The organism is Streptomyces sp. 3211.6 (assembly GCF_003634815.1).
Lineage (GTDB): Bacteria > Actinomycetota > Actinomycetes > Streptomycetales > Streptomycetaceae > Streptomyces > Streptomyces katrae_A.
On record NZ_RBXC01000001.1, the window covers coordinates 7,379,082 to 7,431,091 of the forward strand.

General features: G+C 71.6%; 50 protein-coding genes and 4 pseudogenes (1 of these 54 only partly in view). 28 read left to right on the top strand and 26 right to left on the bottom strand.

What is annotated here, in order from left to right; all coding sequences use genetic code 11:
• On the top strand, positions 1 to 918 hold the 3' portion of the coding sequence (locus BX286_RS33865) for an NAD(P)/FAD-dependent oxidoreductase (RefSeq protein ID WP_121017435.1). Its footprint begins 447 nt before the window's first position; the window shows 918 of its 1,365 coding nt (coding positions 448-1,365); its start codon lies beyond the left edge, outside the window; its stop codon occupies positions 916 to 918.
• 102 nt (positions 919 to 1,020) lie between these two features.
• Here the strand turns inward: BX286_RS33865 and BX286_RS37700 are convergent.
• Both BX286_RS37700 and BX286_RS33875 read right to left on the bottom strand, forming a co-directional pair.
• Positions 1,021 to 1,342, bottom strand: a pseudogene (locus BX286_RS37700) (MFS transporter); the annotation flags it as partial.
• A gap of 173 nt (positions 1,343 to 1,515) precedes the next feature.
• On the bottom strand, positions 1,516 to 1,857 hold the full coding sequence (locus BX286_RS33875) for a DUF1330 domain-containing protein (protein WP_079423310.1): 342 nt from the start codon (positions 1,855 to 1,857) through the stop codon (positions 1,516 to 1,518).
• Positions 1,858 to 2,099: 242 nt separating this feature from the next.
• On the opposite strand from BX286_RS33875, the gene BX286_RS33880 reads away from it, so the two are divergent.
• From BX286_RS33880 to BX286_RS33895, 5 genes are all read left to right on the top strand, one after another.
• On the top strand, positions 2,100 to 3,632 hold the full coding sequence (locus tag BX286_RS33880) for an NCS1 family nucleobase:cation symporter-1 (RefSeq protein ID WP_121017436.1): 1,533 nt from the start codon (positions 2,100 to 2,102) through the stop codon (positions 3,630 to 3,632).
• A gap of 67 nt (positions 3,633 to 3,699) precedes the next feature.
• Complete coding sequence (locus BX286_RS33885; protein WP_121017437.1) at positions 3,700 to 4,095, top strand: hypothetical protein; 396 nt, start codon at positions 3,700 to 3,702, stop codon at positions 4,093 to 4,095.
• Between the two features lie 164 nt (positions 4,096 to 4,259).
• Positions 4,260 to 5,195, top strand: a complete 936-nt coding sequence (locus BX286_RS37705; protein WP_261993598.1) for a hypothetical protein — start codon at positions 4,260 to 4,262, stop codon at positions 5,193 to 5,195.
• A gap of 149 nt (positions 5,196 to 5,344) precedes the next feature.
• Positions 5,345 to 6,337, top strand: coding sequence for a DUF4132 domain-containing protein (locus BX286_RS37710; protein ID WP_261993665.1), 993 nt, complete (start codon positions 5,345 to 5,347; stop codon positions 6,335 to 6,337).
• Positions 6,334 to 6,624 (top strand): DUF6296 family protein, encoded by a 291-nt coding sequence (locus tag BX286_RS33895; protein WP_121017438.1) that lies wholly within the window; start codon positions 6,334 to 6,336, stop codon positions 6,622 to 6,624. The genes BX286_RS37710 and BX286_RS33895 overlap by 4 nt, the downstream gene beginning before the upstream one ends.
• A 124-nt stretch (positions 6,625 to 6,748) precedes the next feature.
• Here the strand turns inward: BX286_RS33895 and BX286_RS33900 are convergent, their stop codons facing one another.
• Positions 6,749 to 7,702 carry an aminoglycoside phosphotransferase family protein gene (locus BX286_RS33900; protein WP_222842094.1) on the bottom strand — a complete coding sequence of 318 codons (954 nt, stop codon included), beginning with the start codon at positions 7,700 to 7,702 and terminating at the stop codon, positions 6,749 to 6,751.
• A 494-nt stretch (positions 7,703 to 8,196) separates the two neighbouring features.
• Between BX286_RS33900 and BX286_RS33905 the strand changes: the two genes are divergently transcribed.
• Positions 8,197 to 8,949: a CAP domain-containing protein gene (locus BX286_RS33905; RefSeq protein WP_100864518.1), complete on the top strand. Its 753-nt coding sequence runs from the start codon at positions 8,197 to 8,199 to the stop codon at positions 8,947 to 8,949.
• Between the two features lie 77 nt (positions 8,950 to 9,026).
• On the opposite strand, the gene BX286_RS33910 is transcribed toward BX286_RS33905, so the two are convergent.
• Together BX286_RS33910 and BX286_RS33915 are read right to left on the bottom strand one after the other, a co-directional pair.
• Entirely contained in the window at positions 9,027 to 10,001 is a 975-nt protein-coding gene (locus BX286_RS33910) for an LLM class flavin-dependent oxidoreductase (protein WP_079423300.1), read from the bottom strand.
• A 658-nt stretch (positions 10,002 to 10,659) separates the two neighbouring features.
• Complete coding sequence (locus BX286_RS33915; RefSeq protein WP_079423298.1) at positions 10,660 to 11,184, bottom strand: hypothetical protein; 525 nt, start codon at positions 11,182 to 11,184, stop codon at positions 10,660 to 10,662.
• A 745-nt stretch (positions 11,185 to 11,929) separates the two neighbouring features.
• Between BX286_RS33915 and BX286_RS33925 the strand changes: the two genes are divergently transcribed.
• The gene (locus tag BX286_RS33925) at positions 11,930 to 12,451 is read left to right on the top strand and encodes a GNAT family N-acetyltransferase (RefSeq protein ID WP_079431483.1); all 522 of its coding nucleotides are present in this window, start codon (positions 11,930 to 11,932) and stop codon (positions 12,449 to 12,451) included.
• On the opposite strand, the gene BX286_RS33930 is transcribed toward BX286_RS33925, so the two are convergent.
• The 3 genes from BX286_RS33930 to BX286_RS33950 all read right to left on the bottom strand — a co-directional run bounded on the left by BX286_RS33930 (position 12,448) and on the right by BX286_RS33950 (position 15,550).
• On the bottom strand, positions 12,448 to 13,557 hold the full coding sequence (locus BX286_RS33930) for an IS630 family transposase (RefSeq protein ID WP_100861852.1): 1,110 nt from the start codon (positions 13,555 to 13,557) through the stop codon (positions 12,448 to 12,450). The two genes, BX286_RS33925 and BX286_RS33930, sit on opposite strands and share 4 nt — an antisense overlap.
• Positions 13,558 to 14,175: 618 nt before the next feature.
• Positions 14,176 to 14,661 carry an RICIN domain-containing protein gene (locus tag BX286_RS37720; RefSeq protein ID WP_159036862.1) on the bottom strand — a complete coding sequence of 162 codons (486 nt, stop codon included), beginning with the start codon at positions 14,659 to 14,661 and terminating at the stop codon, positions 14,176 to 14,178.
• A 151-nt stretch (positions 14,662 to 14,812) separates the two neighbouring features.
• Positions 14,813 to 15,550, bottom strand: coding sequence for an SDR family oxidoreductase (locus BX286_RS33950; RefSeq protein ID WP_100864516.1), 738 nt, complete (start codon positions 15,548 to 15,550; stop codon positions 14,813 to 14,815).
• A 92-nt stretch (positions 15,551 to 15,642) separates the two neighbouring features.
• Between BX286_RS33950 and BX286_RS33955 the strand changes: the two genes are divergently transcribed.
• Positions 15,643 to 16,530: a LysR family transcriptional regulator gene (locus tag BX286_RS33955; protein ID WP_121017443.1), complete on the top strand. Its 888-nt coding sequence runs from the start codon at positions 15,643 to 15,645 to the stop codon at positions 16,528 to 16,530.
• Between the two features lie 92 nt (positions 16,531 to 16,622).
• Here the strand turns inward: BX286_RS33955 and BX286_RS33960 are convergent.
• The 4 genes and pseudogenes from BX286_RS33960 to arr all read right to left on the bottom strand — a co-directional run.
• Positions 16,623 to 17,449, bottom strand: a pseudogene (locus tag BX286_RS33960) (IS5 family transposase); the annotation flags it as partial.
• A 204-nt stretch (positions 17,450 to 17,653) separates the two neighbouring features.
• Entirely contained in the window at positions 17,654 to 18,082 is a 429-nt protein-coding gene (locus BX286_RS38160) for a transposase (RefSeq protein WP_398898866.1), read from the bottom strand.
• 172 nt (positions 18,083 to 18,254) lie between these two features.
• A complete protein-coding gene (locus BX286_RS33980; protein WP_121017445.1) occupies positions 18,255 to 18,758 on the bottom strand; it encodes an N-acetyltransferase in 504 nt (167 codons plus the stop codon).
• Positions 18,759 to 18,921: 163 nt separating this feature from the next.
• Complete coding sequence (gene arr, locus BX286_RS33985; RefSeq protein WP_100864513.1) at positions 18,922 to 19,332, bottom strand: NAD(+)--rifampin ADP-ribosyltransferase; 411 nt, start codon at positions 19,330 to 19,332, stop codon at positions 18,922 to 18,924.
• 762 nt (positions 19,333 to 20,094) lie between these two features.
• Between arr and BX286_RS33990 the strand changes: the two genes are divergently transcribed.
• The 3 genes from BX286_RS33990 (at position 20,095) to BX286_RS36855 (ending at position 23,029) form a co-directional block, all read left to right on the top strand.
• A complete protein-coding gene (locus BX286_RS33990; RefSeq protein ID WP_121017446.1) occupies positions 20,095 to 21,186 on the top strand; it encodes a cation diffusion facilitator family transporter in 1,092 nt (363 codons plus the stop codon).
• A 356-nt stretch (positions 21,187 to 21,542) separates the two neighbouring features.
• A complete protein-coding gene (locus tag BX286_RS33995) occupies positions 21,543 to 22,847 on the top strand; it encodes a ferric reductase-like transmembrane domain-containing protein (RefSeq protein ID WP_079423280.1) in 1,305 nt (434 codons plus the stop codon).
• 17 nt (positions 22,848 to 22,864) lie between these two features.
• Positions 22,865 to 23,029, top strand: coding sequence for a hypothetical protein (locus BX286_RS36855; protein ID WP_159402052.1), 165 nt, complete (start codon positions 22,865 to 22,867; stop codon positions 23,027 to 23,029).
• Positions 23,030 to 23,144: 115 nt separating this feature from the next.
• On the opposite strand, the gene BX286_RS34000 is transcribed toward BX286_RS36855, so the two are convergent.
• A complete protein-coding gene (locus BX286_RS34000; RefSeq protein ID WP_148710322.1) occupies positions 23,145 to 23,840 on the bottom strand; it encodes a hypothetical protein in 696 nt (231 codons plus the stop codon).
• 443 nt (positions 23,841 to 24,283) lie between these two features.
• On the opposite strand from BX286_RS34000, the gene BX286_RS34005 reads away from it, so the two are divergent.
• A complete protein-coding gene (locus BX286_RS34005; protein ID WP_100864510.1) occupies positions 24,284 to 25,564 on the top strand; it encodes a serine hydrolase in 1,281 nt (426 codons plus the stop codon).
• Between the two features lie 19 nt (positions 25,565 to 25,583).
• Here BX286_RS34005 and BX286_RS34010 read toward each other — a convergent pair whose 3' ends face one another.
• The gene (locus BX286_RS34010; RefSeq protein ID WP_121017449.1) at positions 25,584 to 26,171 is read right to left on the bottom strand and encodes a TetR/AcrR family transcriptional regulator; all 588 of its coding nucleotides are present in this window, start codon (positions 26,169 to 26,171) and stop codon (positions 25,584 to 25,586) included.
• A gap of 86 nt (positions 26,172 to 26,257) precedes the next feature.
• On the opposite strand from BX286_RS34010, the gene BX286_RS34015 reads away from it, so the two are divergent.
• Both BX286_RS34015 and BX286_RS34020 read left to right on the top strand, forming a co-directional pair.
• Entirely contained in the window at positions 26,258 to 26,704 is a 447-nt protein-coding gene (locus BX286_RS34015) for a nuclear transport factor 2 family protein (protein WP_100864508.1), read from the top strand.
• Positions 26,701 to 27,549, top strand: coding sequence for an NAD(P)H-binding protein (locus BX286_RS34020; RefSeq protein WP_100864507.1), 849 nt, complete (start codon positions 26,701 to 26,703; stop codon positions 27,547 to 27,549). The genes BX286_RS34015 and BX286_RS34020 overlap by 4 nt, the downstream gene beginning before the upstream one ends.
• 21 nt (positions 27,550 to 27,570) lie before the next feature.
• On the opposite strand, the pseudogene BX286_RS34025 reads toward BX286_RS34020, so the two are convergent.
• From BX286_RS34025 to BX286_RS34050, 6 genes and pseudogenes are all read right to left on the bottom strand, one after another.
• A pseudogene (locus BX286_RS34025) lies at positions 27,571 to 28,449 on the bottom strand (phosphate ABC transporter substrate-binding protein PstS); the annotation flags it as partial.
• A gap of 54 nt (positions 28,450 to 28,503) precedes the next feature.
• Positions 28,504 to 29,913, bottom strand: a complete 1,410-nt coding sequence (aspA, locus tag BX286_RS34030; protein ID WP_121017452.1) for an aspartate ammonia-lyase — start codon at positions 29,911 to 29,913, stop codon at positions 28,504 to 28,506.
• A 55-nt stretch (positions 29,914 to 29,968) separates the two neighbouring features.
• Positions 29,969 to 30,985, bottom strand: a complete 1,017-nt coding sequence (locus tag BX286_RS34035) for an asparaginase (protein ID WP_079431482.1) — start codon at positions 30,983 to 30,985, stop codon at positions 29,969 to 29,971.
• A gap of 90 nt (positions 30,986 to 31,075) precedes the next feature.
• Entirely contained in the window at positions 31,076 to 32,515 is a 1,440-nt protein-coding gene (locus BX286_RS34040) for an amino acid permease (protein ID WP_100864505.1), read from the bottom strand.
• Positions 32,512 to 33,189, bottom strand: a complete 678-nt coding sequence (locus BX286_RS34045) for a FadR/GntR family transcriptional regulator (protein WP_079423267.1) — start codon at positions 33,187 to 33,189, stop codon at positions 32,512 to 32,514. Before BX286_RS34045 ends, BX286_RS34040 begins: the two co-directional genes overlap by 4 nt.
• An 85-nt stretch (positions 33,190 to 33,274) precedes the next feature.
• Positions 33,275 to 34,066 (bottom strand): gamma-glutamyl-gamma-aminobutyrate hydrolase family protein, encoded by a 792-nt coding sequence (locus BX286_RS34050; protein ID WP_100864504.1) that lies wholly within the window; start codon positions 34,064 to 34,066, stop codon positions 33,275 to 33,277.
• 247 nt (positions 34,067 to 34,313) lie between these two features.
• On the opposite strand from BX286_RS34050, the gene BX286_RS34055 reads away from it, so the two are divergent.
• The 9 genes from BX286_RS34055 to BX286_RS34095 all read left to right on the top strand — a co-directional run bounded on the left by BX286_RS34055 (position 34,314) and on the right by BX286_RS34095 (position 43,534).
• A complete protein-coding gene (locus BX286_RS34055; protein WP_187344256.1) occupies positions 34,314 to 35,222 on the top strand; it encodes a LysR family transcriptional regulator in 909 nt (302 codons plus the stop codon).
• Positions 35,223 to 35,410: 188 nt separating this feature from the next.
• Positions 35,411 to 36,691: a hypothetical protein gene (locus BX286_RS34060; protein ID WP_121017454.1), complete on the top strand. Its 1,281-nt coding sequence runs from the start codon at positions 35,411 to 35,413 to the stop codon at positions 36,689 to 36,691.
• Positions 36,692 to 36,852: 161 nt separating this feature from the next.
• Positions 36,853 to 39,942 carry a patatin-like phospholipase family protein gene (locus BX286_RS37105; RefSeq protein WP_222842068.1) on the top strand — a complete coding sequence of 1,030 codons (3,090 nt, stop codon included), beginning with the start codon at positions 36,853 to 36,855 and terminating at the stop codon, positions 39,940 to 39,942.
• A 123-nt stretch (positions 39,943 to 40,065) separates the two neighbouring features.
• Positions 40,066 to 40,761: a hypothetical protein gene (locus BX286_RS34070; protein WP_187344257.1), complete on the top strand. Its 696-nt coding sequence runs from the start codon at positions 40,066 to 40,068 to the stop codon at positions 40,759 to 40,761.
• 90 nt (positions 40,762 to 40,851) lie between these two features.
• On the top strand, positions 40,852 to 41,151 hold the full coding sequence (locus tag BX286_RS34075) for a DUF6247 family protein (protein WP_079431480.1): 300 nt from the start codon (positions 40,852 to 40,854) through the stop codon (positions 41,149 to 41,151).
• Positions 41,148 to 41,408 (top strand): hypothetical protein, encoded by a 261-nt coding sequence (locus BX286_RS34080; RefSeq protein ID WP_079423258.1) that lies wholly within the window; start codon positions 41,148 to 41,150, stop codon positions 41,406 to 41,408. The genes BX286_RS34075 and BX286_RS34080 overlap by 4 nt, the downstream gene beginning before the upstream one ends.
• 66 nt (positions 41,409 to 41,474) lie before the next feature.
• A complete protein-coding gene (locus BX286_RS34085; RefSeq protein WP_121017455.1) occupies positions 41,475 to 42,224 on the top strand; it encodes a hypothetical protein in 750 nt (249 codons plus the stop codon).
• Between the two features lie 54 nt (positions 42,225 to 42,278).
• On the top strand, positions 42,279 to 43,187 hold the full coding sequence (locus tag BX286_RS34090) for an IS5 family transposase (protein ID WP_398897937.1): 909 nt from the start codon (positions 42,279 to 42,281) through the stop codon (positions 43,185 to 43,187).
• A 71-nt stretch (positions 43,188 to 43,258) separates the two neighbouring features.
• Positions 43,259 to 43,534: a hypothetical protein gene (locus tag BX286_RS34095; protein WP_121014619.1), complete on the top strand. Its 276-nt coding sequence runs from the start codon at positions 43,259 to 43,261 to the stop codon at positions 43,532 to 43,534.
• A 62-nt stretch (positions 43,535 to 43,596) separates the two neighbouring features.
• On the opposite strand, the gene BX286_RS34100 is transcribed toward BX286_RS34095, so the two are convergent.
• Together BX286_RS34100 and BX286_RS34110 are read right to left on the bottom strand one after the other, a co-directional pair.
• The gene (locus BX286_RS34100) at positions 43,597 to 45,483 is read right to left on the bottom strand and encodes a DNA/RNA non-specific endonuclease (RefSeq protein WP_121017456.1); all 1,887 of its coding nucleotides are present in this window, start codon (positions 45,481 to 45,483) and stop codon (positions 43,597 to 43,599) included.
• 668 nt (positions 45,484 to 46,151) lie between these two features.
• Positions 46,152 to 47,438 (bottom strand): ricin-type beta-trefoil lectin domain protein, encoded by a 1,287-nt coding sequence (locus tag BX286_RS34110; protein ID WP_237292497.1) that lies wholly within the window; start codon positions 47,436 to 47,438, stop codon positions 46,152 to 46,154.
• 250 nt (positions 47,439 to 47,688) lie between these two features.
• Here BX286_RS34110 and BX286_RS37730 point away from each other — a divergent pair.
• Both BX286_RS37730 and BX286_RS34120 read left to right on the top strand, forming a co-directional pair.
• A pseudogene (locus tag BX286_RS37730) lies at positions 47,689 to 47,847 on the top strand (antibiotic acetyltransferase); the annotation flags it as partial.
• Between the two features lie 165 nt (positions 47,848 to 48,012).
• Entirely contained in the window at positions 48,013 to 48,192 is a 180-nt protein-coding gene (locus BX286_RS34120) for a hypothetical protein (RefSeq protein WP_079423248.1), read from the top strand.
• A gap of 98 nt (positions 48,193 to 48,290) precedes the next feature.
• On the opposite strand, the gene BX286_RS34125 is transcribed toward BX286_RS34120, so the two are convergent.
• From BX286_RS34125 to BX286_RS34140, 4 genes are all read right to left on the bottom strand, one after another.
• Positions 48,291 to 48,515: a hypothetical protein gene (locus tag BX286_RS34125; protein ID WP_121017457.1), complete on the bottom strand. Its 225-nt coding sequence runs from the start codon at positions 48,513 to 48,515 to the stop codon at positions 48,291 to 48,293.
• Between the two features lie 171 nt (positions 48,516 to 48,686).
• Entirely contained in the window at positions 48,687 to 48,905 is a 219-nt protein-coding gene (locus BX286_RS34130) for a hypothetical protein (RefSeq protein ID WP_100864496.1), read from the bottom strand.
• A gap of 61 nt (positions 48,906 to 48,966) precedes the next feature.
• On the bottom strand, positions 48,967 to 49,872 hold the full coding sequence (locus BX286_RS34135; RefSeq protein ID WP_185117354.1) for a hypothetical protein: 906 nt from the start codon (positions 49,870 to 49,872) through the stop codon (positions 48,967 to 48,969).
• Positions 49,873 to 50,150: 278 nt separating this feature from the next.
• On the bottom strand, positions 50,151 to 50,513 hold the full coding sequence (locus tag BX286_RS34140; protein ID WP_398898867.1) for a glycosyltransferase family 2 protein: 363 nt from the start codon (positions 50,511 to 50,513) through the stop codon (positions 50,151 to 50,153).
• A 49-nt stretch (positions 50,514 to 50,562) separates the two neighbouring features.
• On the opposite strand from BX286_RS34140, the gene BX286_RS34145 reads away from it, so the two are divergent.
• Positions 50,563 to 51,438 carry a glycosyltransferase family 2 protein gene (locus tag BX286_RS34145; RefSeq protein WP_121017459.1) on the top strand — a complete coding sequence of 292 codons (876 nt, stop codon included), beginning with the start codon at positions 50,563 to 50,565 and terminating at the stop codon, positions 51,436 to 51,438.
• Positions 51,439 to 51,762: 324 nt separating this feature from the next.
• A partial coding sequence (locus BX286_RS34150; RefSeq protein WP_187344258.1) for a maleylpyruvate isomerase N-terminal domain-containing protein occupies positions 51,763 to 52,010 on the top strand: 248 nt, incomplete at its 3' end.

Below are 52,010 nucleotides of genomic sequence, written 5' to 3' on the forward strand. Positions count from 1 at the left end.
GCCGACGCGAGCGAGGACGAGGCGGAACGGGCCTCCCGGCTGTGCTTCGTCGTGGTCGGCGGCGGGTACGCCGGCACCGAGACGGCGGCCTGCCTGCAACGTCTCACCCACCACGCCGTCAAGCGCTACCCCCGGCTGGACCCCCGCCAGATCACCTGGCACCTCCTCGACCTCGCCCCCCGGCTCATGCCCGAGCTCGGCGACTCCCTGGGGCGGGCCGCCCTGGACATCCTGCGCCGCCGCGGCATCCAGGTCTCCCTCGGCGTCAGCGTCGCCAAGGCCGGACCCACGGAGGTGACGCTGACCGACGGCAGGGTGCTGCCCAGCAGGACCCTCATCTGGACGGCGGGGGTGGCCGCCAGCCCCCTGATCGGCACCCTCGGCGCGGAAACCGTGCGCGGCAGGCTGCTGGTGACGCCGGAGATGACGGTGCCCGGCGCGGCCGGGGTCTTCGCGCTGGGAGACGCCGCGGCCGTCCCCGACCTCGCCGCCGGGCAGGAGGGCGTCCTCTGCCCGCCCACCGCCCAGCACGCCCTGCGCCAGGGCCGCGTCCTCGCGGACAACCTTGTCGCGACACTGCGCCGGCGGCCGCTGCGCCCGTACGTGCACAAGGACCTGGGACTCGTCGTCGACCTGGGCGGCACCGACGCGGTGTCCAAGCCGCTGGGGGTCCCGCTGCGCGGCCTGCCGGCCCAGGCCGTGGCCCGCGGCTACCACTGGTCCGCGCTGCGGACCAATGTCGCCAAGACGCGCGTCCTGACGAACTGGCTGCTCAACGCGGTGGCCGGGGACGACTTCGTCCGGACGGGCCTGCGGGCCTCCAAGCCGCCGACCCTGCGGGAATTCGAGCACAGCGACGCCTACCTGACCCCCGATCAGGTACGGGCCCACACGGCGGCCCTGCGCGCCACCGGCTGAGGGAGCGCGGGGCAGGGGAGCGGTTGCGGCATCCCCTCGCACGGGAGGGGATGCCGGGAACCCCGGGTCCGGCGACCGGAAAGGCCGCCTCCGCGGCGGGCGTCACGACGGGCGGGGTGCACTCTCCCGGTCGGGCTCCGTGCCGGCCGCGTGATCCGGACCCCCGGCCGGGACGGCAGCACGCAGCGCCGCCTCGACCCCGGCGGTTGCCGGTCATGGACGCCGTGACGGCCGTCATCGACAGGAGGAGGCCGGCAGCGGTGTAGAGCGGGGTGCGCACGTCGCAGGCGGTGGCAAGCCGGCCGCCGAGGAAGGCGCCGAACGGGGCCGCGCACCTGCCGAGCATGCGGGAGGTGGAGGCGCCCCGGCCCATCAGCGCGGCGGGCAGTGACCGCGACAGCCCCTCACCCGCCGCGGCAACGGCGGCCCGGACGCGCCGTGCCGGTGTCGGCCCGAGCCCGTCCCCGGAGGGGATTGCGGATTCCTCTGATGGCATCGGCACTCCCACCGAGCTCGCTCACCCCCAGGAGGGCGGCGGAATCATCCCGGCGTTCGACGACGCGCTCCCGCTTCCGCCCGGCGGCTCGGCCGCCGCCGTCACCCCGCTCCTGTACGAAGGACCGCCGCCCTTTTGCGCGGGTCGTACGCCGGCCCGACACCCTCGATCAGCAGCAGGTCCCCCTCGATGTGGTCGGTCCGCAGCCGCAGGATCTCCTGGTAGGCGGGGGACTCGTACCAGGCCTGTGCCACGGCCAGGTCGGGGAACTCGATCAGCACCATGCTGCCGGGCCAGGCCCCTTCCACCACCCGGGCCGGAGGGCCGTGGATGACGAAGCGGCCGTCGAAGGGATCGAGGGTGTCCTGGATGCGCTCCAGGTACTCCAGGATGTCGGGGTGATGACGACGGTTGCGCAGATGTGCGAAGCCGTAAGCAGACATGTCACGTTCCTTTGCCGCCTGTCCGCGTCCCCGTGCGGGACAACGCTCCGAACGTAGCCAGGCGGCCCGTTGCGCGGCCATTACCGCAGAGGTAATCGCCTGCCGACGCAGGGGCGGCATCCCTCTCGCTCCGGAGCGGTCCGGGGCGACAGTATGGGGTGGCTCCTGGAGGCGGAAGCGGAAACGTGAACCGTTCCCCGTCCTGGCCGAGATCTCCACCCGACCCGAAGGGGTGTGCGCACATGCCCGACCAATCGAGCGCCGAGACCGGGGACCGCGTCGAGCTCGCCCCCGGCGAAGTCCCCTCCGACGGCCGCTTCGCCAACCCCGACCTCCTCCCCGTACCGGTCGGGGCCCGGAGGTGGACGACGTACAACTTCACCGCCCTGTGGGTCGGCATGGCGCACAACATCCCCTCCTGGCTGCTGGCCTCCGGGCTGGTGGCCCTCGGCATGGACTGGAAGCAGGCCGTCTTCACCATCGCGCTCGCCAACCTGGTCGTGCTCGTGCCGATGCTCCTCACCGGGCACGCCGGCCCCAAGTACGGGATCCCGTTCCCCGTTCTGGCCCGCGCCTCGTTCGGGGTCCGCGGCGCCAACCTGGCCGCGCTCATCCGGGCGGCCGTGGCCTGCTGCTGGTTCGGGATCCAGACCTGGATCGGCGGGTCCGGGATCTTCGTCCTGCTCGGCAAGATCTTCGGAGGCTGGGCGGGGGCCGCCGAGATCGGCGGCGAGCCGTGGACGCTGTGGCTGTGCTTCATCGTCTTCTGGGCCCTCGAGCTCGCCATCATCTACCGGGGGATGGAGGCCCTGCGACGCTTCGAGAACTGGGCCGCGCCCTTCGTCATCGTCGGCGCGCTGACCCTGCTGGTGTGGACCGGGGTGAAGGCGGGCGGCTTCGGCGAACTGCTCGACCAGCCGTCCCGGCTCGGCTGGGGCGCGGACTTCTGGCCGGTCTTCTTCCCCTCGCTCATGGGGATGATCGCCTTCTGGTCCACCCTCTCCCTCAACATCCCCGACTTCACACGCTTCGGCGCGGGCCAGCGCTCCCAGATCCTCGGACAGACCCTCGGGCTGCCGACGACGATGACCCTCTTCGCGCTGCTGTCGGTGTTCGTCACCTCCGGCTCGGAGGCGGTGTACGGAGCCCCGATCTGGGACCCCGTGGAGCTCGCCGCCAAGGCCGACAGCGTCTTCGGGCTGCTGTTCGCCCTGGTCACCGTGCTGGTCGCGACGATCTCGGTGAACATCGCGGCGAACGTCGTCTCCCCGGCCTACGACCTGGCCAACCTGGCCCCCCGCCTGATCGACTTCCGCCGGGGCGCGCTGATCACCGGCGTGGTCGGCGTGCTGGTCATGCCCTGGCAACTGACGTCCACCCCCGAGCTGTACATCTTCACCTGGCTGGGCCTGGTCGGCGGGCTGCTCGGTGCCGTGGCCGGCGTCCTCATCGCGGACTACTGGGTCGTGCGCCGCACCCGGCTCTCGCTGCCCGGCCTCTACCAGGAGGGCGGCCCGTACTGGTACACGGGAGGCTGGAACCTCCGGGCCCTGGCCGCCTTCGCGGCCGGCGGGGTACTGGCCATCGGCGGCTCCCACTCGTCCCCCGGCAAGGGCCCGTTCCCCGAAGCGGGCCTGATCCCCTTCCTCAAGCCGCTGGCGGACTACGGCTGGGCGGTGGGCCTGACCGCGTCCCTGCTGCTCTACGCGGCGCTCATGAGCGGGGCGCGTCCCGGCGCACCGGGAGCCGACCGGGCGGACGGCCGGCCGGCCTGAGGCCGGTGCGGGGCCCGGAAGCCGCCGTGAGGGGCCGTTGTCAGTGGTACCCCGTAGCGTCGTCGGCATGGGAACGGTGACGGTCGTCGACGAGACGACAACGGGGGACAGGGGCGCAGTCGTCGGACTCGAGATCGCCGAGGAGCGGCTCACCGTGCGTGAGTTGATCCGGCGGCGGGTCTTCCAGGAGGCCGCGGAGTTCAACGCGCGCGCGGAGCCGCACATGTTCCAGGGCCTCGTGCAGCCGCAGGACACCGAGCGGGTTCCGAGCGGATACGCGCTGCGCACCCCGCGCCGCATCGACCCGCAGGCCCAGGCGCAGCGCGCGCTGGCCGCGTTCGCGGGGAACGGGTTCCTGGTGCTCGTCGGGGACCGGCAGGTCACGGACCCGGACGAGGAGCTGGAGCTGCCGCCCGGCGTCGAGGTGACGTTCCTGAAGCTCGTGCCGCTGGTGGGTGGCTGACCGTGGACGCGCCGGGCAGGCTGAGCAGGATCCAGGGCCACGCGGCCGCGCGCGAGGCCGGTCCGCTCGCGTAAGAGGCGCTGGGCCTGGCGACGCCCCGGGCGACCGTCAGCGGGGACGTCTGGGTCCGGACGATCGAGCTGCTGGAGGGCCTCGATCCCGCGGTGCGTGCGGACGTCGCACGAGAGTTCGGCCGGCTGTACACCACGTCCGGCTCCGAGGAGCGCCCGCGGTCGAAGGTGTTGCGGCTCCTGCAAGCCGTGGGTGCGGGCCTGCCCGGTGATCCGCTCGCCGCTGAGCGCACCGCCGAGCTGGACAAGCTCGGCAGGGAGGTTTCCAGCTGGTCCGACGGCGACGCACGGTTCGCCGCCGAGCACGAACTGGCCGCCGGGCGAACCCTGTCGGCACCCGTCGTGGCGTTCCTGCGGCGATCCGCACTGGAGGCGTACCGCCGGCCGGAGATGGCGGCCTTGGCGAAAAGGCTGACGGAACCCGTGCTGAACGTGGGAGAGGCATGGGCCGAGCAGGCCATGAAGGAGGCCGCCGGGGAACCCGGACTGCTGCCCCTGCTCGTCCACGCCACCACCGCGACGTCGGCCAAACCCACGGCCCAGTGGGACAAGGCCGCGCTCACCCTCGCCGCATCCCTCGGCACCGACGCCGTGCGCGCGGCGGTGCTCGGCTGGCTCCCGCTCGTCGGCCGCCCCCGCACCTTCGCGTTCACCACCGTGCAGTACGGGCCCGACCCCCACCTCGTCTTCGACCCGTACAACGCCAACGCCCTGCGTGGCCTCGCCTGGATCCTCGCCCTGCTGCCCGCCCACCCGGACATGGCCCGCGCTCTCGGCGCCCTCGTCGAGACCTCCCTGAAGAAGGTCCCCGGCCTCGGGCCCGTGAACCCCAAGGTCGCCAACGCCGCGGTCACGGCCCTCGCCCGTATCGACAGCGAGGCGGCCCTCGCCGAGCTGGCCCGGCTCGCCACCCGCACCACCTACAAGGGCACCCTCAAACTGCTCAACACCGCCCTCGACACCCGCGCGGCAGCGCTCGGCCTCAGCCGGGAGGAGATCGAGGAACCGGCCGTGCCGCCCACGGGCTGACCGAGGTCGGCCGCTGCGCGACACAGCTCGGCGACATCACCGCCCTGCTGGAGATCGAGGGCCCCAAAGCCGACCTGCGCTGGCGCTCCGCCGGCGGAAAGGAGATCAAGTCCGTCCCCTCCGCGGTCCGGCGCGACCACCCCGAGGAGCTGAAGGAGCTCAAGGCCGCCGTCAGGGACATCGACAGGATGCTCGGCGCCCAGACCGAGCGCCTGGACCGGCAGTTCCTCGCCCGCCGTACGTGGTCCTACGCCGCCTGGCGCGACCGCTACCTCGACCACCCCCTCGTCGGCAGCCTCGCCCGCCGCCTGCTGTGGACGGTCGACGGCACCGCGGCCGGCTTCGCCGACGGCGCCCTGCGCACCCTCGCCGACGAGCCGGTCGAGCCGGCCGGCCACGACACGGAGGTCACCCTCTGGCACCCCGTCGGCCGCGAGCCCGCCGAGGTCGTCGCCTGGCGGGACTGGCTGGAGCGGCACGCGATCACCCAGCCCTTCAAACAGGCCCACCGCGAGGTGTACCTGCTGACCGACGCGGAGCGGGCGACGGGCACGTACTCGAACCGGTTCGCGGCGCACATCGTCCGCCAGCACCAGTTCCACTCCCTCGCCGCGGTCCGCGGCTGGCGCAACAAGCTCCGCCTCTGCGTCGACGACTCGGCTCCACCCGCCACGCGTGAACTCCCGCAGTGGGGCCTGCGCGCCGAGTACTGGATCGAAGGCGAGGGCGAGGACTACGGCGTCGACACCACCGAGTCGGGCAGCTACCTGCGGCTGCGTACCGACCAGGTGCGCTTCTACCCGATCGGCGCACCGGAGAACTCCGCGCACTGCTACGGCGGCGAGTACCGCATGCGGCTGCGCGACGGCGCGCAGCCGGTCGAACCGCTCCCGCTAGGCGAGATCCCGCCGCTCGTCCTCTCCGAAGTCCCGCCAAGGACACGGAGATCACCGATCCGACGATCGTCAGCCAGATACGCCGCTGAACGGCCGTGCGCCCCGCTTCGCACCGGAGCGGGGCCACTGCGCCCCGTCATCCCCCTCCCGGACGGTGGCGACGCGGCGCGGGCCTGTTCGGCGGAAACCCGTGCCGGTCGCGCCTCCGGGCCGGCGGCGGCCCCGCTCATTAGCCTGGGCCCATGACCCCCGAGTCCCACCCGGTCCCGGACCGGTACACCGTCGTTCTCCGCCCCGGCCCGCCCGGCGTCCAGGACGCCAAGGGCCACGACGCGGTCCTGCGCACCGCCCGGGTCGAGAGGACCGGCGCCACCGGTGTCTCCGGCTACCCGTGCTACGAGGGGGAGGGGGTCCGGGCGGAGATCGACCCCGAGAGCAGGGCCGTTGAGGCGGTCACCGTGGACGGCGGGGAGCTCCCGTACGGCTGGATCGCCCAACTGACCGACGACGACCCCGGCCGCCGGCGGACCTGACCCGGACTCTCCCGTGGTCCCACCGCCCGGCTACTTGGCGATCTTCCGCAGGATCAGGGGCGAGGCGGCCGTGCCCATCGGATGACAGTCGGCCGCCGCCGGGCCGGGCCGGCCCGGTAGGGCGTCACTGCCCGCGCGGCCGAGGGCCGAGGAGGGCCCGGGCGATGGCCGTCTGCTCGGGCTGGAGTGTGACCGCGCCGTCCTCGATGTCCCAGAGGCAGTTCTGCAGGACGCGGCCGAGCGTCCATCCGCGGGCCCGGTCCCGGTCCAGACCGACGACCTCCGTCATGAGGTCGAAGCGGTGGCGGACGGCCCGGGGGACGTCTCCGGCGCCGAGGACGTCGTCCCACCGGTTGCGCAGCGCGGGCAGCAGTTCGAAGCCGGGATCGCCGGCGAGCGGCTTGGGGTCGATGGCGAGCCACGGAGCCCGTCCGGACGCCTGAGAGGACGCAAGAGGAGCGAGGACGTTGTCGTAGTGCAGATCCCAGTGCAGGAGCCGGTCGCCGGGTTCGTCGAGCAGTTCCCCCATCGCAGCCGCGCACGAGGCCAGTAGCCGTCGCTCGGACGGATCGGCCAGGGACCGGGAGTACACGGGGAACCGGTCGAGCATCGCGGCGGCGATGTCGCCCAGCCGACGCAGGCCGGCGGGGGCCGGAACGGCGGACAGGTGCGCCAGCAGCTCGGAAAGGAAGGTGAGGGCCGCGGTGCCGTCGGGCACCGCCGAGAGCGACCGGCCGGCGTCGAGACGTTCCAGCAGCAGGGCACCGCGCTCCGGAGCGGCGTTCAGCAGTCCGGCCGCGTGGCGGTCGCCCCAGACGCGCAGGGCCAGCGGCTCGTCGCGTGTCTCCTCGTCGACGGGCTGGAGTTTGAGCACGGCGGGCGGGCCGTCCGCCTGGAGCACCGGCAGGACGAGCGCGACGGCCCCGTGTGCCGGCGGCCCGTCCAGGCGCAGGTTCCAGTGGCCCAGCAATTCCCCGGCCAGGGCGGGCAGGGCGGCGGTCCACGCCTGCCGGCCCTCTGCCTCCTGCGAGGCGGCGAGGGCCGCCGGTACTTCTACCTGGAACCGAGACCGGCTGATGGCCACGATGCTCCCCGGATGGCGACGTCGTCGAAGTGCCAGCATGCCTGACGGCCACCGGCCACCGGCCACCGCCGCCGAGCCGGGATCGTCCGCCTCGACGCGGCACCCGGAGGTTGCGTGACATGACACACAGGGCGCACGGCGCTCCGGCGGGCGTGTGGAGATCGACCGGGCACGCGCAATTCATCATTTGTCCGTGTTTGCCGTAGACATGTCGCACTCCACCAGAAACGGAATTGTCGACTCTCATTCCCTCGCGCCCAACGTGACTGATGGGGGCCGGTTCCGGCGGTGTGTCAGCTTCGCTCCGATGCGCTCGTAACGGCGCTATGCACGATCTTGCACGCCTTTCAAGCCGTGGCCCGGAAGCCCCGCGTCCCGCCCGCGCCCGGGCTTGCCATCCCTCTGCGGGGCTTCTCAGAATGACCACTCCTCCGGCGCCTTCGCGGTCCCGGCGCCGGGAGCTTCGCGATCACCGAGTGAGGGCACGCATGAGGAAGCACCGCAAGAAGACGCACTACAGGAAAATAGCTGTCGCCGTCGGCGCGCTGGCCATCGTGGGGGTCCCCACCGCCGCCATGGCCTGCCTGGACCCCCAGGAAACCGGCCCCGCACGTACTGCCGCCACCGCGTGGCAGGACCCCTCCCTCGCCGGGCCGCAGGCGCGGCCGCAGGTGGAGACCCCGGCCGAGATACCGGTCGAGATCCCCGAGGCCGCGCCGCCGGCACCCGCGGAGCCCGTCGCCGAGCCGTCGGCCGAACACGAGCAGGCCGCCGCCGCCCCGCCGCCCGCGGCGCCCCGGCCGCCGGCACCCCCGGCCGAGCCGTCGGCCGCGCCCTCGGCCCCGCAGGCCTCCGGGGCGCAGACCGACGCCCAGGCCCAGGTCCTCGCGCTGGTCAACCAGGAGCGCGCCGCCGCCGGGTGCCCCGCCCTCACCGTGAACCCGATGCTCACGAAGGCCGCCCAGGACCACAGTGCGGACATGGCCGCCCACGCCACCATGTCCCACACCGGCTCCGACGGATCCGACCCGGGCACGCGCATCACCCGTGCCGGATACCAGTGGCAGACGTACGGCGAGAACGTCGCCTACGGCTACAGCACCCCCGAACAGGTCATGGAGGGCTGGATGAACAGCCCGGGCCACCGGCGCAACATCCTCGACTGCTCGTACCGGGAGATCGGCATCGGCCTGGCCCAGCCGGGCCAGTACTGGACGCAGGACTTCGGCGCGACGCGCTGACCCGGCGGGGCGGCGCGGGGGCGGCGGGCCCGGGACGGAATCCCGGAGGCCCCACGCCGCGCCCGCCCGAGGCCGTCCTACACCCCGTAGTGCTTCTTGATCAGCTCGTACGAGCGGACGCGGTCCTGGAAGCCGTAGACGGGCGTCGTCAGCATCAGCTCGTCCGCTCCCGTCTCCGCGGCCAGTTCCCGGAGCCGGCGGACGACGGCCTCGGGCGTCCCGGCCGCCTGCTGTGCGCGGAAGCCCGCCAGGGCCGCCCGCTCCGCTTCCGTGAACGGGTGCGCGGCCGCCTCCTCGGGCGTCGGGAAGGGGATCTCGCTGATCCCCTTGAGGAGCCCGGCCTTGACGACGTCCATCGGCCCGATGAGCCGCTGGGCCTCCTCTTCCGTCTCCGCGCACACCGCCTCCACGCACAGCAGCACCCGCGGCTGCCCGCACCAGCGCGACGGGGTGAACGCCGCCCGGTACGTCTCCAGGACCGCACGCGTGTTCTCGGGCCGGATGTGGTGCGCGACGGCGACCGGAAGGCCGAGTTCGGCGGCGAGGCCGGCCCCGGCGGTGCTGGAGGCCAGCAGCCAGGGCTGCGGCAGCGGGCCGAGCGCGACCTCGTCGACGAGGAAGGACAGGATCGCGGCGACGTCGTCGCGGTATTCCGCGTCCGTCGTCGGCCCGGCTCCGCGGCGCAGCGCCCGCGCGGTGGCCTCGTCGAAGGTCCCGGGGCCGCGGCCGACGCCCAGGTCGATGCGGTCCGGGTGCAGGGCGGCCAGCGTTCCGAACTGCTCCGCCAGGGTGATGGGCGCGTGGTTGGGCGCCAGCACTCCGCCGGAACCGAGGCGGATGGCCGAGGTGGAGGCCGCGGCGTGCGCGCTGAGCACGACCGGGGGGAAGGCGCCGATCGCGGGGGAGTGGTGGTGCTCGGCGTACCAGAGCCGGTGGTATCCCAGCCGCTCCAGCTCCTGAGCGAAGGCCGCGGTGTCCCGCAGGGTGTCCAGGGCGCGGGTGCCGGTCTGGACCATCGCGACTTCGAGTGCGGAAAGAGGTATCTCGACCATCCCGTCAGCATAGGGATCATGCGGCGGGCGACGACCCGGTGATCCTTTTCGCGCCACGCGGGGGCCCGGCGTGCCGCGCAACGAACGGACCGCCGCAAGGAGTCACGCCGCGCGTGCCCGCGCACATTGACGCGATCGCGACGGACCCAGCCCGGGCCACAGGGCCGCCACGCCCCGGAGGTGGCGCTGCGCGCTGCGGTACGTTCCCTCGCCCCGGACGCCCGCCGCGCCGCCGCCGTACCGGGCTCCCGCCATCGCACGAGGGGGCCCTCGTCCGGAGTCGAAGCCACGTCGCCGGCGGTAGCCGGGCCGTCATCGCACCCTCCGCACGCCGTCGGGCCCGGCCCGCACGGCGTGCCGCTGTCCCGGCGGCTGCAACGGCTGTTCGACGCCCGCATCGCGGCTCTCGCCGCGCGGGTGCGGGCCGGGCTCCTGAGGGGCGCGCTCGACTGCGCCGGAACCCCGGGCCGCGCGGACGCCGTCCCCGGCAGGCGCTACGTGATGCGCGGCGGTGGCCGCCGGACTGCTGGACGTCGGATCGGTCGGGACCGGCGCCCCGCGCCTCCCACGAGGACGCGCCGCCGCACCGCGCGCGGGCGACCGGATCGCGGCCGGTGACGGTGGGGTCGCCCCGGGCCCGAAGGGGAACGCGGTGGCCTCACATGAGGACCGGCGGCTCGGAGCGGCTGCAACCGTACTTGCCTGTCATGTCGTACTCGTGGCTGACCAGGACGACCGAGCGGCACACGGCGCAGATGGTCGGCGTCGAGGGGTTCACCCGCAGGACGTACGTGTTCTCCAGCGCCAGGACGGCGTCGACGGCCTCCCTGCCGTGCTCGGCGATGCCCTGCTCGATGAACTCGAAGGCGCCGTACTGGGCCCCGCACGCGCAGTCGATGCGGTTGGAGTACGCGGGCCCGATGTCCTTGACACCCAGCTTCGAGGTGATCCTCTTCCGCTCCTCGCGCGATACGGGTTCCATGCCCCGGTCCTTGATGCGCCGGGGGCTCCAGTACCACGAGGTGAACGCGTCGGCCTGTTTCCGGGACAGGTAGAAGGTCACCGATCTGCCGGCCTTCAGGGCATCCTGCACGGCCGCCACGACCGCGCTGTCGTCCGCCGACATGACGACCTTGCCCTCGCCGACCATGGCATCGATCTCGGCGAACGAGGTGCTTTTCATGGGACGTCCTTCCGGAGGGCTCTCGGGTACTCCGGCCCGCGCGCTCCTCGCACTGCCCGGGCCCAGGCCGTTCGATGCTCACCCGCTGCCGCGCCGCCTGCCAGCCGGGGCGGCCGTCCGGGGGCATCGGCCGGCGCCACACCCGCCGCCCCCTCAAGGCACGACGAGACGACCGAGCCGGGGGCGGATTCGTCGGCGCCGGCCCAGAACTCGCACCCGTTGCTGCGGAACTCCTCCCGGGTGATGCGGCCCGTCCCCGTCGAAATCGATCCGGCCGAAGGCGGTGTCGGTATCCGTGCTCCGGCCGCCGCTGAACGCCTCGATCATCGGCTTGTACTCGGCCCGGCCGACCCCGCCATCGCCGTTGGCGCGCAGGATTCCTCCTCCCAGACGAACCTCCGTACCCAAGCAGGAGCCGTGTGTTCGCCGCCACCAGCGTCTGCACCACTCCCGGACAGGCCGGGTTGCACGGGCTTGGAACCCGGACCGCTCCCCGCGGCGCGGCGGGGTGCTGATGCGGCGGCCGTAGGCGGCGGCGCGCCCACGCAGGCTGTGGCTGTCGGCATCCAGCCGTGAGGGGCCGGCGTTCCCCCCGACGGCCGTAACCGCTCCTGCTCTGGGACGTGTCCGGTCGATCATGTGATGGCGAGGGCCACCACCACACGACGGTGCACCCTCTTTCGGTACGACGCGGGAAGCGCAAAAATCGGGTGCGGATCGCCGGCCCGGACTGTTTCCTCACCTCATGCACACGACGAGACTGGTGCGGCTCCACCCTTGGGCGGACAACGACCTCTGGCTGCTCCGGCGGCGCAATACCGCGGAGATGACGACCCACCTGGGCGGCCCCGAACCGGACGCTGCCCTCCTCGCCCGCCACCGCCGCTGGACGGCCATGAGCGCGAACGCTGCGCACGAGGGCCGGGTGTTCCGAGTGGAGTCCCCGCAGGGAGACACCGTGGGGACGGTCTCCTTCGCGCCGAAGGAGCACGAGGGGGAGCCGATCTTTGAAGCGGGCTGGGGGGTTCTCCCCGAGTACCAGCGCCAGGGATGGGCGACGGCCTCCGTCAGAGGCCTCCTTGCCCACCTGGCAGCCCTCCCCTCGGCACACCGTCGCGCAGCGGTTCACGCCTTCCCCCGTGTGTCGAACGAGGCCTCGAACGCGGTCTGCCGTGCGGTGGGTTTCACCCTCCTGGCCGAGACGGTGCACGAATACCCCCCGGGCCAGCACCACTCCAGCAACAACTGGCGCTTCACCCTCCCCTAGTGTCCTGAGTCGGTAATTCGTCGGCAGTACGAGGCGAGGGATTCGAGGATCTGGTCGGCAGTCTTGGTCCAGATGAACGGCTTGGGGTCTTCGTTCCATGAGTCGATCCAGGTGCGGATGTCCTTCTCCAGCGCCTGGACCGACTTGTGGACTCCTCGCCGTATCCGCTTGTTCGTCAGCTCGGCGAACCACCGCTCGACCAGGTTCAGCCAGGACGAGCTGGTGGGCGTGAAGTGCATGTGGAACCTGGGATGGGCCAGCAGCCACTTCTTGACCGCCGCGGTCTTGTGGGTCGCGTAGTTGTCGCAGATCAAGTGGACCTGGAGTCCGGCAGGGATCTCCTTGTCGAGCTTGTTCAGGAACTTCCTGAACTCCTCGGCCCGGTGCCGGCGGTGGAGGGACCCGATCACCTTGCCGGTGGCCGCGTCGAAGGCCGCGAACAGCGTGGTGGTGCCAGCGCGGACGTAGTCGTGACTGGCCCGCTCGGGCACCCCGGGCATCATCGGCAGCACCGGCTGGGACCGGTCCAGCGCCTGGATCTGCGACTTCTCGTCCACACACAGCACCAGCGCCCGCTCCGGCGGATCGAGATACAGCCCCACCACGTCATGGACCTTGTCGACGAAGAACGGGTCCGTGGATAGCTTGAACGTCTCGGACCGGTGCGGCTGCAAGCCGAAAGCCCGCCACACCCGGGAAACGGTCGACTGCGACAGCCCGGTCTTCTTCGCCATCGACCGGGTCGACCAGTGCGTGGCGTTCTCCGGCTTCGACTCCAGCGTCCGGGCGATCAGATCGGCGACCTGCTCGTCCATCACCGTGCGGGGCCGGCCCGGACGCGGCTCGTCCGACAACCCGTCGAGACGGTCCGCCAGGAAACGCTTACGCCACTTCGAGACGGTGTCGCGGGACACCCCGACCCGCTCCATCACCGCACGCGTCGACACGGGAAAGCCGTCCTCCCCGACATCGTCACAGGCCAGGATCACACGGGCCCGCATCGCCATGTCCTGCGCGGACTTACGCCGCCGCACCCACCCCTCCAACACTGATCGCTCAGCATCAGTCAAATCCAGCGGCGCAAGCTTCGGTCCCGGGCGCGTCATGCCTCAACTATATGGAAATTTAAGACTCAGGACACTAGGACTTGTCCGGCCGATCATGTGACTACTTCGCGGCCAGGTCGTTGATGTGGTCATGGGGCGGGGTGATCTGACGGATGCCGCAGGGGAACGGCTGCGGCCGTTCCTGCCAGTCAGCAACCGGCGTTGTGGGCGGTGGCGGGATCACCGGCAGGTGATCGACGGGATTCTGCACCGGGTGCGGACTGACGGAACACCAGGACGAAAACGCCGTGGCAGAGCCTGGTCGCCCGCCTGGTGGAGGTGGTGCTGGAGGTGAGGGCCTGGGCCGCTCGCGCGGAGGGTTCACCAGCAAGCTCCACCTGAGCGCGGACGGCCACTGCCGCCCGCTGTCCCTGATCGTCACCGCGGGCCAGCGGGCTGACTGTACCCAGTTCAAGTCCGTCCTGGAGAAGATCCGCGTGCCGCGGCCGGGGCCGGGTAGGCCCCGGCAGAAGCCGGCCAGTCTCGGGGCCGACCAGGCCTACAGCAAGCGCGGCTATATCTGTCTCGGCACCGCAACAGCGGCAGCCCTCACCATCTGGCTACGAACTGGATCGGCCAGACAAGTGCTCACGCGGCCCGACGCGCGGGGCCCCCGCTCTACCAGCTCGGAACGCCGTTCCAGAGCTGGTTGGCGCCCTTGTGGCAGCTCCACTGGCTCGCGCCGGCGCCCCACGCTGTGCTCCAGCCGCCGATCTCCAGGCACTTGCCGCTGTGGATGTTGACGAGGGCCATGGCTCCGGTCCCGTCGTCGGGGTAGTCGATCGCGTACCACAGCTGGTTGTCGCCACCAGTGCAGTCCCACTGCCGGGCAGGTGCTCCGTCGTCCGTGCGCCAGTCGGCGATCTCCAGGCACTTGCCCGAGTTGTTGTTGATCAGCCTCCAGCGGAAGGAGGGGAATTCCTGCTTGAAGTACCAGCTCTGGTGCGCGCTGCCGGTGCATCCCCACTGGGTGGCGCGAGCGCCGTTGGCCGTCGACTCCCCGCTGATCTCCAGGCACAGACCGCTGTTGCCGTTGGTGACCCTCGGGACGTCCGTCGCCGAAGCCGGCGTGGCCGCCATGCCGATGGCGAAGGTGAATGCCATGGCAAGTCCGCCGAGGAGTTGGCGTCGTATCGCTTTCATCATGTCCCGTCTCGTACGTCGTGTGGAGGAGTCCGGCGCAGGCCGATGGTGCCTCCAGGGGAGCACGCCCCCGTTGCATCTGGTTTCTGCGGAATTCACGGCGGGTTCGTGATCACCAGGGGACGACGCCTTCGTCCTCGAAGAACGAACCGGTCGGGCCGCCGTCGGGGAGGGTGGCGAGCCGGATCGGGGTGGCTGCTCCCTGTGCGGGGGTGCGCGGTCCGTGGAAGCCTGTGAAGTCGGTCGCGACCAGGCCCGGGCAGGCGGCGTTGATGAGGATGTTGGTGCCGGCGAACTGTCGGGCGTACTGCAGGGTGAGGGCGTTGAGGAAAGATTTCGACGGTGCGTAGGCCGCCATGACGGGGCCGATCTCGGTGTCCGGGTCCGCCTGTCGGGTCAGGGAGCCGACGCTGCTGGAGACGTTGACGATGCGTGGGGAGGCGGAGCGCCGCAGCAGTGGCAGCATCGCGTTGGTGACCCGGACGACGCCCATGACGTTGGTGTCCACAACGGTGCGGAGCACTTCCAGGTCGAGCGTGGTCGGCTCCTGGAGCCATCCCGGGCCCATTTCGCCCGGGATGCCGGCGTTGTTGACCAGTGCGTCCAGGCGCCCGGCCAGTCGTTCGATCAGTTCTGCGGCGGCGGTGACGCTGCGGTCGTCGGTCACGTCCAGTGGTACCCCGAACGCGTCCACGCCGGCGGCGCGCAGTTTGCCGACGGCGTTTTCGCGTCGGGTCGCGTCGCGGGCTCCCACACCGACGCGGTAGCCGAGGCTGCCCAGTCCGGCCGCGATCTCGTAGCCGATGCCCTTGTTCGCGCCGGTCACCAGCGCGGTGGTCGTTTCGCTCATGCCGATGATGTTGGTCCGTGGGCGGGTGGTGCGGCCAACACCGGTACGGTGCCCTGTCATACCCGCCGGGTATCACCGCGTATGCTGCGGCCGTGGACACCCTGGAGACCCGCGAGTTGAGGTACTTCGTGGCTGTGGCCGAGGAGTTGCACTTCGGGCGCGCCGCCGAGCGTCTCGGCATGGCCCAGCCGCCGCTGTCGCGGGCGATCCAGCAGCTCGAACGGCGCCTGGGGGTCTGTCTGCTGGAGCGCAACCGCCGTGGTGTCCGCCTGACCGGTGCCGGGGAGGTGCTGTTGCAGGAGGGCCGGGCGGCCCTCGACGCGGCCGCTGCCGCCGTCCGCCGCACCCGGCGCGCCGGGGGTGCCGACAGTCCCGGCGGCTCCCGCGGTCGGCTGGTCCTCGCGGTGAAGGCCGCCGCGTCCCACGAACTGCTGCGGAAGCTTCTCGACGCCTACGCTGCCGAGCCCGACAGTGCCGAGATCGAGGTACTGCCGTGCGGCATACGCGAGCAGGAAGAGCTGCTGCGCGACGGACGCGCCGATGTTGCGCTCATGCAAACGCCGTGGAACTCCCTCACCGGGCTCGACAGCGAGGCACTGGCGGCCGAGGGGCAGGTCGCCGTCCTGCCTGCCGGGCACCCCCTCGCCGCCCGCGAGACCTTGTCCCTGGCCGATGTCAGGGACGTCCCCGGTCTGCCGCTCGCCCGCTGGCCCACCCGCGGCACCTACGCACCCGGCCCTGGCCCCGAGATCCACAACCAGACACAACTGGCCCAGCTGATCGCCCTCGGACGCACCGTGGCGGTCGTCCCCGACTCCGCCCGCTCCTGGCTGTGGGCCGAGCACGCGGCCGTCCCCCTGGCCGACGCACCTCCCGTCGTGACCCACATCGCCTGGCCCGCGCACAGCCGCTCCCTCACCCTGGCCGGGCTGGTCCGCACGGCCGCACGGCTATGGCCAGGCCAGAACGCGAAACAGTGAGAATCCCACCACACGGATGAGATCCGGCGAGAATTCGTCAGCTTGGGTGCGACAGGACACCACCCGCGGTCCCCCGTACGCCCCGGCCGGCACCTGCGCCCGCTGCGCGACCCGGATGCGCCCGAGTTGGACGAGGACGACGAGGCCCGTTCGACGGTGTTCCGCTTCTTGTACCGCTCTTCGTCGAAGCCTGGTGGGCGTCCGCGGTGTGCCGGATGCCCCGGCGCCGCAGGTAATCGCGGCAGGGCCCGTTGCTGTAGGCCTTGTCCGCGGCGAGGCTGTCGGGCTTCTTGCGGGGACGGCCCAGTCCGGTGCGGGGAACGCGGATTTTCTCCAGCACGGGCTTGAACTGGGTGCAGTCCGCCTGCTGCCCTGGCGTGACGATCAGGGACAGCGGGCGACAGCGGCCGTCCGCGCTCGGGTGGAGCTTGCTGGTGAACCCTCCGCGCGAGCGGCCCAGGCCCTCACTTCCAGCACCACCTCCACCAGGCGGGCGGCGAGGCTCTGCCAGGGCGTCTCGTCCTGGTGTTCTGTCACCTCGGCCCCCTTTGAGGCCGGTGCCGGCGGGGGTTCGGTGCGGGCACCGGGCACCGGCAGCATGTTGGTGAGCACGGACGATGGTGGAGTCGACCGAGATGTCCCAGTCGATCTCACCTGCCGCGTCCGCCGCGGCCTGGACCTGCTGAAGAAGACGCTCCCACGTTCCGTCTGCGGACCACAGCCGGTGGCGTTCGTAGACGGTCTTCCATGGGCCGAACCGTTCGGGCAGGTCACGCCACTGAACGCCGGTCCGTACGCGGTGCAGAATCCCGTCGATCACCTGGCGATGATCCCGCCACCGGCCACAACGTCTGTTGCTGACCGGCAGGTACGGCCGCAGCCGTTCCCACTCGGCATCTGTCAGATCACCCCGCCCCATGTCCACATGCGGAGTAGTCACATGATCGGCCGGACAAGTCCTAACACCCCGAAGCGACCTCAGTCGCCGGCCGTGCGCCGCCTGAGCCTGGGCGAAGGCGGCCGGCCTGGCTGTCGGTCCTCTCCGGGCTTGTGCGCCGGTGGGCCGCCGCCGCAGGTACCCGCGGCAGGGGCCGTCCGCGCCCCGGCAAGCGCTGGTGCCGCGTCAGACAGCGTTTGCCCCGTGACGGTACGGTCGGCTGGTGGATGTGAGGAGACAGCCGCCGATCTGTGAGGAAGCCGACGTATTCAGGCCGAGTTGGCCGGTGTGGTTGCCGTAGGCCCAGACCAGGGCCGGGCGATGGTGAGCGGCAGTCACCTGTTCCAGCAGGATGTGGGCAGCGGCGCGATCGCCCACATCAGCAGCGGTGACCATCACGCCCAGCAGCAGGCCGAGGGTGTCGACCACGACGTGCCGCTTGCGTCCGTTGACCAGCTTGCCGCCGTCAAAGCCACGGGTGCCGGCGCCGGCCACGGCATCCGCCTTCCCGGACCAGGCCGCGATCCCGCCAGTGCCGGAAGAACGCACAGACCCGGTCCGGTCCCACGGCGGGAAGTCGGCCGGCATCGCCCGCCACTTGATGCCGTTGTCCACGAGATAGCCGACCGCGTCCCGGCACCGGCACCAGCGGCCGCACCACCACCCACTCCGCGTCCGTCATGTCGCTCGGATACCGACGCTCTCGCAGGCGATCGTCGGCGGCGTTTCCGAAGCGGTGAGCCAGACAGTCACACTCCCGAGCACCCGCGATTACGGTAAAAGCTACTTACGCGTCGGGGAGCTCCGGCAGGGCGAGCCAGTCCGACCAGGAGATCTCTCGGCCGAGGAAGCGCGGCTGCTCGAACGGCCAGTCGGTGGCGATCCACTGCGGCACCAGCTCGTCGAGGGCCTGCTCGACCTTGCTGCCCACCAGCTCGTCCACCACCCACCAGGAGATCTCGCCGTCCGCGCCGGCCCGCTCCGGTGGGTCGATGTAGACGCAGCCGAGCAGAGCTGTCTCCGCCGCATCGAACAGCGCGTAGTTGAAAGACTGGTGTGCGGCGATCTCCTTCTCGTGCCGCAACAGGTCGGCCTGGTCGGCCTCGTAGGTCATGGTGGCCGCGGGCCAGCCCCAGGCTGGCCCGTAGATGGTCCACAGCCGCTCGCGCGAGCCCATCACAGCCGGATAGTCGAGCGGGGTGTCCGCCTCCCGGATCGGCCGCAGGTGATGACCACCGCCCGGCAGCGGTACCAGGACGGGATGGACGAAGTTGTCGGGGAGCCAGCTCATAGCGCGCGACGGTAGCAGCGCGCGGCCGTCCGCTCCTCTGGATTTTCCCCGGATACCGCCAGGCGCTGTTCTCATGCCGGGCGGTGCCCGCGATAACCCGACCAAGACTCCCGTCCGATCGACAGAATCCATGATCGGTACGGCAACGGTTTCGGGCGCTGCACTAGTTGATGATTTCGGCGCGGTCATCCAGCCGGATTGCGGCCAGACGGTCTTGCCACATGCGGAGAGCTTCGGGTGTCTGTCGCGTCCAGTCGGTGACCTCACCGACGACCCGGAGCGGATCCCGGCTGCGATAGGAGCGGGTGGGATTGCCGGGGAACTTCCTGTCGGTGACGTTGGGATCGTTCTCGAACTCCCCGGTCGGTTCGACCAGATACACTCGCGGGGTCCCGTCGCCGGAGGCGAGTTCGGCGGCGAGTCCCGCGCCGTCACGCAACGCGGTGAAGTAGATGTGGTTCATCACGATTTCGGGCCGGTAGTTGGAACGGAATCCCGCTGTGAGGTGGTCTCCGACCTTCAGCTCGGCCTTTGTGCCGTGAAAGAACGGCCCCTTGTCCAACACCTCGTCCATCGTGGCAGGTTATCAAACACAGCTGCCGTGCTGGCGAGCTGTGCATGACGGCTCGGGCGCCGTGATCCCACCAGCTGCTGACCATGGTGCCGCCCCTCCCGGCGGCACCTCACCCAGCCCGTCCTGCAGCTGGACGAGGCCTCGACAACCGCCTCGACCGGCCTCAAGTGCTGATGGCCCGCGAGCCACGTCGGTAGACCCGCGGCAGGGTGGCGACCTGCGCCGGCACCGCTCAGTCGGGCGGTTCCGGTACGGGCGGGGGCCCGGGTTCCCGGCCGGGTTCCGGCGGGTCCTCCGGTGTCGGCGGGGGCTGTCGGGGGTCGCGGGGTACCGGCTGCGGCTCGCGCGGTTCGGGCGCGGGGTCGGCCGTCGCGCGCTCGCGGCGCGGGGCGGAATCGGGGGCCTGTGTCACGGCAACGCTCCTTCTCGGCTCCTCGGCGGGATTCACCTACGGCGCGTACGGCGCGGCCCGCGCAGGTGCAGCGCACGCCACCGGCCGTCGACGAACGCCTGCCCGGCCCGCCGCGGCATACACCTGAACGGCCGCCCGTCCGGGCTCGTCCCGGCGACGGCCCGCGAGGGACCCGGGAGAGCGGGATCGGGGGAGGGACCCGAGGAGCAAGTGGCGCGAGCAAGGGATGACCGGAAGGCCGCCGCCCCCGCCGCTCGCCGGGCCCACGTTTGAACGGCGGCCCAGCGAGCACCGGCGAAGGGACGGCGCGCACGCGGGCGACCGCCGCAGTCCGGGTGAGGGAGCAAGCCATGGCCGTACGGCAGGACAGCACCGCGGACACCCCCCGCCCGCATACGGGCCCGAAGGGCTCCACGGACCCCCGAGCCGGCGCCCCCGGCCCCGTGCCCTCGGGCGGCGGCCGGGACGGCGAGACGCGGCTGACGGTGTGGGTGGCCCTCGCGGCGAACCTCGCGATCTGCGGGGCCAAGGCCGTGGGCGGGGTCGTCGCCGGTTCGCCGGCCCTGCTCTCGGAGGCGGCCCATTCCGTGGCCGACAGCCTCAACGAGGTGTTCCTGCTGGCCTCGGTCCGCCGCAGCAGGCGCCCGGCCGATGCCCGGCATCCCTTCGGCTACGGCAAGGAGCGGTTCTTCTGGTCGCTGCTCGCCGCCGTCGGGATCTTCGTCACGGGAGGCTGCTTCTCGGTGTTCCAGGGAGTGGAGGCGTTCCGCTCCGGCGGCGGGGAATCGCACGAGGGCTACGTGATCGGCCTGATCGTCCTGTCCGTCGCACTCCTCGCCGAGGGCGGCTCACTGCTGCGCGCCCTCCTCCAGGTGCGGCGCACCGCGCGGGCCGCCGGGCACGGGACGGCCGAGGAGGTGCGGCAGGCGCGCGATCCGGCGCTGCGGACCGTCCTCGCGGAGGACGCGACGGCCTGCGTGGGCGTGCTCCTCGCCATGGCCGGGATGGCGCTCCACATGGCGACCGGACAGGTGGCGTACGAGGCGTGCGCCTCCGTCCTCATCGGCATCCTGCTCGTCTACGTGGCGTACGTGCTCGGCAGGGGCGCCCGCGACCACCTGATCGGCGAGGCCGCCGACCCCCAGCTGCAGGCCCGGGTCCGGGACATGCTCGAGGCGCAGCCCGAGATCGACTCCGTGACGGCCCTGCTGACCATGCGCCTGGGGCCGGACGCGATACTGCTCGCCGCCGGGATCGACCTGACGGCCGGGTACGACAGCGAGACCGTCGAGGACGCGATGGTCCGCGTCCGCACCGAGCTGAAGCGGTGCTGGCCCGAGCTGGACCAGGTCTTCCTGGACGTCACCGACGCGGCGGCGGCCCACCGCTCCGCGGCCCACCGCCCCGCGCCCCGGCCCCGCCGCCCTGCTCCCGGGCGGTAAAGAGTTCTCCAAGTGAGCCCCCCCGAGCGTGATACGCGGCCGTTCCGTGTGTGCGCTGTCCTGCAGGAACGCACAGCAGAACGAGCGAAGAAGACCTGCCTGCGATCCCCCTGGCGGGTGTCACCACCATCCCCATAACGGGACATCGCCTACCAATCCGCTTGCGTGACGGAAGTCATTCCGCGCAGATCGTCATTGCCCGGCGCAAGAAAATTTGCACATAGTTGCCATTGCGATTGCCCCTGACGGCCCTTCCGGCCTCTGCTCCGGCGGCGCGGCCGCGGCCCCGGCCGCCCGGGGGCGGGGCAAACCGATCCGACGGACCGTCGAAGGGTGGAAGGGACGTGCGTGCGCCGATGAAGACCGCGCCCCAGCGGCTGCGGGCCGGCCTGGCCGCCGGAGCGGCCGCGGTCGTCCTGTTGTGGGCGGCCCAGGTGCAGCCGTCCGCCCGCCCCGACGACCTCATCGCCGCGGGCGCGCACCTCACCGGACTCCTCGCCGGCTACGGCATCCTGGTCATGCTCTTCCTGATGGCACGCGTCCCGGCGGTCGAGCACGGCGTCGGCGCCGACCGCCTCGCCCGCTGGCACGCCTTCGGCGGCCGCTGGGTGGTGCTGCTCTGCGCCGCCCACGGCCTCCTCGCCCTCGTCGTGTACGCCCTGCGCAGCGGGACCGACCTGCTCACCGCCAACAGCGACCTGCTCGGGTACCCGGCCGTCGCCGCCGCCTGCGCCGGAGCGGCCCTGCTGGCCTGTGTGGGCCTGGTCTCCGCGAGGGCCGTGCGCCGCCGGATCCCGCACGAGACCTGGCGCGGCATCCACCTGCTCACCTATCTCGCCGCCGCCCTCGGCTCCCTCCACCAGCTGGCCGGACCCGACATCGCCGTCACCTCCCTGACCACCTGGTTCTGGGCCCTGCTGCACACCGTCGTCGGCGTCCTGCTCGTCTGGTACCGCGGCGTCGTCCCGGTCCGCCAGGCCCTGCGGCACGGGCTGCGCGTCGCCACCGTCGAACGCGAGGGCCCCGGCGTGGTCTCCGTGACCATCCAGGGCGGCCGGCTCGGCGAGCTCCAGGCCGAACCGGGCCAGTTCTTCCGCTGGCGCTTCCTCCGGCGCGGCCTGTGGCACACCGCCCTGCCGTTCTCGCTGTCCGCGCCCGTCCGCGACGACCGCCTGCGCATCACGGTCAAGGCGCTCGGCGCGCATTCCCGGCGGGTGCGGAGGCTGCGCCCCGGTACCCGGGTGCTGGCGACCGGCCCGTTCGGCGCGCTCACCCGCAGGCGGCGCACCCGTCCCAAGGTCCTGCTGATCGCCGGCGGCATCGGGATCACCCCGATGCGCGCCCTGTTCGAGGCGCTGCCCGCCGGTCCCGGTGACCTCACGCTGCTCTACCGGGCGGGTGACGCCGGCCAGCTGGTCCTGCGGGACGAGCTGGAAGCCATCGCCGCGGAGCGTCAGGCCGCCCTGCACTACCTGGTGGGCCGCTCCGACGGCGCCTACGACCCGCTCGCCCCCCAGGCACTGCGCTCGCTCGTGCCCGACCTGTCCGACCACGACGTGTACCTCTGCGGGCCGCCCGCAATGGCCGATGCCACGACCGCCGCGCTGATCCGTGCCGGAGTCCCTTCCGGGCGGATCCACTCCGAGTGCTTCACCTACTGAGGACCCTGACCTTGGCGATGAACCCGTCGACCCACCCCCGGCACCGCAAGCCCTCGCGCTCGCGTCGGCTCGCCGTCGGCCTCGCCCTGGTCAGCGTGCTGACCGCGACCGGCATCACCATGACGGTCGACCCCGCCGCGCCGCCCCCGGGCGGACGCCCGCACCTCCCGGCCACCCGCTGACCGGCAGGCGCGACCGCACGGCCACCGCCGGCGGGCAGGCGTTCTCGTCCGACGAGGACGAGACCTCGATGACGGTTCGACCCTGTGCCTGTGCCGATCGGCCCGCAGCTCTGCGTCACCGCTTCGGCGGACGCCCAGGCACTCTCTGGAGGATCGCCTCGCGAAGCCGCACCCGATCCGAGTCCCTTCTGAAGCGGACCCCCCTCTGTGCCTCGACTGCTCCAGCCAGCCTCCTGGCCTGCTCCGTGTCGAGTTCGTCGATCATTTGCAGCGCGAGGCGCATAGCGTGGTATTGCTCGAACGGGGTGCGCGGGTGCGTGATGGCGCCAAGAGCCGCTTCGAAGTTCCGCAGTTCAGGTCTGGCCTGCATCATTGCCAAGGCCGTGATGCGCTGCTCGTCTGTGCCCTCCCGCAGCCAGCGCAAGACCTCGGCCGACTCGAAGGACTGTTCCTGTGCCAAGCGGCGCGCACGGGCCATCACCTCTTCCAAGGCCCGGGTGCGCGAGGCGCCGGCAGGCATGGAGCCGCGTGCTGAGCTGTAGTCCTCGGCGATGGGCCCCGCAGCGTCCAACAGGGCCCTCGCTTCTGCACGCAGTTCACGAGCGGTGGCGATGTCTCCGCGGCGCTCGGACTCTTCCGCCAGCGCGAACCTCTCCGCTGCGGCAGCCCGAAGCCTCAGCGTGGCCCCTCCGAACTCAAGGCTCTCGACGCGGCTGCCGAGCAGAGCGACGAGAAGCAGGACGCCCCCGAACACGATGAGCGCTGCCGCGCCGGTCCCGTTCTGAGTTGCGAATACTGCGAGTGCGCCCAAACCGAATGACCCCGCACCCATGAGAGCCGTAAGCGCACGCAAGGTGGGCCTGAACCAGAGGGTCCCGGCCCGCGCCTTCATCGGACTGCCAAGCGATTGCCCTGTTCCGTTTCGTCCCGACACCGTCGGATCCATACGCCGGTCCCGCCGAATCCGCTCAAAGATCCATTCACGCGACCTGTGCACACCGGTCTCCTGACACGACCGTGATCAACAAGCCCAGAGTGAGCGGCCAAACAGCCCTGAGCCGCCATTACTCCAACGGTGGCATGCCGCTGACCATCACACCCGGTGGCTCCCAACCCCGGGTGCAGGTGGCGTACCAGCGCCTGCACCGGTTCCCGGTCGAGCGGCCTTGGCGACGGCCGTTCCGCCGTGCGGGTGGATAACGCCCCGCCTAACCTGGGAAGGACGCGAGGTCCGGGTCGGGCAGGGAGGTCGCCGTGAGCCATGCAGACAAGCGACAGCGCCTGTGCCGGAAGGCCTGCGTGGGGCTCGCCGCGGCGGGCCTCCTCGCCCTCCCGGCGGCCAGTGCCCTCGCCCATGCCCCGCAGCCCGCCCCCCAGGCGACCCTCTCGGCGGAGCCCTCGCCCTCGGGCGGCTTCCCCGCCCTCGACGACGCGACGGCCGCCAAGCTGGACAGGGCCGTCCAGGACGTGCTGAAGAAGACCGGTGTCCCGGGCGTCATCGTCGGGATATCCGCACCCGGCAAGGGCGAGTACACACGGGCCTTCGGCGTCGCCGACAAGGCCACGCGACAGCCGATGGCGGCCGACTTCTACTCGCGCATCGGCAGCGAGACCAAGACGTTCACGGTGACCGCGCTGCTCCAGCTCGCCCAGCAGGGAAAGGTCGGCCTGGACGACCCCATCGGGAAGTACGTCGACGGCGTCCCCAACGGCGACAAGGTGACCCTCCGGGAACTCGCGGGCATGCGCAGCGGACTGCTCAGCTACACCGCGACGCAATCCTTCTACAAGGCCCTCACCACCGACCCGACGCGCAGGTACACCCCCCAGGAACTGCTGGACTACGCCTTCAAGGCGCCCAAGCCGGTGATCTTCGCGCCGAACGCGCAGTTCAACTACTCCAACACCAACCTGATCCTGCTCGGGCTGGTGGTCGAGAAGGAATCCGGGCAGCCGCTCTCCGCCTACATCCGCGACCACATCCTGCGTCCCGCGGGGATGAGCCGCACCAGCTTCCCCGACGACGCCTCGTTCCCCACCCCGCACGCCCACGGCTACACCCAGCAGACGGCGACGGGGAAGACGGAGGACGCCACCGACTGGAACCCGTCCTGGGGCTGGGCCGCCGGCGCGATGATCTCCGACCTGCCCGACCTGCGGATCTGGGCCAAGACCCTGGCCACCGGCGTCTTCCCCGACGGCACCCGGATGGTCAGCCCCGAGATGCAGAAGCAGCGTCTCGACACCCCGCCCACCAGCATCCCCGGTGCGGGCTACGGCCTGGGCATCTTCGACGTGCAGGGCTGGATCGGCCACAACGGTTCGCTGCCGGGCTACCAGTCCCTCACCATGTACCTGCCCGGACAGCAGGCGACCATGGTCGTCCTCCTCAACACCGACATCCCGTACGGACCGCAGCAAGAGGAACCGAGCACGGTCTTCGGCCAGGCGCTCACCCGCGTCCTCACCCCCGACCACGTCTACAACCTCCCGGCGGCGGCCCAGAAGGACATGACACCCCCGCCGACACCCTGACCGGCCCGGGCCGGACCGGTCAGCCGGCGACGATCCGGGCCGCGTAGCGCGCCAGGCGGGCGCGGAGGTCCTCGCGCGGGACGCCGTCCTGGCCGGCGAGGCGTTCGACGAGGTCGGCCCGGGTCGCGGCGAGCAGGGCGTGCGCGGTGAAGCCGGGGTCGGTGAGGCCGGGGATCTCCTCCAGTACGGATCGCAGCAGGCCGTGCCAGCGCTCGTAGTGCTCCGCCTGGTAGAGGGCGGCGCCGCCCCCGCTCGCCTCCAGGGCGAGGGCGAGGCGGCGGTTGTCGAGTTTGAAGCACAGGACCGCGTCGAGGAGGGCGGGCACGCGTTCCTGCGGCGGGGTGCCGGGCCCGAGCGGCGGGGGCCCCGCCTCGACGGCCTCCCGGACGGGTTCGAGCCGGGCCTCGTACAGGGCCCGCAGCAGGCCGGCGCGGTCGCCGAAGGCGCGGAAGACGGTCCCCTTGCCGACGCCGGCGGCCGCCGCGACATCGGCCATGGTGAGGTCCTCGGGGCTCTGGGAGCGGGCGAAGAGGGCGTCCGCGGCCTCCAGGACGGCCAGTTGGTTGCGGACGGCGTCCTTGCGGGTCTTGCGTTCGGGTTCGGGCACGCGGTTCCTCCAATTGAAAAACGGACCCGGGGTCCGTATCGTTGAAGCGGACCCACGGTCCGTATTCTATGAGGTGGAGGATGCCCATGTCCGTACCCGTGTCGACTTCCCCGGCCGAGCTGTACCGCCACGGCCTGCGACTCCTGCTGGCCAAGGACATCTCCGGCTGGGTGGCCCTGTGGGCCGAGGACGGGGTGATGGAGTTCCCGTTCGCGCCCCCGGGGCGGCCGAGCCGCCTGGAGGGGCGGCGGGCCATCGACCGTTATATGCGCCCCTACCCGGAGCACATCGACCTCCACGACTTCCCCGAGGCCGACCTGCGCATCCACGAGACCGCCGACCCGCGGACCATCGTGGTCGAAATGCGCGGCACCGGCCGGCTGGTGCGGACCGGCGGCCCCTACGACATGACGTACATCGCCGTCGTCACCGTCGACCGCGGCCGCTTCACCGCATACCGCGACTACTGGAACCCCCTCGCCGTCCCCTCGGCCCCCGAAGCCGGCAACGTACCCGCCGGGAGCAGCCGATGACCGTCGCGCATACCACCACGCTCGTCATCGGTGCCACCGGCACCACCGGCAGCCGGACCGCCGCGCAGCTCACCGCCGCGGGCCACGCGGTCAAGGCGGCCGGCCGCAAGGGCACCGCGGTGGCCGGAGCCGAGCCGGTCCGCTTCGACTGGTACGACCCGGGCACGCATGACACGGCCCTCGACGGCGTCGACCGCCTCTATGTGATCCCGCCCGTCGGCGATCCCGACCCCGCGGCCGTGGTCCTCCCGTTCCTGCGCCGGGCCCGCGCCCGGGGCGTACGGCGCGCGGTGCTCCTGAGCGCCTCCTCCATCCCGGAGGGCGGTCCGGCGACGGGCCGGGTGCACGCGGCCCTGCCGGGCATTTTCGACGAGTGGGCGGTCCTGCGGCCGTCCTGGTTCATGCAGAACTTCACCGGCGACCACCTGCACGCCCACGGCATTCGCACCGACGGCGCCTTCGAGACCGCCGCGGGCAGCGGCCGGATCGGCTTCGTCGACGCCGACGACATCGCCGCCGTCGCGGTCCGCGCCCTCACCGACGCCCGGTCCCCGGACACGGACCTCGTCCTCACGGGACCCCAGGCGCTGAGCCACGACGATGTCGCCGCCGTCATCGCGGAGGTCACCGGCCGGTCCGTCATCCACCGGCCCCGGCCGTACGAGGAGGTGCGCGACCGGCTCGCCCGCCTGATGCCGTCCGCGTTCGCCACGATGCTGGCCGACATGGACCGGGCCGTCTCCGAGGGGGCCGAGGACCGCGTGACCGACACCGTCGAGCGCCTCACCGGCCGCCCCGCCCGAGCCTTCCGCGAGGTCGTCGCAAGGGAATCGGGAGGCTGCTGAGCCTTCCGGACTCACGGCCGCTCAGCCGAGGACGGCGAGGTTCTCGCGGACCTTCTGCGCGAGCGTGGGCGGCAGCGTGCCGTAGCCGTTCTCGGCGGCGGCGCGCTGCTCCCGTTCGGACACGGCGGAGACGAGGAAGGGACGGTACCGCGCCAGGGCCTCGCCGTTGTCGCCCCGGTCGCACACCACGGCGTAGGCGAGCTGCACGATCGGGTAGGCGCCCGCGGCCCTGGTCGCGTAGTCCAGCTCCACGGTGAGGTCCGCCCCGGTGCCGGTGACCCGGCCGCTCTCCACGGCCTTGGCGGCCGAGTCCGGGCCGACGGCGACCGCTTCGGGCGCGCCGGTCGCGATCTTGACGGTGGTCAGGCCCGTGGCCTCGCCGCCGGGGCGGGTGAACGAGACGCCCCCGGCGGTCTGCTTGACCGTCCGGGCCACGGCGCTGCCGGACACGCCCGGACCGTTGCCGACGGCGGCCAGGGAGGACTGGGGGATGCTGCCCCAGCCGGTGGGCACGACGGTCGAGAGGTACTGGGTGAAGGTCAGGGTCGTGGTGGACTCGTCGGTCGGGGTCACCACCTGGATCGCCGTGTCGGGCAGGGGCCGGCCCGGATTGGCCGCGGCGATCTCGGCGTGGTTCCAGCGGGTGATCTGGCCCCGGAAGATCCGGGCGAGGGTGGGCGCGTCCAGGGTGAGCGATTCCACCCCCGGCAGGTTGACGACGACGGCCACGGGCAGCACGCCGAGCGGCAGCTGGACCGGCTTCCCGCGGGGACAGCGGGCGGCTGCGGACTCGGTCTGGGCCGGCGTCAGGAGCCGGTCGACCACGGCGAAGTCGGCCGAGCCGTCCGCGAACTGCTGGATCCCGGCGCCGGTCCCGGTGGGCGCGTAGTCGGCCCGGGCCCCGGGCCGTGCGGTCTTCCAGCGCGCGCCGACCCCTCTCCCGCGGACGGCCGGTCAGGCCCCGGCCGCGCCGGTTCCCGCGATCACTTCGGGCCGCAGCAGGGCGGCGAGCCTTTCGGGCGGGAGCAGCCCCTTCTCCAGGACGAGCTCGGCCACGCCCCGGCCGGTGGCGAGGGCTTCCTTGGCGATGCCGGTGGCGGCGGTGTAACCGATGTGCGGGTTCAGGGCGGTCACCAGGCCGATGGAGTTCTCGACCGTGGCGCGCAGGGTCTCGGTGTTGGCGGTGATGCCGGCCACGCAGCGCTCGGCGAGGGTGAGGCAGGCGGCGCGCAGGTGGGTGACGGACTTCGACAGCGAGTGCAGGATGATCGGCTCGAAGGCGTTGAGCTGGAGCTGGCCGGCCTCGGCGGCCATGGTGATGGTGACGTCGTTGCCGATCACCTCGAAGGCCACCTGGTTGACGACCTCGGGGACCACCGGGTTGACCTTGCCGGGCATGATGCTCGAACCCGCCTGTACCGGCGGCAGGTTGATCTCGCCGAGTCCGGCGCGCGGCCCGGAGGACAGCAGGCGCAGGTCGTTGCAGGTCTTGGAGAGCTTGACGGCGATGCGCTTGAGTACGCCGGACATCTGGACGAACGCACCGCAGTCCTGGGTGGCTTCGACCAGGTCGGGCGCGGTGACCAGGGGCAGACCGGTGATGTCGGCGAGATGGCGGCGGGCCGACTCGGCGTATCCGGCCGGGGCGTTGAGGCCCGTGCCGATGGCGGTGGCGCCGAGGTTGATCTCGTGGATCAGCCCGACGGCCTCCGCGAGCCGGCTGCGGTCCTCGTCGAGCATCACGGCGAAGGCGGAGAACTCCTGCCCGAGCGTCATCGGCACGGCGTCCTGCAGCTGGGTGCGGCCCATCTTCAGCACGTCGTGGAACTCGGCGGCCTTGCGGGCGAAGACGTCCTGCAGGACGGCCATGGCCTCGAGCAGGCCGCGCACCGCCGAGACGGTCGCGATCCGCACGGCGGTCGGGTAGACGTCGTTGGTGGACTGGCCGAGGTTGACGTCCTCGTTGGGGTGCAGGTGCCGGTAGTCGCCCCTGGCGTGGCCCAGCAGCTCCAGCGCCCGGTTGGCGATGACCTCGTTGGCGTTCATGTTGGTGGAGGTGCCGGCGCCGCCCTGGATGACGTCGACGACGAACTGGTCGTGGAGCTTGCCGCCGCGGATCTCCTGACAGGCGGCGACGATGGCGGCCGCCTTGGCGGGCTCCAGCAGGCGCAGTTCCTCGTTGGCGAGGGCTGCGGCCTCCTTGACGGCGGCGAGGGCGACGATCAGGTGCGGGTAGGCGGAGATGGGCGTGCCCGTGATGGGGAAGTTCTCGGTGGCGCGCAGGGTGTGGACGCCCCAGTAGGCGTCGGCGGGGACCTCGCGGTCTCCGAGCAGGTCGTGTTCGCTGCGGGTGGAGGCGGTCATGGGTGTGCGGCCCTCTTCCTGAGGTGGGGGCAGGGATGGTGAACGGGGATTGGGGTCAGGTGGTGGCGCGGGCGCCGGGCGGGGCGAGCGCCGCCACCGGCCGGATGCCGCCGACCGGCCGGCCGCCGCCGGTCGTGGGCTCGCCCCGGAACCCGACGAGCAGCCGCGGGTCGACTCCGGCGCGGGCGAGGGCGGCGGCGGTCACGGGGACGCGCGCCCGGTCCGCCCCGTCGGCGATCTTCACGGCGACGGCCCGGCCGTCGGGCAGTGCGGCGACCTGGACGCCCTCGAAGCCGTCCTTGGCAAGCAGTCCGGGCACCGCGCGCATCAGTTCGGCCGTGTCCCGCCCCGTGCCGGAGGCCATCGCCGGGTGGGCGCGCAGCGCGTCCGCCACACGGCGCTCGGCGGTGCCCGGCGCGGCCGTGGCGATGCGGGCGGCGGCGCGGGCCAGGCCGTGCAAGGACACCGCGAACAGCGGGGATCCGCAGCCGTCGACGGTGACGTTCGCGATGTGCTGTCCGGTGAGTTCCCCGACGGCTTCGGCGATCGCCCTCTGGAGCGGGTGGGCCGGGTCGAGGTAGGTCTCCAGGGGCCAGCCGGACAGCCAGCACAGGTACAGCATGGCCGCGTGCTTGCCGGAGCAGTTCTGGGCGAGCCGGGAAGGCCCGCGGCCCTGGCGCACCCAGGTGTCCCGGACCGCCGGGGCGTACGGCAGGTCGGGGACGTTGCGCAGGTCGTCCTCGGTGAGGCCGGCCAGTTCGAGGATCAGCCGGGTACCGGCGAGGTGGTGCTCCTCGCCGGAGTGGCTGCCCATCGCGAGGGAGAGCAAGGCTCCGTCGAGCGGCAGACCGGCCCGGACCATGGCGACGGCCTGGACCGGTTTGAGGGCCGAGCGTGGGTAGCAGGCGGTGTCGATGTCCCCGATGCCCAATCGGACGTCGCCGTCGCGGCCGAGGACGACGACGGAGCCGTAGTGGACTCCCTCGACCACGCCGCCCCGGGTGACGTGGGCGACGGGTGCGTGCCGGGGCTCGCGGATCGGGGGCGCGTCGGCGAGGAGGGTGCTGCGCATCATTGCCTCGTTCGGTGGTGGGCTGCTGTGGACCGGTGCGGCCGGCGGCCGGCCCGGCCAGGAGGGACGGGCCGGCCGCCGGCGTCCGTCTCAGCCCTCGCTCGTGGCCGCGGCGCGCACCACGCGGCCGCGCACCGCGAACCAGCCGGCGACCAGCGCCGCGCCGATCAGCGGAACGCACAGCACAGTGGTGCGCGCGGCCCCTCCGTCGGCGTACATGAGGACCAGGACGGAGGCGAGGAAGGCCAGCGTCACGACTTCGGTCCACGGGGAGCCGGGCAGGCGGTACGCGGGGCGGGTCAGTTCACCGTTACGGGTCTTCCGCCAGAAGAGGAGGTGGCAGACCATGATCATGCCCCAGGTGGCGAGGATGCCGATCGCGGCGAGGTTGAGCACGATCTCGAACGCGTCCGCCGGGACCACGAAGTTGAGCCCGACGCCGAGGACGCACATGCCGCTGGTGAGCAGGATGCCGCCGTAGGGAACCTGGCTACGGCTCAGCCGCGCGGTGAAGCGCGGGGCGGAGCCGCTGACGGCCATCGAGCGCAGGATGCGGCCGGTGGAGTAGAGGCCGGAGTTGAGCGAGGACATGGCCGCGGTGAGGACGACGAGGTTCATCACGTCGCTGGCCGCCGGGACGCCGATGTGGGAGAGCACGGTCACGAAGGGGCTCTGGCCGGCGCTGTACTTGTTCCACGGCATCAGCATCGACAGCAGGACGACCGAGCCGACGTAGAAGAGGCCCACGCGCCACATGATCGAGTTGATCGCCTTCGGCATGATCTTCTCGGGGTTCTCGGTCTCACCGGCCGTGACGCCGACCAGTTCGACGGAGGCGTAGGCGAAGACGACGCCCTGGACGACCAGCAGCATGGGCAGCAGGCCGTTGGGGAAGATCCCGCCGTTGCCGGTGATCAGGGCCGGGCCCGGCACGGTGCCGTCGACGGGGTGCCGGGTGGCCAGCAGGAAGATCCCGATCGCCATGAAGAGGACCAGGGCGCCGACCTTGACGATGGCGAACCAGAACTCCAGTTCGCCGAAGATCCGCACCGAGATGAGGTTCACGGTGAGGACCACGGCCAGGGCTATGAGCGCGATCACCCACTGCGGGACGTCGGAGAACAGGCGCCAGTAATGGGTGTAGGTGGCGACCGCGGTGATGTCTGCGATGCCGGTGGTCGCCCAGTTGAGGAAGTACATCCACCCCGCGGTGTACGCGCCCTTCTCCCCGAGGAACTCCCGGGCGTACGAGACGAAGGCGCCGGAGGACGGCCGGTACAGGACGAGCTCGCCGAGCGCGCGCACGACGAGGAACGCGAAGATCCCGCAGACGGCGTAGGCGACGAACAGTGAGGGACCGGCGTCGGCGAGGCGTCCGCCCGCACCGAGGAAGAGGCCGGTGCCGATGGCCCCGCCGATGGCGATCATGTTGACGTGCCGGGGTTTCAAGGACTTGCTGTAGCCGGTGTCCCCGGCGTCGACGTGACGGGTCGTGGGGCGCTTCTCGTCTTTGAGGAACTGCTCGCTCACGCCTCGGGTCTGCCTTCCGTAGGGGTGGCCGTGCGCTGGGGGCGCACGATGTCGGTGAGGGTCGTCTCGACCCGCAGGAGGTGGTGGGACATGGCCTCCACCGCGTCGTGCTCGGATCCGTCGACCAGCGCCTCGAGGATGGCCCGGTGCTCGCAGTTGGACTGCTCGCGCCGGCCGCCCAGTTCGTTGAGGAAGGTCGACTGACGCGCCAGTGCGTCGCGGATCTCCTCGATGACGCGGCGGAAGACGGGGTTGCGGGACGCCTCGGCCACCGCCAGGTGGAAGACGGTGTCCATGGCGACCCACGCGGTGGTGTCGGTCTCCTGCTCCATCCGGTCGAGCAGATGGCCCAGATGGTCGAGGTCCTCCGGGGTGCGGCGCAGCGCGGCGTACCCGGCGACCGGGATCTCGACATGCCGGCGCACTTCCAGCAGGTCGCTGGCGGCGTAGTCGCCGAAGGTGGGGTCCTCGACCGTGTTCGCCAGGACGAACGTCCCCTTGCCGCTCTTGGAGACGGTCAGGCCCATGGCCTGCAGGGCCCGGAGGGCTTCCCGCAGTACGGGGCGGCTGACCTCGAGGGTCCGGCACAACTCGGCTTCGGAGGGGAGCTTGTCGCCCACGGCGTAGTCACCGCGCTCGATGGCGCTGCGCAGGTGGCCGAAGACCGCTTCCATCGCGCTGACGCGCCGCGGGAGGGGGCCAGCTGTCTGGCTGTCTGACAGGTTCACGCTGTGATCTTGCTGGGTGCGCCGCAAGGTGTCAAGAGACCTGGATCGGGGGGGCCGGGACCGCAGAGCTTCCTGCTCCACGGCTCTTCCGTCCTGCCGTGTGCGCCGGTCCGGTGCCTGCGGAGGAGCCCGCAGCAGCCACCAGGGCCCGCACGACCGGCGCGTCGCCGCCCGTCTCCGGGTGCCACTGGACGCCCACGGCGAAGCGGTGCCGGCTGCTCTCGACCGCCTCGACGGTGCCGTCCGCCGCGCGGGCGGCGACGACCAAGCCCGTGCCGAGCCGGTCCACCGCCTGATGATGGTGCGTGGCGACCTGGCGGGTCCCCGGCAGGAGGGAGCCGATCCTGGTTCCGGGGACGGTGGTCACGGCGTGGGGGCAGAAGTGGCCCCGGTGGGGGTTGTGGCCGTGGTGGCCCACGCTGTCGGGCAGGTGCTGGACGAGGGTGCCGCCCGCGTGCACGTTCATCAGCTGCATCCCCCGGCACACTCCGAGCACGGGGATGTCCCGGGTGAGGCCGGCGGCCAGCACGGCCCGCTCCCACCCGTCGCGCTCGCGAACCGGCGGCCCGGTACGCGGATGGGGCACGGCGCCGTACAGGGCGGGATCCAGATCCTCGCCCCCCGTCAGGACGATCGCGTCCAGGCGCTCGACCACGTCGGCCGCGGCCTCCGGCGCGTCCGGCGGAAGCAGCACCGCGCGGCCGCCCGCCGCCCGGACGCAGTCCGCGTAGGCCGAGGGCAGCACTGCGGCGGGCAGGTCCCACTCGCCCCACTGTGCGGTGGTGAGGTAGGTGGTGAGGCCGATGAGTGGTGGGTGTGACATACCACTTCCTTTCGGGGCATGAGGGATGATCGTCGACGGCCGGAGCCGCACAGTCCGCCCGGCCACGGCAGGCTGCAGCGGGCGGCGGAGGCGGTACGGGTGAGGGCGCCGTGACGGCGGGGGAGGGGCGTTCGCGGCCCGGGAGCGCAGGCTTGCGTTTTTCTCGCCGCGAGCAAGAATCCTGCTGGCGTTCGTCTTCCATCACAAGAAAACACATCTTCGCGACAGATAAGTGAGCCTTAACTCCGTGCACGGACTCGACCCCCGCCTGCTCGCCACGCTCGAAGCCGTCGTACGGCACGGCTCCTTCAGCGCCGCCGCACGCGAACTCGGCTACAGCGCGCCCGCCGTCTCCCAGCAGATCGCCGAACTCGAACGCCGTGCGGGCCTGAGGGTGCTCGAGCGCCGCCCCGTGCGCGCCACACCGGCCGGCGAAGTCCTCCTCGACGCGGAGCAGGGTGTCCGCACTGCGCTGGCGGCCGCGTCGGTCGAACTCGGCGCCATACGCGCCGGTACGGCCGGCCGCATCCGCCTCGGTGCCTTCGCCTCGGCCGCCACCAGCATCGTTCCGCAGGCGCTGGCCCGGCTCCACGCGGCCTACCCCCACGTGCAGGTCAGCCTCAGCCAGCTGGAGCCCGAGGCCGGCTACAACCGGCTCAAGCGCGGGGACATGGACCTGGCCCTCAGCTACGACTACGACTTCATCCCCGTCCCGCCGCCCAGGATGCTGCGCCGGACGCTGGTCGCACGGGATCCGGTGGTGGCCGTGGTCCCGGTGCACCACCGCCTCGCCGACCGGGAGGTCATCGACCTGGCCAGCCTCGCGGCGGAGACGTGGATCGCGGCTCCGGAGGCCGCGCTGCGCCTGGAACTGCTCTCTCAGATGGCCAACGCACCCGGCTTCCAGGCCCGCCTGCAATACGAGGGGGACGACTTCAACACCGTGCTCGGGTTCGTCGCCGCCGGCCTGTGCGTGGCCGTCATGCCGCGACTCGCCCTGCCCCTCGCCCACAGCCAGGTCGTGGCCCGCCCCCTGGCCGAGCCGCAGCTGACGCGCTTCATCTACGCCGTCCGCATCGACACCCGGCATGCCCCGCGCGCCGTCCTGGACCTGGAACAGATGCTCGCCGCGCAAGCGCTGGCCGCACTCTCGTAAGTGAAAGGATCGTGGAGGCCGCGTGAAAAACGGCCAACTTGACGCCGCCTGCACGCGCGTAGACCTCACCGACACGCCGGACGTCCCACCGTGTCCGACTACCGGACACGGTGGCTGAAAGTTAAACTACTGTGTGGCGGGCGCACTACGTTTGCCGCGGTTGACGTTCCACCGAGAGGAAACCCCTCATGACCGCAGCCGCCGGCGCGCCGGGAACGGCCCGCATCCTCACCGGCTACCGCCCCGAGGACGGCTTCATGGCCGCAGAGCTGGACCCGCCCCCGGCCGAGTATGTATGGCACGACGAGAACGCCGAGCACCAGGACCAGCGTTACGGCCCGGGAGCGGGCTACCGCCAGTGGCTGGCAGTGGACGCGCGCGACGGCGCCGTCTGGTTCGGCGACACCGACTGGCGGGCCCCGCGGGAATCCCTCGGCAGCCGGCTCCCCGGCCTCCCGCGCAGGGCACTCGGCGACGGCGCCATCCCCGGACCGGGAATCATGGTGCAGCTGCTCGGCCACCTGACCCACGACGAACAACGCGGCTGCACCTGGCACTTCTTCGCCGCCGACGAACTGCACGCGCTCGCCCTGCGCGTACTGCCCGCCGTGCAGCGGCTCGTGGACTCGGTCCACCGGACAGGCCCCGAAGGCGAGCTGGAGTGGTCGGCCGAGGCGGCCACCGCGTGGGACGACATCGAGCAGGCCGCGACCCCCGCCTTCGACCCCTCCGGGAAACTCCTCTGGCCCAGGCCCCGCATGACCCCGGTCCCGGCCTGGCGCATCGAGGTCGGCGCCTTCCTGGCCGCCAACCCCGAGCTGTGCGACCCTTCCTGGGGCCTGGCCACGGACGCCGAACTCGACGCCTACGCCGACTACAGTCCCCAGGACGGCTACGGCGGCGTACCCGGCCGGGTGTGCCGCGCCGCAGGCCGGCAGATGGAGGACGGTTTCACCTTCTACGGCCACCGTGCCGCCCTGTACGCCTACCGGGCACGGGCCTGCGGCGACCGTACCCCGACGGACGCCCGCGCCTGGCTGGAGACGACAGAGGCCGGGCGGGACACGTGGGAGGCGGCCAAGCCCCTCGGAGCCACCCTCGCCGACGTCCCCGACTGCGCGCTGGCGGCCCTGGCCGAAAGGTTCCAGAACGCCGCGCACGAACACGGGCTGGCCTTGACGGGCCTGGCCGCCCATCTGCGGCGGCTGCGCGACGAGGAACGCTCCGCCGTCGACCGGCAACTCGTCCACGAGGGCGAGGAGGTCGAACGCCTCGAGAACATGCTCAAGGACTTCCGCGCCGCACGTAACCGCACCGTGACGCGCATCCTGGCCTGGTCCGACGGCCGCGGGGACGCGGAGATCGCCCGCCTGGCCTCCATCCCCGACGCAGACGTCGGCGACTGGAGGGCCCGCCTGACCGACGACCAGGGCGGCCGGCCCACGGAAGGCCCCCCTCCCGCCCCGTGACCCGGCAAGGCCGGAGACGGCCGCCGCGGGAAGGAGACAGCGGTGTCCTGCGCCCGCGCCCGCGGCGCGCCTCAGGCCTGCACGGGGCCGAGCGGGTCCTGTTCCCCCACGACCACCGGCCGTAACGACACCAGAGGCAATCACGCCGTTACTCTGCGTGCATGCCGAATGCTCAGGCGCAGTTGAAACTGCGAGAAGTGCCAGGCTGGGCGGTGGGGCTGTGCCTGTTCGGGCTCGCCGCCGGTCTCTCGATGGTCCTCTGGTACGGGGCGGCTCCGCCGTTCGGGGCCAGGCCCTCGGGGGACGGCGAGCTGCTGCTGCAGTTCGCGGCGACCCCCGCACGGGCCCGCGCCATCGTGAAGGCCGGAGGCGGTGCCGGCCTCTTCCAGGACGGGCTCGTGCTGGACTGGCGCTGGTTCATCCCCGGCTATGCGGCCGCCCTCGCGGGGGCGTTCGGGCTCGGGCACCTGCTGCTCTACCGCAAGGCCACGCGGCTGTGGGCCCTTCGAGCCCTCTTCCTCACCCCCGTGGCGGTGGCGGCGGACTGCGTGGAGAACGTCTTCCTCTGGCAGGCCCTCAACCGGATCAAGGCCGACCCGAACGGTCCCGTACCGCCCCGGGCCGCCCTCCTCAGCGGAGGCCCCGAGCATGATCTGGAGCGGAACCTGCAGTGGGCGAGCCACTTCGCCCAGCTGAAATGGGCGCTGGTCATCCCGCTGGTGGCAGCCGCCCTCCTGACCGTCGTCACCCTCTGCTCCCGCCGCGTGCTGGCCCCCTCCCTGGTGAGGGGAACGACCGAAGACCGCCCCCGTCCCGTCGTGGAGTACGCCGATCAGCCCGCCGCGGACCGGACCGGCCTGCCGGACGTGATCCTCCCGCCCGCCGCGCCCCACGACTGGGAACCCCTGTCCGAGTGGACCGCACCCGACCCGGCCAGGCCACACCTCGCCGCAGACCCGCCGGACAGCGCGTCGGCCCACTGGCGCAACCGCCGTTACCAGCCGCCCTCCCGCAAACCCGGGGAGCTCGGCTTCTGCGTCTCCGGCGGCGGCATCCGGTCGGCGTCGGTGGCCCTCGGCGCCCTGCAGGCGCTGCGCGCCGAACTGCTCGAGGCCGACTACCTGGTGTCGGTGTCCGGCGGCGGGTACACGGCCGGCGCCTTCCAACTTGCCCTGACCGACGCCCGGTTCGTCGATGCCGAGGGGAACCCTTCGGTACCCCGGCCCGGCCTCGCACGGCCCGCGGACGCCTTCGCACCGGGCAGCCCGGAGGAGGACCACGTCCGCCGCCACGCCAAGTACCTGGCGGACACCCCCAAGGAGAGGCTGCACGCCGCCGGGGCGGTGCTGCGGGGGATGGCCGTCTCCTTCGGCATGCTGGCCCTGCTCTTCACCGTCGTGGGCCAGTGCCTGAACGCGTTCTACTCGCGGCTGCCGCTGACCGACCTCCACCGCTTCGTCCCACGGCCGAAGGTGTTCGTACCGACCTGCCAGAACCCGGCGCTCCCGGTGTGTCCCGGTCCGCCGGAGACCTTCCTGCCGCCCTTCCACCTGTACCCGAACGCCTGGCAGCCCGTCCTCGTCCTGTTCGGCCTGGCCGGCCTGGTGTCGGTGGCCTTCGCCTTCGGCGGATCCTGGACCAAGGCGTCCCGCCCCGCCTGGCTGCGCAGCGTCGTGAAGGCGATCGTGTGGATGGCCCTGGTGGTCGCCTTGCTCTCCATCGTCCTCCCTGCGGTGATCTGGTTCTTCGCCTGGCTCGCACACGAGCAGGGGGTGGTGTACAGCGACGGCAGGGGGCTGTCCGTGCTCGCCGCGCTCACCGGGGCGGCGACCGCCGTCGGCACCTGGTTCACCGTCGTGCACAAGACGGTGAGGCAGCTGACGCCCGGCGGCGAACTGACCGGCCCGCTCCGCAAGGGCGGCGGGCCCTCCCTCGTGGTCCAGGTCGGCGGCGGCTGGGTCAAGGCCGCGGTGTGCTGGCTGGTGCTGCTCCTGGTCGCCTTCTTCTACCTCGCCCTGATGACCTGGACGGCCGTCTACGCGGGCACGTGGAACATCTGGTGGAAGGCCGGGATCCCGACCACCCTGATCGTGCTGTCGCTCGTGATCGACCAGACCACCTTCAGCCTTCACCCCTTCTACCGCCAACGGCTTGCGGGCGCCTTCGCCGTCCGCCGCGCGGTGCTGAAGGGCGGCTCGGTGGGCGCCCTGCCGTACGACTACAACCACGAGCCGACCCCGCTGCACCCCTACGCACAGCGGGTGGACGGCTTCCCCCAGGTCATCTTCGCCGCTTCGGCGGCCGTCTCGCTGCGCAACCGGACCGCGCCCGGGCGCCCGGCCGTGCCCTTCACCTTCGCGTCCGACTACTGCGGTGGCCCCGACACCGGCTGGGTCCGCACCGAAACCCTCCAGGCGACGGCCCCGGAGCTGATCGGGCGCGACCTGACCGTCCAGTCCGCCGTCGCCGTGTCAGGAGCGGCCTTCGCCTCGGCGATGGGCTCCCAGACGATGTTCATGGAGCGGCTGCTCGCCCTGTCCAACGTACGGTTGGGCACCTGGGTTCCGAACCCCCTCTACATCGCGGAACTGGCGAAGTACGGACCCGACCGGATCATGCCGCGGCTGCCCCGGGTGCGGCGGCTGCGGTACCAGCTCCAGGAACTGGTGGGCTGGTTCTCGGACACCACGCCCCTGCTGCTGTGCACCGACGGCGGCCACTTCGACAACCTCGGCCTGGTCGAGATGCTGCGGCTCCGCTGCCGGACCGTCTACGTCATCGACGCCTCCGGGGACACCCCGCCCCTGGCCACTACCCTCGCCCAGGCCGTGACCCTCGCCTACGAGGACCTCGGGGTGAAGATCACGTTCAACAGGGAGCCGGGCCGCAACCTGCTGGACCTGGTACCCGGCAGCGGGAAACCCCTCGCGCCCGAGGCGCCGATGGCCGCCCTGAACGCCCGCTTCTCCGCCACCTGCGTGGTGCGCGGCACGATCGAGTACCCGGAGGAGGTCGAGTTCTCGCCGGGCACACCGAAGGAGACGAAGGGGACGATCATCTTCGTGAAGGCCACCCTGACCCCCGACATGCCGGAAGAACTGCTGAGCTACGCCCTGCGCGAGCCGGCCTTCCCCCGCCAGGCCACCTTCGACCAGTGGTTCGACCACGCCCAGTTCGACGCCTACCGCGCGCTCGGCTACCACCTCGGCACCAAGGCCAGAGACCTCCGCCCCGACAACCCGGAGGCGTAGCCGCCCGCCATCTCCCCTCCGAGGGGGCCGTGTCCGACGCTCCGGGGGACGGGTGCTCCCGGCAGGAGGCGCGACCTATGCTGCCGAAGTCAGCCGCCGCACCTCAACGCAGGAGGACAGCAGATGACCGGCCACGACTCCCTCGCGGACAGCGGAATCCGGGATCCCTTCGACACGTTGCACCGCGCCCTGTGGATCGGCGGCGGCCAATGGGCCGGAAAGTCGACCGTGGCCCGGCTCCTCGCTGTCCGGTACGGCGTCACCGCCTATCACTACGACTACCACGACGCCCGCGGTCACAACGACCGCCGGATCGCCCGTCGCCTCAGCCTCGGCGAGCCCGCCACCGAACCAGACCTCGACAAGGTGTGGGTCCACTCCACCCCGCAAGAGATGGCCACCGAAACCCTGGCCGGCTTCCCGGCCCGGTTCGAGTGGGCCCTGGACGACCTGCGCGCACTCGTCTCGGGCCACCCGATCATCGCCGAGGGCTGGGGACTGCGTCCTGAACTGGTCGCACCCCTCATCGACTCCCCGCGCCGGATGGTCGTCATGGTGCCCACGCCGGAGTTCCGCCGTCACCAGCTCCGCGAACTACCCCGAGCCGCCTCGCTCGGGCACCGCGTCAGCGATCCGCTCCGAGCCCAGGCCAACCGCCTCGCTCGGGATCACCTCGTCGCACAGGACGCCGTCCGCACTGCCCACCAGCTCGGCATCCGCGTGATCGAAGTCGACGGTTCCCGCGACGCCGCCGCGACCGCGCAGACCGTCGCCGACCACTTCAGCCCCTACCTCCCGCGCCTACACCGCGAGGCTTGATCACCACCAGCATTCAGCCACGCGAACTTCCGTGCCGGCACCTGCGGGTGGGGGATACCGTGGCGGTAGGACGTCATGGAGGAGGAGAGCGTGAGCGCGCAGCCCGAGGGAATCCCCGTACCGCCACCCGCCCCTGCTGCGGCCGCCCAACTCCTCGCCCGCCTGCGCGAGGAGCGCCGTGCCGAGACCTGGGTGCCGGCGTTCGAGCGGGACTGGGCCAAGGCCCTGGAGGACTCCCGCCACACCTACAGCCTCACCCCGCTCCACGACGTCGTACGTACCTGGCAGCTGCGTCTCGCCGCGGCCCCGGCCGTCGACGCCTACTTCGACTCCGGCCGCGACGAGACCGGCTTCCTGGCCCTCGACGACGTCCTGGGCGTACGCCGGTGACCGGCCGGCCCTGGGCGGTACGCCTGTCACCGCAGGCCGCGAAGGTGATCACCGAGCTGCCCGGGCCCGCCAAGGAGATGGTCCGCGACGTGCTGGACATCGCGGCGCGATCCCCGTGGGGCTGGCCACAGTGGAACACCGGCGACCCCGAAGGCGAGGACGTCCGCGCCGCATCGGTAGGGCAGCTGTCCGTCGTCTACGTGGTCAACCGCCTCACCCGGCACCTGTCGGTCCTGGACGTCATCTGGATCGGTTAGCCTCGGTCGCTCGTAGGGGGGCGGGATACGTCGCAGCAGCGAACGGGGGAAGGGGACAGGGGGGCCATGACGAGCGGGCACCAGACCCACACGGCAGGCTCCGGCCGGCAGCCGTTGCAGACGCGCGCCCTGACCCGTGAGGCCGGGCGGGCACGGCAGCTCCTGGCCGCCGGGGAGTGGCGCCCTGCCGCGGCGGACTCCGAAGCAGCGGCACGCGTCCTGGCCCGCCTCACGGCACCGCTCCCGACCCGGCAGGCAGCGACCACACGGACACTGGCCACGGACCGGGACCGGCGCCTCCAACGCATCCTGCGGACCACCCTCCACCACCTCGACGCAGGCGCAGTCAGCCCGCCCGCAGCCGCCCTCCTGGCCGCCATCGCCCGGGCCTTCCTCCCGTGGCACACCACCCCGAACCCGCCGCCCGCAGCGGCGGCCCCCAAATACGGGACCCCGTTGGGCACAGCGGACGGCCCGGCCGTGCCCCCGACAGAAGCGGGCGAGGCCCTGCTCCCCGACCTGATCGCACTCTTCGCCGCGCTGGCCTCGGCGAGCCCACCCGGGACCGTCCCGCTCACGCCCCCGGTCGAGCCCTGGCACGTCCCGTACACGGGCCGCTTCCGGCGTTACGGCAGACCCTCTCCCGACGTGTGGACGGCCGAGACCATCGGTTGCCCGGCATGCGAGGGCAAGGCCGGCCCGTGGACGGTGACCTGCGACTGGCGCCTGATCTCGTTGGGCTGCCAGTGCGGGGCGGTGACCCACCAGCACGGCCTTGCCTTCTCCGAAGTCTGGCTCCTCCTGCCCGACCTGTGACCGAGGTGGAGCGGTGGATCGGCGATCACAGCACGGCTAGGCCGTGTTTTAGAAATGGGCTTGTCGCTCGCCCTGCGCCGTGATGATCGTGGTGTGGGGCGAGGGGATCTTTCTGATGGTCAGTGGGCCGTGCTGGAACCACTGCTGCCGGTCGCGGTGTTGGGGCGGCCGCCGTTGGGCCGGCGGAGGCTGATCGACGGGATTCGGTGGCGGGTGCGGACTGGTGCTCCGTGGAGGGATCTCCCGTCGGAGTACGGGCCGTGGCAGACGGTCTATGGGCTCTTCCGCCGCTGGCAGCGTGACGGCACCTGGCCTGCACTGCTGACCAGGCTGCAAGCCCGCGCGGATGAGGCAGGGCTGATCACGTGGGAGGTCAACGTCGACTCCACGATCTGCCGGGCCCATCAGCACGCCGCGGGTGCCCGCCGCGACGGACAGGCCCAGAAGGAACCGCCCGGCGGGACCCGCGCCGAGCCGGAAGACCACGGACTGGGTCGGTCCCGGGGCGGTTTCACCACGAAGATCCATCTAGCCTGCGAGCAAGGTCAACGGCCGCTGTCGTTGCTGGTCACCGCAGGTCAGCGTGGTGACAGCCCTCAGTTCGCCGCCGTGCTGGAAGGCATCCGGGTTCCCCGCACCGGACCGGGCCGTCCTCGTGTCCGCCCGCTGCGGGTGCGGGGCGACAAGGCGTATTCCTCCCGCGCCAACCGGGCCTACCTGCGAAAACGGGGAATCCGCTGTACCATCCCAGAGCCCGCCGACCAGGTCGCGAACCGCAAGCGGCGGGGGAAGGCCGGCGGGCGGCCTCCGGCCTTCGACCGTGAGGACTACAAGGCTCGGCACGCGGTCGAGTGTGGGATCAATCGGCTCAAGCGCAACCGGGCGGTGGCCACCCGGTTCGACAAGCTCGCGGTCCGCTTCGAGGCAACCGTCCTGATCGCCGCCATCGGTGAATGGCTGTGACTGGCCTGGGCCGTCGGTCCGCATGCCATGCTGACCGCGGCCAGGGCGAACAACGCGAGGGAGAAGCAGCGATGGGGGCCCAGTACTACGGCGCCGACAGCGAGAACGGCGACCGCATCGACGACCCCTCTGAGGACGCGCTGTTCATGATGGTCAGCGACCTCAACGACTCCGACAACACCTTCGTGGTCGTCCAGCCCGACGAGGACGACCCCGTCTGGTTCGCCTCCGTGGCCGTCCTGGACGAAGGCGGCTACGAGTTCGTCCGCCGCGATACCACCCGCAACGAGCACGAGGTCACCACAGCGACCAGCATCAACGACATCGCCCGCGACCTCACCGTCTGAATGGCCGCCCGCGACTTCCCCGGACGGCCAACCAGGCAGGTCGGCGAGTTCTAAAACACGGCCTAGCTCCAGTCGATATCCGCCAGGCTCTCCAGTGGCGTCCGCTCCTGCAGCGACTCGGGCACCACGAAGGTGTCCGCCTCGTTCATCACGGTGGGGAAGCGGATGTGGGCCTGCTCCTGTATCTCGGCGACCTTGACCTGGAACACGCGGAACTCGTCCAGTTCGAGGGATTCGGGCAGGACCAGGTTCTGCGCCAGCAGGAACGCCTTGGCCTTGAACGTGCCCTGTTCGGAGAAGACGATGATCTTCCAGAACGCGCGGGGGATCCGCACTCCGCGGAACTCCCGGTCGTCGTCCTGGAAGACCGGCCCGCCGAAGACGCTCACCTTGAGGTCCTCGACGTCGACGTCGGCGAACACCGCGTCCTCCAGCCTCCCCCAGAGGCCGTTGCGCTTGCTCTGGTTGAAGTCGTCCATCTGCGGAGTGATGTTGGTGTAGAAGAACGAGTCGTGGTTGGCCTTCTGGGCCTCCGGCAGCGGGCCCCAGCAGAGGTCGGCGCGGCGGGCGATGTGGCCGCGGTCGAGCCGGTTGGCGGCGCCCTTGTACAGCGCGTTGTCGACCTGGTCCTCCGCCGGCACGCGCGGGTCCTTGACGAAGTCGATCCCCTTGCGGTTGAGGGCCTTGAGGGCGCCGCCGTCGATGTTCCACGCCACCCAGATCGCGAAGCGCCGCGGCTTGCTCAGCGCCAGGGAGAAGTGGGTGTACGGGATCACCTCGGAGCCGTCGATCCGTACGGCGGTGCCCTTGATCGAGGGGTTGAGCGACGGGGTGGGCACCGGCACGGAGAGGAACCCCGGGTCGTACCCGGCGGTCAAGGACTCCAGGGAGGCTGCGGCCGGGGGATCCAGGGTGACCTTCAGCTGTTCGAAGACCGCGCGCGGGAAGCAGGCCAGCGCCCGGTCCACGGGGTCGGACTCGTCCTCGCCGCCGAAGTGCAGGCCGGCCAGTACGTCCGAGGGCCTGCCGGACCGCGTCTTGAACATCCAGGCCGAGCCGGAGTCGCCGTGCGTGCTGATCTCCCCGCCGGGTGCCACGTGGCGGGGGTCCGGGCCGATCTCGAAGCACTCGATCTCCTTGGTCCCGACCGGCGGGCCGTAGGGGACGCGGACCTTGGCGAAGGGGCGGGTGACGATGCCGTGCGTGACGCCGGTGGTGCGGCCGGACTTGACGACCTTGTCGTCGATATGGGGCTCGCCGAGCTGTTTCGGTGTGACGCCGAGGCCGAGGATGTCGGTGTCGACGCCGCGTTCGGTGATGGTCGAGACGGCGCAGTCGCCCGCGGTGCCGAGGTGGGCGCGCCGCAGCACGCCGACGCGGTTGGCGGCGAACCGGCTGTCGTCGTCCGTGCCCGGCTGGACGACCTCGTCACCGGCCGTGCCCTCGCGGCCGTTCAGCACGTGCCAGTTGCTGAGCAGACAGGTGGCGCCGTCGTTCTTGTCGAAGACGATGCAGCCCAGGGTGCCGGCGTGCAGGCGGACGCTGCCGACGCTCACTCCGGGGCGGACCGGGTCGACGCGCTTTTGCCGCTCCGGGGTCTGTGCCTCGGGGACGACGAGGAAGTGCGGCTGGTAGCTGCGTTCGATCACGTCGGTGCGCAGGGTCCGGCCGCCGCCGAGGTCGATGACCGGGGGGATGGGCGTGGTGTTCAGCGGGGCCAGGCCCTCCGGGGTCACCTTGGTGTCGACGGTGAACTGGAGGGTGAGTTCCTTGGTCCGCCGCCCCTTCGTCTCCCGGTAGCCGATGCCGATCGAGGAGATGTTGGGGTCCTTGAGGTATCCGGACCCGTGGGTACGGATGTACTGCTTGGCCGAGGCGATGAGCTGTTCCTGCCCGTCCGCCCTGGCGGCGGCCCCGGAGGCGGCGGACGTACGCTTCTTGGCGGTCATCGGGGTCTCCTTCCGTAAAGGAGTCGGGTCCCCGAGTTGGTTGAATCGGAAGCGAACTGACGCGCCGCGAGCAGGCGCGGGCGCTCGCCGTACGCGTGTACGTCCAGCCTACGGCGGGGCCGCGGGGCGAGCGCGCCGAGCGGTGGGGTGCGCCCCGGCGGTGGTGCCGTCATGGGCTTTCACCCTGCCGCCCCGGCGGGCGAGGGCCGTCCGGCCGGTGCTCTGCCTTCACACCGGCCGGGCCGGCTCGGCCCGGAAGATGAGCCGCCCTCGCCTGCGACGACGGGCCATCCGGGCGGTGATCCCGCAGCCCGCGGGACCGGCCGCCCGGGGAGCCCCCGAGCAGCGGATACGAGGACCTGAACCAGTTCAGGGCCCGGTCCCAGGGACCCTGGGCGAGGCGTTCGCCAGTGCTTCGGTCACGGCGACCACCGGCCACGCGCATGCCGGCGGTCCGCGCCACAGGGGCCCGCCGCGCTTGAGGGCCGTGCCAAGGGAGACACCGGCGACCTACTTCATGACGATCACCGGCGCTCCCGAGCGGCACCGATCCGTTCCCGGCCCGTAGCCGTCCGTCACGGGGACCCCCCGGGCCGTGGGCGGTGCTGCGAGGCGCCCGCGCGGACGCGACCGAAGGCGCCCGCGCGAACGTTCGGCCCGGACGCCGCCTACTTCGGCGCGACCCAGACCTGGCGCTTGTCGCCGCCCGCCGCGTAAAGCTGCACCGCCGTGCCGTTGTCGGTCTTGCCGCCGGTCACGTCCAGTACCTTGCCGGAGGCAACGTGCACGATCTGACCCTTGGCGTTGACCGTCCACCGCTGCGCGGACGTGCCGTTGCAGTCGTAGAGCTGGATCTTGTTGCCGTTGGCGGTCAGGTCGCGCGAGTCGTCCAGGCACTTGCCCAGCGCGCGGAACGTGCCGTCCTTCCCGAGGATCCACGACTGGGCGACCGAGCCGTTGCAGGTGTACAGCTGGATCTGCGTGCCGTTGGCCGCCTTGCCGCCCTTGACGTCCAGGCACTTGCCGCCCAGGCCCGTCACCTTGCCCTGCGGGGGCAGCGCGGCCCCGGCCCCGGCGGCGAGCAGCCGCAGCCCCTGCACGTCGAACTGCTGGACGTACGTACCCGCCCGCTTGTCCTGGTACGCGTACGTCGGCGAGCACATGACCGGGAACTCCCCGGAGTCGGTGCCCTTGACGCAGTCGCCCTTGGTCAGGCTGCGGTTGGCGTGGGTGAGGCCGAGCGTGTGACCGATCTCGTGGCTGATGTGGTTCCTCATGTACGTCTCGCCCATCGCGGCCGTGGGCTTGCCCTGCGCCGTGAAGAACGAGTCGTCGATGTAGGCGTGTCCGCTGGTCACCGTCTCCGGCACGGAGGAATTGGTGAAGCCGCAGCTGAGGTTGGCGGTCCCGGAGCCGTCGCGGACCACCTTCCAGCCGGTGCTGCCCATGCTGCCCTCGCCGGCGGGCGGCACGCACGGGCGGTGCAGCACGCCGACGATCACCTCGCCCTTGAGCCGGACGTGTTCCCAGCCCACGGGTTGGGTGTCGACGGTGACCGGCAGCGTGGTGATCCGCTGGAGGTCGGCGGCGGTGGCCTTCGCGTAAGGGGCCAGCCAGTCCGCGGACTTCTGGTCGTAGAACTTGATCGTGTAGCCGGTCGTCAGCCACTTGGTGGCGCCGCTCAGCTTCCACCCCTCGCCCGACGGCGGGTTGGTGGTGCCGGCCGCGGCGACGCCCGAGCGCGGTACGGCCGCCGCCGTGTCGCCGAGCGTCAACACGCCGTCCTTGAAGGCCGTGTTGTCGCTCGTGGAGGTGGCGGAGTCCGCCGCGTGGGCGTCCAACGCGTCCTCGACCGGCGGGATCGTGACCGTCTCGGCGGCTTCCGCCCCGCTGTCGGTGTCCTCGGTACCGAACGCGGTGGGGGTGAGGAGCCCGCCGCCCGCGACCGCCGCCACGGCACAGGCGGCTATCAGTGTTTTCCGGTACTTGCCTATGAATGCCAAATCCCCGTTGCCTCTCCTTGTGGAAGCTCCCGGGCGTACCCACCATCGCGTGGGGCACCGGGAGTTGATCAGATCATAGGAGAGGATGGAACTACCGCCTCCGTCACCCGCCACGCACGAAGTCCAGCCCCTGGCCGGCAGCGATCGACACCGCCGTCCACCGACTCCCCGGCGGCCCCGCCGCAGCCATGCCGACCGAAGTCACGACGTCTGGTTCGGTCACGGCGCGACAGTCATGCCCGGAGTCCGCATCGGCCGCGGCGCGGTCGCCGCAGCCGGCTCCGTGGTCGTCGAGGACGCCCCGGCCTACGGCATCGCCGGCGGCACTCCGGCCCGCCTTCTGGGCACCCGCGCCCCCGCTGTCTACCGGGCGGCAACGGCTGAGGGTCGGCCCCGACCGCGCGCGGGCGCGCAGCGCCCGGGGAACGTTATGCGCTCCTCGGAATGAATTCCTCCGGAAGGGTTGACGCGGGCATCAGGTCGGGCGGATCGTGATCGCCTCAGCTACGCGAGCGCTGGAGGTCCCGTGAGCAAGTTCCGCACGAGAGAGATGACCGTGCCGAGCCGCACCGCCGTCTGTACGGTGCCGGCGCGAGCTGAGGTGGAACTGAGTAACGAAGAGCTCCTTGAGCGGTACCCCGCTGTTGCCGAGATCATGGCCCGCTGGAACCTCGAACGAATGAGCGACGCCGAGATCCAGATCTAGGCAGGCCGCCTGCGAGGCTGATCCTGGGCCCCCTGGCATGGAGCGGGACTCTCCCGACTCTCCCGACCCTCCCGACGAGCGACGTGGCGCGCCGGGGCTCAGGCGCCGGCGCTCCACACCTCGGGCCCCCCGCCCTGCCACCGGATCGGCCCTTCCTCTGACAGGTCCACGTCCTCGAAGCCGGCCCGCCGCAGGAATTCGGACACGTCCCCGAGGTTGAACGCGCGGCCGAGGTCGGCGTCGACGCCGAGGACGTGTGCGGTGACCTTCCGGCCGCCCTTCGGCGATACGGGGTGAACGACGATCTCCGTTTGGTCGGCCATGCATCCAGCGTGCGGCGGGCCGGTCAGTCCGGCACCCCGAGGGCCGTGCCCACCTGCGAGCGAGTGCACGCTTCGACGTCCTCGGCCGGCGCCTGCCGACTGAGCCCGGCCTCAAGGGCGCGCCCGCGCGCCCGGTCGGGCATTACTCCGACCGGGCGCGGCCCGGTGGTATCAGGGCTTGCCGTCTTCGTCCCGGGAAGCGGGGCGATCGTCGTCACCCTGGCGGTTCCGGCGATCTTCGCGTTCGGCTTCGTCGAGCTCCCGCATACGGCGCTCGACGCCCTCCTTCAGGCTCTCCCGCTCCGGCGGCTCGGGCTTGGCCTCGGGCCGCTGGATCTTCTCACGCAGGCGATTCGCGCGCTCCTTGCGCTGCTGGGCGTCCTCACTCACGACAGTCTCCCTGTCAGGCGGGCTGAGGCGGTACGGTGACGATTGTCCTCCAAACCTCGCCTTACTTCCCTTTGCCCTTCCCCTTGCCCTTCCCCTTCTCCTTCGCCGTGGCTTTGAAGGCATTGGCCGCCGGGTTCGCCCCCTTCAGCCGCTCGATCTGGGCGCGCCATTCGTCGGCCCGGGCGCTGGTGGACTCGTCGACGCGGGCTGTGAGGGTCCGCGCGGCCAGGTAGGGCTTCGAGGAGGGACCGCTGGCGGCCAGGCGGCTGACGGTCTTGGTCTGTGCGTCGATGGCCTCGCGGATGCTGCCGCCGCCCGACAGTTTGCCGAGTTTGCGGAACGTCGGCTCCTTGCCCTCGAACCACGTCTGCTGCCACCACTCGTCCTTGACCGGGTCCCGCCAGCTGATGTACCCGCCGCGCAGGATCGTCCGGGGCGCCTTGATGTGACCGCCGAAGCTGTAGCGCACCCCTGCGACGGTGACCGGATCGTAGAAGCGGGGGGTGAAGAAGTCGGAGACGAGCTGGCCGTTGACGGTGTAGCCGAACTCCTCGGCCTCCGAGGGGTCGGCGACCTCCACGAGGAACTCGACCTGTCCCTGGTCGGGGTGGGGAGACTTGCCGGACACGACACGGTTCCCGAAGGTGTCGGCCAGCATTTCCAGCATCTCGTGGCTCGCGGTCAGCGACCAGCTGTCGCTGAACTCGATCAGGGAGTACGGCTGTCCGTTCTCGTCCGTGTGGAACCCTGCCGCGCCGGGCACGTCGTCGACCACGATCAGCGGCCAGTACCCGACGGGAACGTCCTCCAGTCTGTCGAAGGCGTCCACTGTCGCATTCACTTGCCACAGCGGTGCGAAGTCGCGACTCGCCTGTTTCTGGAGCGCGGCGGCGACGCGGTTGAGCTGTGAAGGACTGATCTGGTTGGTCTTGGTCTCGGGTACGAGCGCGAGCTGTTTGATGAGCATGGTTGCGGCTGACCTTCCGTTTGGGGGCAGCGGCTTGGAACCACTCCGGCTCCATGGCCGCCGGACCCATCGAGCTTCACCGAGCGGCGGCCCGATCGGGCGGGCACACGTCCGAAGGCGGGGAGATATCAGCCGAATGGCGGTTTACGAAAAGCGTTGCCCTGAGCTTTGGCTGAGGTCCTGGCGTTCGGCGGACAAGTCGCCGGGATCCCGCCGTCGTTCACTCACATTGCCCAGGAGGCGGCAGTCGCGGACAGGGAGCGGTCTCGCTTCTTCCGCTATATGCAGGCCCGTGGATACGCAGTGGGAGCCGGACGAGACCGCCAGGTCCATCGGCTCACCCACCGCACCGCGCAGCGCGACTGGACGACGGGGATCGGCCCGGCCGGGTCAGTCGCCAGACCGTCCGCCGGCGCATCGGGCGCCGCAGGCGCCGGCCAGACCCGGTTGCGGGCCGTCATCCGGTGGTGGACCGCGTGCCGGGCCGGGGACGTCCGCGGGTGCTGGAGGACCAGCCGCGGCTCGTACAGGATGTCCCAGCCGCGGTCGATGGCCCGCCAGGCCAGGTCGGTCTCCCCGAATTTTCTGGCCTCGGAACGGCTGACCTGGTGTGTGGCCTGGAGCAGCACGTGGTGGGCCACGCTGAGCGACGCTAGCATCGGCACTCGCCGACGACTGGAGTTTGCCGCTATGACGTTGCCGCGCATCGGGGTCGTCATCGTGACCATGGGCACTCGCCCGCGGGAACTGGACGCCTTGCTCGCTTCTGTGGAGAAGCAGGATGTTCCTGCGGCGCGAGTGGTGCTGGTGGGCAACGCGACCCCTCTCACCGATGTCTCGGCTGACGTCACCAAGATCCCGCTTGAGGAGAACCTCGGCTGTCCCGGAGGCCGCAATGTCGGCCTGAAGGCCCTGTGCGAGTCGGGTGAGGTCGATGTCGTCATCGAGCTGGACGACGACGGGCTGCTCATTGCCGACGACGTGTTCCGCACGGTCGGGCAGCTGTTCGCCTCGGACCCCAAGCTGGGAATCGTGGGGTTCCGTGTCGCTGACGAGCACGGACACACGGAGCGGCGCTGGGTACCCCGGCTGCGTGCCGACGATCCGATGCGCCGCGGCTTGGTGACTGCTTTCCTCGGCGGTGGCCATGCCTTCTCGGTTCCGATGCTCAACGAGATCGGCCTGTGGCCGGCGGAGTTCTTTTTCGGACATGAAGAGACAGACCTCGCCTGGCGTGCACTCGATGCCGGGCGGAAGATCCTCTACGAACCCAAGCTCGTCCTCCAGCACCCCAAGACCTCACCAGCCAGGCATGCGGTGTACTACCGGTTCACCGCCCGAAACCGGGTCTGGCTTGCCCGACGCCGACTCCCGCTTGCCTTGGTCCCGGTCTATCTCGGTGTGTGGATCCTACTCACCCTCGCCCGCATCCGATCCCTGACCGGCCTGAAGGCGTGGTGCGGTGGGTTCATGGAGGGGGTACGGACTTCATGCGGCCCGCGCAAGCCGATGAGGTGGCGGACGGTGTGGCGTATGACGCGGCTGGGCCGGCCTCCGGTTCTCTGAGCAGTCATGGCACTGCCTTGCCCCCATCAGAACGGGAGAGCGTCGACAGGACCGATCAGAATGCGGCCCCAGTGCCTCGCGTCAGAGAATCGGGGCGGTGAACGGGCCTACTACGAGCACTGCGCCGGCGAGGCGCCAGGCCGCGCGGCGAGGCCAGAGCACCCACAGGCACGGCGCCCGGCGTACCGCCACCACCAGCGTCCTCGCAGCAGTGCGCGGCTTGTCCCCCGAGCGGTGGGAGGCGAGGACGTCCGCAATGGCCCATCGGGCGGCGACTGCGGAAATCGCTGTCCGATCACCGGAGTTCGGTGATAGACATCCGGCGTGGAAAAGAATCTTGAGTTCCCTGACCTGCTGCGACTGATCGATGAACGGTCGACCGCCTTCCGCGCCGCGGTCGCCGCCGCGCCCAGTCTCGACGCACCGGTGCCGACCTGCCCCGAGTGGACGCTGTTCGATCTGGTGAAGCACCTGGGCGGGGGAGACCGATTCTGGGCCGCCATCGTCGGCGCGGGGCCTGCCGACGCTCCCCCGGCCGAGGCCACCGCTGCGCGCGCCGCTCTGGAAGTGCC

Bases quoted from the DNA above. Each gene is read 5' to 3' on its own strand.
- BX286_RS34135 (WP_185117354.1), bottom strand. From the start codon at position 49,872: ATGCTCATCAAACAGCTCGCGCTCGTACCCGAGACCAAGACCAACCAG.
- BX286_RS33995 (WP_079423280.1), top strand. From the start codon at position 21,543: ATGAAGACCGCGCCCCAGCGGCTGCGGGCCGGCCTGGCCGCCGGAGCG.
- BX286_RS34070 (WP_187344257.1), top strand. From the start codon at position 40,066: ATGACCGGCCACGACTCCCTCGCGGACAGCGGAATCCGGGATCCCTTC.
- BX286_RS34015 (WP_100864508.1), top strand. From the start codon at position 26,258: ATGTCCGTACCCGTGTCGACTTCCCCGGCCGAGCTGTACCGCCACGGC.
- BX286_RS33910 (WP_079423300.1), bottom strand. From the start codon at position 10,001: ATGGTCGAGATACCTCTTTCCGCACTCGAAGTCGCGATGGTCCAGACC.
- BX286_RS34145 (WP_121017459.1), top strand. From the start codon at position 50,563: ATGACGTTGCCGCGCATCGGGGTCGTCATCGTGACCATGGGCACTCGC.
- BX286_RS37720 (WP_159036862.1), bottom strand. From the start codon at position 14,661: ATGGCATTCACCTTCGCCATCGGCATGGCGGCCACGCCGGCTTCGGCG.
- BX286_RS33905 (WP_100864518.1), top strand. From the start codon at position 8,197: ATGAGGAAGCACCGCAAGAAGACGCACTACAGGAAAATAGCTGTCGCC.
- BX286_RS37105 (WP_222842068.1), top strand. From the start codon at position 36,853: ATGCCGAATGCTCAGGCGCAGTTGAAACTGCGAGAAGTGCCAGGCTGG.
- BX286_RS33895 (WP_121017438.1), top strand. From the start codon at position 6,334: ATGACCCCCGAGTCCCACCCGGTCCCGGACCGGTACACCGTCGTTCTC.
- BX286_RS34060 (WP_121017454.1), top strand. From the start codon at position 35,411: ATGACCGCAGCCGCCGGCGCGCCGGGAACGGCCCGCATCCTCACCGGC.
- BX286_RS34100 (WP_121017456.1), bottom strand. From the start codon at position 45,483: ATGACCGCCAAGAAGCGTACGTCCGCCGCCTCCGGGGCCGCCGCCAGG.
- BX286_RS34020 (WP_100864507.1), top strand. From the start codon at position 26,701: ATGACCGTCGCGCATACCACCACGCTCGTCATCGGTGCCACCGGCACC.
- BX286_RS33950 (WP_100864516.1), bottom strand. From the start codon at position 15,550: ATGAGCGAAACGACCACCGCGCTGGTGACCGGCGCGAACAAGGGCATC.
- BX286_RS34085 (WP_121017455.1), top strand. From the start codon at position 41,475: ATGACGAGCGGGCACCAGACCCACACGGCAGGCTCCGGCCGGCAGCCG.
- BX286_RS33925 (WP_079431483.1), top strand. From the start codon at position 11,930: ATGCACACGACGAGACTGGTGCGGCTCCACCCTTGGGCGGACAACGAC.
- BX286_RS33930 (WP_100861852.1), bottom strand. From the start codon at position 13,557: ATGACGCGCCCGGGACCGAAGCTTGCGCCGCTGGATTTGACTGATGCT.
- BX286_RS33880 (WP_121017436.1), top strand. From the start codon at position 2,100: ATGCCCGACCAATCGAGCGCCGAGACCGGGGACCGCGTCGAGCTCGCC.
- BX286_RS34095 (WP_121014619.1), top strand. From the start codon at position 43,259: ATGGGGGCCCAGTACTACGGCGCCGACAGCGAGAACGGCGACCGCATC.
- BX286_RS34090 (WP_398897937.1), top strand. From the start codon at position 42,279: ATGGGCTTGTCGCTCGCCCTGCGCCGTGATGATCGTGGTGTGGGGCGA.
- BX286_RS34035 (WP_079431482.1), bottom strand. From the start codon at position 30,985: ATGCGCAGCACCCTCCTCGCCGACGCGCCCCCGATCCGCGAGCCCCGG.
- BX286_RS36855 (WP_159402052.1), top strand. From the start codon at position 22,865: ATGAACCCGTCGACCCACCCCCGGCACCGCAAGCCCTCGCGCTCGCGT.
- arr (WP_100864513.1), bottom strand. From the start codon at position 19,332: ATGGACGAGGTGTTGGACAAGGGGCCGTTCTTTCACGGCACAAAGGCC.
- aspA (WP_121017452.1), bottom strand. From the start codon at position 29,913: ATGACCGCCTCCACCCGCAGCGAACACGACCTGCTCGGAGACCGCGAG.
- BX286_RS34045 (WP_079423267.1), bottom strand. From the start codon at position 33,189: ATGGAAGCGGTCTTCGGCCACCTGCGCAGCGCCATCGAGCGCGGTGAC.
- BX286_RS33980 (WP_121017445.1), bottom strand. From the start codon at position 18,758: ATGAGCTGGCTCCCCGACAACTTCGTCCATCCCGTCCTGGTACCGCTG.
- BX286_RS34050 (WP_100864504.1), bottom strand. From the start codon at position 34,066: ATGTCACACCCACCACTCATCGGCCTCACCACCTACCTCACCACCGCA.
- BX286_RS33915 (WP_079423298.1), bottom strand. From the start codon at position 11,184: ATGAAAAGCACCTCGTTCGCCGAGATCGATGCCATGGTCGGCGAGGGC.
- BX286_RS34125 (WP_121017457.1), bottom strand. From the start codon at position 48,515: ATGGCCGACCAAACGGAGATCGTCGTTCACCCCGTATCGCCGAAGGGC.
- BX286_RS33990 (WP_121017446.1), top strand. From the start codon at position 20,095: ATGGCCGTACGGCAGGACAGCACCGCGGACACCCCCCGCCCGCATACG.
- BX286_RS33875 (WP_079423310.1), bottom strand. From the start codon at position 1,857: ATGTCTGCTTACGGCTTCGCACATCTGCGCAACCGTCGTCATCACCCC.
- BX286_RS33885 (WP_121017437.1), top strand. From the start codon at position 3,700: ATGGGAACGGTGACGGTCGTCGACGAGACGACAACGGGGGACAGGGGC.